51 protein-coding genes and 4 pseudogenes (1 of these 55 running past the window's edge) are annotated in these 57,671 nt (G+C 58.5%); 22 read left to right on the forward strand and 33 right to left on the reverse strand.

Going from position 1 to position 57,671, the window contains the following annotated elements:
- From AC0QTX_RS16830 to AC0QTX_RS16840, 3 genes are all read left to right on the forward strand, one after another.
- The coding region (locus tag AC0QTX_RS16830) for an antitoxin Xre/MbcA/ParS toxin-binding domain-containing protein (RefSeq protein ID WP_474604969.1) at positions 1–296 on the forward strand (296 nt) is incomplete at its 5' end.
- Positions 297–416: 120 nt separating this feature from the next.
- Positions 417–899 (forward strand): hypothetical protein, encoded by a 483-nt coding sequence (locus AC0QTX_RS16835; RefSeq protein ID WP_474604970.1) that lies wholly within the window; start codon positions 417–419, stop codon positions 897–899.
- A 46-nt stretch (positions 900–945) separates the two neighbouring features.
- Entirely contained in the window at positions 946–1,263 is a 318-nt protein-coding gene (locus tag AC0QTX_RS16840) for an Arc family DNA-binding protein (protein ID WP_474604971.1), read from the forward strand.
- A gap of 472 nt (positions 1,264–1,735) precedes the next feature.
- Here the strand turns inward: AC0QTX_RS16840 and AC0QTX_RS16845 are convergent.
- A pseudogene (locus AC0QTX_RS16845) lies at positions 1,736–2,032 on the reverse strand (hypothetical protein); the annotation flags it as partial.
- 1 nt (position 2,033) lies between these two features.
- Here AC0QTX_RS16845 and AC0QTX_RS16850 point away from each other — a divergent pair.
- Positions 2,034–2,375 carry a hypothetical protein gene (locus AC0QTX_RS16850; RefSeq protein WP_474604972.1) on the forward strand — a complete coding sequence of 114 codons (342 nt, stop codon included), beginning with the start codon at positions 2,034–2,036 and terminating at the stop codon, positions 2,373–2,375.
- A gap of 70 nt (positions 2,376–2,445) precedes the next feature.
- On the opposite strand, the gene AC0QTX_RS16855 is transcribed toward AC0QTX_RS16850, so the two are convergent.
- From AC0QTX_RS16855 to AC0QTX_RS16925, 15 genes are all read right to left on the reverse strand, one after another.
- On the reverse strand, positions 2,446–5,628 hold the full coding sequence (locus AC0QTX_RS16855; RefSeq protein WP_474604973.1) for an efflux RND transporter permease subunit: 3,183 nt from the start codon (positions 5,626–5,628) through the stop codon (positions 2,446–2,448).
- 23 nt (positions 5,629–5,651) lie between these two features.
- Positions 5,652–6,806, reverse strand: a complete 1,155-nt coding sequence (locus tag AC0QTX_RS16860) for an efflux RND transporter periplasmic adaptor subunit (protein WP_474604974.1) — start codon at positions 6,804–6,806, stop codon at positions 5,652–5,654.
- Between the two features lie 220 nt (positions 6,807–7,026).
- A complete protein-coding gene (gene zwf / locus AC0QTX_RS16865; protein WP_474604975.1) occupies positions 7,027–8,541 on the reverse strand; it encodes a glucose-6-phosphate dehydrogenase in 1,515 nt (504 codons plus the stop codon).
- Positions 8,538–9,533 carry a phosphogluconate dehydrogenase (NAD(+)-dependent, decarboxylating) gene (gene gnd / locus AC0QTX_RS16870; RefSeq protein WP_474604976.1) on the reverse strand — a complete coding sequence of 332 codons (996 nt, stop codon included), beginning with the start codon at positions 9,531–9,533 and terminating at the stop codon, positions 8,538–8,540. The genes zwf and gnd overlap by 4 nt, the downstream gene beginning before the upstream one ends.
- A 165-nt stretch (positions 9,534–9,698) precedes the next feature.
- Positions 9,699–10,583 carry an N-acyl homoserine lactonase family protein gene (locus AC0QTX_RS16875; protein ID WP_474604977.1) on the reverse strand — a complete coding sequence of 295 codons (885 nt, stop codon included), beginning with the start codon at positions 10,581–10,583 and terminating at the stop codon, positions 9,699–9,701.
- A 66-nt stretch (positions 10,584–10,649) separates the two neighbouring features.
- Positions 10,650–11,285, reverse strand: a complete 636-nt coding sequence (locus AC0QTX_RS16880; RefSeq protein ID WP_474604978.1) for an ATP-binding protein — start codon at positions 11,283–11,285, stop codon at positions 10,650–10,652.
- 648 nt (positions 11,286–11,933) lie between these two features.
- Positions 11,934–12,296, reverse strand: coding sequence for an EF-hand domain-containing protein (locus AC0QTX_RS16885; protein WP_474604979.1), 363 nt, complete (start codon positions 12,294–12,296; stop codon positions 11,934–11,936).
- A 247-nt stretch (positions 12,297–12,543) separates the two neighbouring features.
- The gene (locus AC0QTX_RS16890; protein ID WP_474604980.1) at positions 12,544–13,119 is read right to left on the reverse strand and encodes an NADPH-dependent FMN reductase; all 576 of its coding nucleotides are present in this window, start codon (positions 13,117–13,119) and stop codon (positions 12,544–12,546) included.
- A gap of 343 nt (positions 13,120–13,462) precedes the next feature.
- Positions 13,463–13,996 (reverse strand): peptide-methionine (S)-S-oxide reductase MsrA, encoded by a 534-nt coding sequence (msrA, locus tag AC0QTX_RS16895; RefSeq protein WP_474604981.1) that lies wholly within the window; start codon positions 13,994–13,996, stop codon positions 13,463–13,465.
- Between the two features lie 28 nt (positions 13,997–14,024).
- On the reverse strand, positions 14,025–14,183 hold the full coding sequence (locus tag AC0QTX_RS16900) for a hypothetical protein (protein WP_474604982.1): 159 nt from the start codon (positions 14,181–14,183) through the stop codon (positions 14,025–14,027).
- Between the two features lie 242 nt (positions 14,184–14,425).
- Positions 14,426–15,136 carry a type 1 glutamine amidotransferase domain-containing protein gene (locus AC0QTX_RS16905; protein WP_474604983.1) on the reverse strand — a complete coding sequence of 237 codons (711 nt, stop codon included), beginning with the start codon at positions 15,134–15,136 and terminating at the stop codon, positions 14,426–14,428.
- A 453-nt stretch (positions 15,137–15,589) separates the two neighbouring features.
- Entirely contained in the window at positions 15,590–16,258 is a 669-nt protein-coding gene (locus tag AC0QTX_RS16910; RefSeq protein WP_474604984.1) for a response regulator transcription factor, read from the reverse strand.
- A gap of 31 nt (positions 16,259–16,289) precedes the next feature.
- On the reverse strand, positions 16,290–16,673 hold the full coding sequence (locus tag AC0QTX_RS16915; RefSeq protein WP_474604985.1) for a response regulator transcription factor: 384 nt from the start codon (positions 16,671–16,673) through the stop codon (positions 16,290–16,292).
- Complete coding sequence (locus AC0QTX_RS16920) at positions 16,670–19,189, reverse strand: PAS domain-containing protein (protein ID WP_474604986.1); 2,520 nt, start codon at positions 19,187–19,189, stop codon at positions 16,670–16,672. The genes AC0QTX_RS16915 and AC0QTX_RS16920 overlap by 4 nt, the downstream gene beginning before the upstream one ends.
- Positions 19,165–19,812 (reverse strand): MEDS domain-containing protein, encoded by a 648-nt coding sequence (locus AC0QTX_RS16925; protein ID WP_474604987.1) that lies wholly within the window; start codon positions 19,810–19,812, stop codon positions 19,165–19,167. Before AC0QTX_RS16925 ends, AC0QTX_RS16920 begins: the two co-directional genes overlap by 25 nt.
- Before the next feature lie 275 nt (positions 19,813–20,087).
- Between AC0QTX_RS16925 and AC0QTX_RS16930 the strand changes: the two genes are divergently transcribed.
- The 7 genes from AC0QTX_RS16930 to AC0QTX_RS16960 all read left to right on the forward strand — a co-directional run bounded on the left by AC0QTX_RS16930 (position 20,088) and on the right by AC0QTX_RS16960 (position 26,523).
- Positions 20,088–21,365 carry an epoxide hydrolase family protein gene (locus AC0QTX_RS16930; RefSeq protein ID WP_474605026.1) on the forward strand — a complete coding sequence of 426 codons (1,278 nt, stop codon included), beginning with the start codon at positions 20,088–20,090 and terminating at the stop codon, positions 21,363–21,365.
- A 75-nt stretch (positions 21,366–21,440) separates the two neighbouring features.
- Positions 21,441–21,869, forward strand: a complete 429-nt coding sequence (locus tag AC0QTX_RS16935) for an organic hydroperoxide resistance protein (protein WP_474604988.1) — start codon at positions 21,441–21,443, stop codon at positions 21,867–21,869.
- 33 nt (positions 21,870–21,902) lie between these two features.
- Complete coding sequence (locus AC0QTX_RS16940; protein ID WP_474604989.1) at positions 21,903–22,940, forward strand: alpha/beta fold hydrolase; 1,038 nt, start codon at positions 21,903–21,905, stop codon at positions 22,938–22,940.
- Between the two features lie 5 nt (positions 22,941–22,945).
- Entirely contained in the window at positions 22,946–23,926 is a 981-nt protein-coding gene (locus AC0QTX_RS16945) for an alpha/beta fold hydrolase (RefSeq protein WP_474604990.1), read from the forward strand.
- Positions 23,927–23,966: 40 nt separating this feature from the next.
- Positions 23,967–24,512, forward strand: coding sequence for a hypothetical protein (locus tag AC0QTX_RS16950; protein WP_474604991.1), 546 nt, complete (start codon positions 23,967–23,969; stop codon positions 24,510–24,512).
- An 11-nt stretch (positions 24,513–24,523) separates the two neighbouring features.
- Positions 24,524–25,159: a cysteine hydrolase family protein gene (locus AC0QTX_RS16955; protein ID WP_474604992.1), complete on the forward strand. Its 636-nt coding sequence runs from the start codon at positions 24,524–24,526 to the stop codon at positions 25,157–25,159.
- A gap of 149 nt (positions 25,160–25,308) precedes the next feature.
- Complete coding sequence (locus AC0QTX_RS16960) at positions 25,309–26,523, forward strand: YbfB/YjiJ family MFS transporter (protein WP_474604993.1); 1,215 nt, start codon at positions 25,309–25,311, stop codon at positions 26,521–26,523.
- 115 nt (positions 26,524–26,638) lie between these two features.
- On the opposite strand, the gene AC0QTX_RS16965 is transcribed toward AC0QTX_RS16960, so the two are convergent.
- Positions 26,639–27,139, reverse strand: a complete 501-nt coding sequence (locus tag AC0QTX_RS16965; RefSeq protein ID WP_474604994.1) for a winged helix-turn-helix transcriptional regulator — start codon at positions 27,137–27,139, stop codon at positions 26,639–26,641.
- Positions 27,140–27,245: 106 nt separating this feature from the next.
- On the opposite strand from AC0QTX_RS16965, the gene AC0QTX_RS16970 reads away from it, so the two are divergent.
- The 4 genes from AC0QTX_RS16970 (at position 27,246) to AC0QTX_RS16985 (ending at position 30,821) form a co-directional block, all read left to right on the forward strand.
- Positions 27,246–27,872 carry a cysteine hydrolase family protein gene (locus AC0QTX_RS16970; protein WP_474604995.1) on the forward strand — a complete coding sequence of 209 codons (627 nt, stop codon included), beginning with the start codon at positions 27,246–27,248 and terminating at the stop codon, positions 27,870–27,872.
- 277 nt (positions 27,873–28,149) lie between these two features.
- Entirely contained in the window at positions 28,150–28,950 is an 801-nt protein-coding gene (locus AC0QTX_RS16975; RefSeq protein ID WP_474604996.1) for an SDR family oxidoreductase, read from the forward strand.
- Positions 28,951–29,048: 98 nt separating this feature from the next.
- Complete coding sequence (locus AC0QTX_RS16980; RefSeq protein ID WP_474604997.1) at positions 29,049–29,888, forward strand: enoyl-CoA hydratase/isomerase family protein; 840 nt, start codon at positions 29,049–29,051, stop codon at positions 29,886–29,888.
- 108 nt (positions 29,889–29,996) lie between these two features.
- The gene (locus AC0QTX_RS16985; protein WP_474604998.1) at positions 29,997–30,821 is read left to right on the forward strand and encodes an SDR family NAD(P)-dependent oxidoreductase; all 825 of its coding nucleotides are present in this window, start codon (positions 29,997–29,999) and stop codon (positions 30,819–30,821) included.
- Between the two features lie 144 nt (positions 30,822–30,965).
- On the opposite strand, the gene AC0QTX_RS16990 is transcribed toward AC0QTX_RS16985, so the two are convergent.
- From AC0QTX_RS16990 to AC0QTX_RS17010, 5 genes are all read right to left on the reverse strand, one after another.
- Complete coding sequence (locus AC0QTX_RS16990; protein ID WP_474604999.1) at positions 30,966–32,039, reverse strand: NAD(P)H-dependent flavin oxidoreductase; 1,074 nt, start codon at positions 32,037–32,039, stop codon at positions 30,966–30,968.
- A gap of 71 nt (positions 32,040–32,110) precedes the next feature.
- A complete protein-coding gene (locus tag AC0QTX_RS16995; protein WP_474605000.1) occupies positions 32,111–32,347 on the reverse strand; it encodes a tautomerase family protein in 237 nt (78 codons plus the stop codon).
- A gap of 57 nt (positions 32,348–32,404) precedes the next feature.
- Positions 32,405–33,115 (reverse strand): SDR family NAD(P)-dependent oxidoreductase, encoded by a 711-nt coding sequence (locus tag AC0QTX_RS17000; protein ID WP_474605001.1) that lies wholly within the window; start codon positions 33,113–33,115, stop codon positions 32,405–32,407.
- Positions 33,116–33,475: 360 nt separating this feature from the next.
- Positions 33,476–34,396 (reverse strand): LysR family transcriptional regulator, encoded by a 921-nt coding sequence (locus tag AC0QTX_RS17005; RefSeq protein WP_474605027.1) that lies wholly within the window; start codon positions 34,394–34,396, stop codon positions 33,476–33,478.
- A gap of 393 nt (positions 34,397–34,789) precedes the next feature.
- Positions 34,790–35,677 carry a LysR family transcriptional regulator gene (locus tag AC0QTX_RS17010; protein ID WP_474605002.1) on the reverse strand — a complete coding sequence of 296 codons (888 nt, stop codon included), beginning with the start codon at positions 35,675–35,677 and terminating at the stop codon, positions 34,790–34,792.
- A 191-nt stretch (positions 35,678–35,868) separates the two neighbouring features.
- Between AC0QTX_RS17010 and AC0QTX_RS17015 the strand changes: the two genes are divergently transcribed.
- The gene (locus tag AC0QTX_RS17015) at positions 35,869–36,471 is read left to right on the forward strand and encodes an NADPH-dependent FMN reductase (protein ID WP_474605003.1); all 603 of its coding nucleotides are present in this window, start codon (positions 35,869–35,871) and stop codon (positions 36,469–36,471) included.
- Positions 36,472–37,275: 804 nt separating this feature from the next.
- Here AC0QTX_RS17015 and AC0QTX_RS17020 read toward each other — a convergent pair.
- Complete coding sequence (locus tag AC0QTX_RS17020; RefSeq protein ID WP_474605004.1) at positions 37,276–37,647, reverse strand: response regulator; 372 nt, start codon at positions 37,645–37,647, stop codon at positions 37,276–37,278.
- Positions 37,648–38,474: 827 nt separating this feature from the next.
- On the opposite strand from AC0QTX_RS17020, the gene AC0QTX_RS17025 reads away from it, so the two are divergent.
- Together AC0QTX_RS17025 and AC0QTX_RS17030 are read left to right on the forward strand one after the other, a co-directional pair.
- Positions 38,475–41,141: a PAS domain-containing protein gene (locus AC0QTX_RS17025; protein ID WP_474605005.1), complete on the forward strand. Its 2,667-nt coding sequence runs from the start codon at positions 38,475–38,477 to the stop codon at positions 41,139–41,141.
- Positions 41,142–41,902: 761 nt separating this feature from the next.
- Positions 41,903–43,195 (forward strand): epoxide hydrolase family protein, encoded by a 1,293-nt coding sequence (locus tag AC0QTX_RS17030; protein ID WP_474605006.1) that lies wholly within the window; start codon positions 41,903–41,905, stop codon positions 43,193–43,195.
- Positions 43,196–43,605: 410 nt separating this feature from the next.
- Here AC0QTX_RS17030 and AC0QTX_RS17035 read toward each other — a convergent pair whose 3' ends face one another.
- The 7 genes and pseudogenes from AC0QTX_RS17035 to AC0QTX_RS17065 all read right to left on the reverse strand — a co-directional run bounded on the left by AC0QTX_RS17035 (position 43,606) and on the right by AC0QTX_RS17065 (position 49,988).
- On the reverse strand, positions 43,606–43,749 hold the full coding sequence (locus AC0QTX_RS17035) for a hypothetical protein (RefSeq protein ID WP_474605007.1): 144 nt from the start codon (positions 43,747–43,749) through the stop codon (positions 43,606–43,608).
- A 253-nt stretch (positions 43,750–44,002) separates the two neighbouring features.
- Positions 44,003–45,382, reverse strand: coding sequence for an FAD-containing oxidoreductase (locus AC0QTX_RS17040; RefSeq protein WP_474605008.1), 1,380 nt, complete (start codon positions 45,380–45,382; stop codon positions 44,003–44,005).
- A gap of 165 nt (positions 45,383–45,547) precedes the next feature.
- Positions 45,548–46,150, reverse strand: a pseudogene (locus AC0QTX_RS17045) (VOC family protein).
- Between the two features lie 74 nt (positions 46,151–46,224).
- Positions 46,225–48,474 carry a xanthine dehydrogenase family protein molybdopterin-binding subunit gene (locus tag AC0QTX_RS17050; RefSeq protein WP_474605009.1) on the reverse strand — a complete coding sequence of 750 codons (2,250 nt, stop codon included), beginning with the start codon at positions 48,472–48,474 and terminating at the stop codon, positions 46,225–46,227.
- 2 nt (positions 48,475–48,476) lie between these two features.
- The gene (locus tag AC0QTX_RS17055; protein WP_474605010.1) at positions 48,477–48,947 is read right to left on the reverse strand and encodes a (2Fe-2S)-binding protein; all 471 of its coding nucleotides are present in this window, start codon (positions 48,945–48,947) and stop codon (positions 48,477–48,479) included.
- Between the two features lie 214 nt (positions 48,948–49,161).
- On the reverse strand, positions 49,162–49,341 hold the full coding sequence (locus AC0QTX_RS17060; protein WP_474605028.1) for a peptide-methionine (S)-S-oxide reductase: 180 nt from the start codon (positions 49,339–49,341) through the stop codon (positions 49,162–49,164).
- Positions 49,342–49,706: 365 nt separating this feature from the next.
- Complete coding sequence (locus AC0QTX_RS17065; RefSeq protein WP_474605029.1) at positions 49,707–49,988, reverse strand: DDE-type integrase/transposase/recombinase; 282 nt, start codon at positions 49,986–49,988, stop codon at positions 49,707–49,709.
- 1,115 nt (positions 49,989–51,103) lie between these two features.
- Between AC0QTX_RS17065 and AC0QTX_RS17070 the strand changes: the two genes are divergently transcribed.
- The 4 genes and pseudogenes from AC0QTX_RS17070 to AC0QTX_RS17085 all read left to right on the forward strand — a co-directional run bounded on the left by AC0QTX_RS17070 (position 51,104) and on the right by AC0QTX_RS17085 (position 54,512).
- The gene (locus AC0QTX_RS17070; RefSeq protein WP_474605011.1) at positions 51,104–51,940 is read left to right on the forward strand and encodes an enoyl-CoA hydratase/isomerase family protein; all 837 of its coding nucleotides are present in this window, start codon (positions 51,104–51,106) and stop codon (positions 51,938–51,940) included.
- Positions 51,941–52,038: 98 nt separating this feature from the next.
- Positions 52,039–52,794, forward strand: a pseudogene (locus tag AC0QTX_RS17075) (IS5 family transposase).
- A 78-nt stretch (positions 52,795–52,872) separates the two neighbouring features.
- Positions 52,873–54,131: pseudogene (locus tag AC0QTX_RS17080) on the forward strand (IS701 family transposase).
- Between the two features lie 27 nt (positions 54,132–54,158).
- Positions 54,159–54,512 (forward strand): heme-binding protein, encoded by a 354-nt coding sequence (locus tag AC0QTX_RS17085; protein WP_474605012.1) that lies wholly within the window; start codon positions 54,159–54,161, stop codon positions 54,510–54,512.
- Between the two features lie 62 nt (positions 54,513–54,574).
- Here AC0QTX_RS17085 and AC0QTX_RS17090 read toward each other — a convergent pair whose 3' ends face one another.
- The 3 genes from AC0QTX_RS17090 to AC0QTX_RS17100 form a co-directional block, all read right to left on the reverse strand.
- Complete coding sequence (locus tag AC0QTX_RS17090) at positions 54,575–54,889, reverse strand: aldehyde dehydrogenase family protein (RefSeq protein WP_474605013.1); 315 nt, start codon at positions 54,887–54,889, stop codon at positions 54,575–54,577.
- An 800-nt stretch (positions 54,890–55,689) separates the two neighbouring features.
- The gene (locus AC0QTX_RS17095; RefSeq protein ID WP_474605014.1) at positions 55,690–56,646 is read right to left on the reverse strand and encodes an enoyl-CoA hydratase/isomerase family protein; all 957 of its coding nucleotides are present in this window, start codon (positions 56,644–56,646) and stop codon (positions 55,690–55,692) included.
- Between the two features lie 390 nt (positions 56,647–57,036).
- Positions 57,037–57,671, reverse strand: the 3' end of a protein-coding gene (locus tag AC0QTX_RS17100; protein ID WP_474605015.1) for a PAS domain-containing protein. It continues 2,143 nt past the right edge of the window; the window shows 635 of its 2,778 coding nt (coding positions 2,144–2,778); the start codon falls outside the window, past its right edge; it ends in the stop codon at positions 57,037–57,039.

Genomic DNA, 57,671 nt, shown 5'->3' on the forward strand with positions numbered 1-57,671 from the left:
AAGCGGCCAAGCGGCTCCAGATTTCAGAACAGGAACTTGCGACAATCACCGGCGGATCCGATCTGAACAACGACGACTGTCTTCTTAAGGGCTCTCCGACCGTCTCTGGAAAGGAGGCTCTCTTTCTCCGGATATGTCATTTGCTCGATACGGTCGCTGGTGGTGATGCAGCCACGACAATCTCTTGGCTGAGAAGCTACAATACAGCTCTGACCGGCTGTCCCATTGAACTGATGCGGACGTGGACGGGCCTCAGAGACGTTCTGGACTATCTAGAAAGCTGCCTGTGCCGGTGAATAGAGCTTGAAATGATCTGCGATGGAGCATTGTAAGGAGAGAGCAGCTGGCATCCCGTGAACAGGCGGGAACCATGGGGAGCAGGTGATGAAAATGGCTCGGTCATGAAGGAGTAGGAGATGAACGTGCAGACCCGCCTGGAAGCCAATGCGATCCTCGATCGCCTTGTCACCGATGGCTCAACCTTCCCCCGGAAGGACGCCCGTCGCTTGATCGAGCTGATCCCTGTTGCCCCGTCCTCCCGCTTTGCCTTCAAAGGCATCTTCAAAGGTCCTCGCACTAGCATTCGGGGACATAGTCCTGGCCACGGTAACGTCGAACTCAAAGAAGAGGCCAAGGAGAAGAAGATCACACTCAACGTACCGGCCTCGCACAGGATCGGCGGCTATGTGGTGACACATACGTCTGGCTCGATCAACATCGAGCTGATGTGGGCCGAGACCAAGGGCGATCAGACAGGGCTGAGTTGCCTGCTTGTGTACGATGACCTCACCAAGGAACCGGAGGAACTGCGCATCGCCGCGCAGAAGTCGCTGTCCTTGCTCTTCCTCACCCTCAACTACGTTTCGTACATCCCCTGGAAGCAGCCTGGGCCAACGTAATGGCTTTCGCAGAGTGGATTACCCTATTGTCTATGGAGGGCTTAGCTTGAGCGATATTTCAGAGCAGATAAGGAAGCTGGCCGAGAGCGATCATGAGAACAGTGAACTGTTCCGTATCGTCATGGATAGTCTCAGTGAACTTGAAGCCAAGAAGGCGACCCTGGAACGGTGGCGCACCCGCTTCGAGTGGTCCAGTTTTCGGCAGGGTCAAGGCAGTGGCTACATGTCCTCAGGCGGCGATGGCCCCCTGCTTCCGGCTTGCCCGCTCTGCGGTCACCTGAAGCCGGGTGCTGGAGCTGAAGGCCACTTCATTGCAGAAGTCATAGGCCACACACCCGATTGCGAGTTCCGGCAGGAGAGATAGTGGATCTGTCGTAGTTTCCGACTTGAGCCGGAGGAATGAGGTTATTCCACGCTGACTGTTGTGCGACAGGGATGCGTCATAAAAGGGCAATGGCGCTCCTTGCGAACTCTCGCACGACTTCTGCTGGATTACATGCAGTGGTTGCAAGCGGCAGGTTTGCCATTTTGGTGTCACCGACAACGGACCGATCCACCAAGCGTCCCTTGAGCGGTTGGAGGTCGACTGGAGCCGGAGCTAAGGCTGGCTTGCGGGCGCGGCCACAGGGCGTTCGCGGCACTGGTAGACGTTCGGGTTGCGCGTCCCTCACACATGGCTTCTGACCGGCAGCCACACTCTTGGCGGAGACTACGAGCCGTCCGGGATTATTCAGGTCACCGCACGTCGTCCTGCACTGCCCCTCACCTGAGGATTTCGCGTGACTGGGAGAGCTTGGGATTGTTGCATGGCCCGCTCGAAGCTTCCCTACTCGAGTTCACCTAGTGGGCGTTCGTTGGCCACTGGATTTGGTTTCGCGGACCGGACCCCAGTCACCGGCCTCGGCTCCCATCCAGGATGGGTCGAGCGTGAACAACTCCTGCGGACGGTTGATCCCTCTCAAGGCGTACCGGCCAACGGAAACGAGGCATTCCTGCTCGGACGTCGCAGCCGCGAAGCAAGCCGAGGAGACCAGAACATCCCTCTCGACCGAGCGACACAGGGCGGCGATCCGACTCACCTCGTTCACCGCCGGGCCGACCACCGTGAAGTCGAGGCGATCCTGGCTGCCGATCATGACCCAGTCCAATCCGCCGCCGCAGGAAATCCTCTCTGCTCATCAGGAGATGATAATAGGTGCTCCTGCGCAAGTTGGCGGCGGCCTCGCCCCCGACATTCGTGCGGCCATACTCGACTATGTGGTCGAGATCGCCCTGATCATCACGGCGCCAGCGGAAGACGCGCCCCTCATGGATCGGGTGCAGCGTGTCGATGACGATGTTCACGCGCGCGACCGGCACGCCTCCGGCCACAAGGCGATGGCAGAAGCCGTGAAGGAGCTCCAGCTCCGTCATGCCCGTCAGCCCGGCCTCCGTGACCCATCTCGCGATGTCTGCTGCCTGGCTGATAGTCATTAGGCTCGCTCATGATCGACGGCTCCGCCGGTGATGATACCTGTACGCCGATCGAGGCAGTTTACCCTTTCCCCTACTCGGCAGGAGAGGACAGGGGCCCCGTCATCTCAGATCGCTTCACTGGTCGTCTCTTGGAGGCCCGCAGGACCACCAGCCTCACCGTCACATAGAAGACGGGCGTCAGGAACAGCCCGAACAGGGTCACGCCCAGCATGCCGGCGAACACTGCCGTGCCTAAGGCCTGCCTCATCTCGGCGCCGGGGCCGGTGGCGATCACCAGAGGCAGCACGCCGAGAATAAAGGCGAAAGCCGTCATCAGGATCGGGCGCAGCCTCAAGCGGCAGGCCTCAACGACTGCTTCGACAGGCGTCTTGCCCTCAACCTCCGCCTGCTTGGCAAATTCGATGATCAAGATCGCGTTCTTCGCAGCCAGGCCGACGAGAACCACGAGGCCGATCTGCGTTAGGATGTTGTTGTCCTGACCCCTCAGCATCACACCGATGAGTGCAGACAGCACGCTCATCGGGACGATGAGAATGATGGCGATGGGCAGGGACCAGCTCTCATACTGGGCTGCGAGCACAAGGAACACGAACAGCACCGACAGGGCGAAGATGAACACTGCCGTATTGCCAGTCTGCCGCTCCTGGAAGGCAAGCTCCGTCCACTCGAAGCCCATGCTGGGTAAAAGACCCTGGCGGACCAGATCTTCCATCAGGTCCAGTGCTGCTCCCGATGAGATCCCTGGGGCTGCACCGCCCTGCAATGCCACCGAGGTGAACATGTTGTAGCGCTGGATCAGGTCAGGTCCTGACACCTCCCGCATCTCGACCAGCGTGCCCAACGGAACAAGAGCACCGGTGGACGAGCGGACCCGCAGGCGATTGATATCCTCCTGATCAATCCGGAACCGCTGATCGGCTTGGGCCCGAACCTGGTAGACACGGCCGAACGCATTGAAGTCGTTTACATAGGCGGTTCCCAGATTGATCCGCAGCGTCTCGAAGATGTTCGGGATTGGCACATTGAGGATGCTGGCTTTCTGGCGATCGATCTCGAGATACACCTGAGGGGAATTGGCCGAGAATGTCGTAAAGACGCCGGCGAGGTTCGGGTTCTGACGCGCCTGCCCCATCAGCTGGTAGGCAGCCGCGAGTATTCCTCGAACATCGTCGCCGGTCCGGTTCTGAATCTGAACCTTGAAGCCGCCCGAATTGCCGAGGCCGCGCACAGGCGGCGGCGGAATAGCGATGATGAACGCCTCCTCAATCTGTTGCATGCGGCTGAAAAGATCGCCGATGATCTTGGTTCCGGAATCGCCAGACTCAATCCGTTCGTCGAACGGCTTGAACCCGGCAAAGATCGCCGCAGAATTGGTGGCATTGGTAAAGGTGGCTCCTGAGAATCCCGCAAAGGCCACCGCGTTCCGTACGCCCGGTGTCTCCTGGATAATCTTGGAGGCCCTTTGCACCACCGCATCGGTGCGGGACAACGAAGATCCATCCGGCAACTGAATGACCACGATGGCATAACCCTGATCCAGGGTCGGTATGAACCCACGGGGCACGTGATTGGTGATCCAAACCGTTCCGGCCAGCAACCCGACATAGACCGGCAGCACGATGAACTTATGTCGTGCCAAGACTCCAACAGTTCTGGCATAGCCGTTGGACGTTGCATCGAAGCCTCTGTTGAAACCATTGGCTAAGGTGCGGCCAAACCGGACCAGCGGGTTCCTGGGGCGTTCATGGCTATGTGGCTTCAACAGCCATGCGGCGAGCGCTGGCGACAGTGTCAAGGAGTTGAAGGCCGAGATAACCGTCGACACGGCGATCGTCAGCGCGAATTGGCGGTAGAACTGGCCAGTGATGCCCGGGATGAAGGCTGTCGGCACAAAAACCGCGGCCAGGACCAGCGCGATGGCGACAAGGGCCGTGCCCACCTCGTCCATGGTCGTATGAGCCGCGTCCCGCGGCGACATGCCAAGAGCAATGTTGCGTTCGACGTTCTCAACCACCACGATAGCGTCGTCGACTACGATCCCAATAGCCAGAACCATGCCGAACAGGGTGAGTGTGTTCACCGAGAACCCAAGGGCCGCCATGAAGGCAAAGGTGCCGACCAGCGAAATGGGGATTGCCACGATCGGAATGATCGCCGAGCGCCAGCTTTGCAGGAAGACAAACACCACGATCACGACAAGAGCCGTGGCCTCGAACAGGGTCTTGTAGACTTCGTTCACGCTCTCGGCGATGAACTCCGTGGGGTTATAGACGATCTGGTGCGCAATCCCCGCCGGATAGTTGGCCTTGAGCTGCTCCATGTTTTGGATGATCTGGTCAGATGTCGCCAGTGCATTGCTGCCTGGGCGTTGGAAGATCGCAAGCGCAACGGCGGGCTTCCCGTTGAGATAGGAATTCGTCACGTAGTCCTGAGCCCCGAGTTCGATGCGAGCTACATCGGGCAGCCGGACGAGACGGCCGTCACGGGCCTGGACGATGATCTGCCGGAACTGACGCGGATCTTCGAAGCGGCCTTGAGTCGTGACCGTCAGCTGGAAGGCGGCGTCCGTCGGCGTTGGCTCCTGCCCCAGAGCTCCACCTGAGACCTGGACATTCTGCTCCTGGATGGCGCGCACCACGTCACCCGAGGTCATGCCGTAGGAGGCGAGTTTCTCGGGGTCGAGCCAGATGCGCAGGGAGTATTGCCGTTCGCCGAAGATGATGACATCACCGACGCCGTCAAGCCGCAGCAGGATGTCGCGAACGTAGTTGCGCGCATAGTTCGACACATAGAGCTGATCGTAGGAGCCATCCGGCGAGAGCATGTGCACGACCATCATCAGGTCGGGCGAACTCTTAAGGGTGGTCACCCCGAGGCGCCGCACCTCCTCTGGCAGGCGCGGCGTTGCGATGGAAACCCGGTTCTGGACCAGGACCTGAGCCTTGTCGAGATCGGTTCCCAGCTTGAAGGTGATCGTCAGCGCCATGGCACCGTCGCCGGTGGAGTAGGAGGACATGTACAGCATGTCCTCGACGCCGTTGATCTGCTGCTCAAGCGGGGTCGCGACGGTAGCGGCCACCGTTTGCGCATCGGCGCCCGGATAGCTTGCCCTGACCACGACGGTGGGCGGCGCGACCTCCGGATACTGCGCCACAGGCAAGGTGGTGTAGGCAATGCCGCCGATAATCAGAAAGAGCGCCGACAGGACAGTGGCGAAGATGGGACGATCGACAAAAAAGTGGGCAAAGCGCATGGAAGCGCCCTCCTCAGGTGAGTTCAGGTGCCGTTCCGCTCGCGTATCAGAGGAAGGGTCGTCATCTGCGGCGTGATCGGTGCTCCGGGCCGGACTCGCACAAGGCCGTTCACGACCAACGTCTCATTGCCGGTCAGCCCATCCCGGATAACCCGGTAACCATCGATCCTCGGACCGATGCGCACGGGCTTGAGGCTCACGACATTGTTCTCCCCGACAACGTAGACCACGCGCCGGTCCTGGTCGCTGCCGATGGCCTCATCAGGCAGGAGGATCCCTCTGTAAGGATCAGAGGCTCCAATCGTGACCCGGCCGAACAATCCGGGCGTCAGAAAGAGATCCTTGTTGTCGAAGATCGCGCGGAGCCGGATCGTGCCGCTGGCCGCATCCAGCCGGTTGTCGACGAAGTCGAGCTGGCCCTTGCGTTGCCCGAGGCGCTCGTCCGTCAGCGTGAGCACAACCTCGTTGGTCTCGCCATTGGCGGAGGTCCTGGTCCCTCCTTGCGACTGGCGTGAATAGGCAAGAAACGAGCGCTCATCGACGTCAAAGTAGAACTGAATGGGGTCGAGTGTGAGCACATTGGTCAGGATCGTCTCGTTGGCGTTGACTAAGTTGCCTTCAGAGACGAGCTTGCGCGAGATTCGTCCAGACAAGGGAGACCTAACCTGCGTGAACTCGACATCGAGTTGCGCCTGTCGAAGAGCTGCCTGGGCCCGATCCAACTCTGCCTTGGCAGTCAGGAAGGCTTGCCGGCGCTGGTCGAACAGCTGATCGGGAATATTGCCAGTCCGACGCAGTTGTTCGGCGCGATCGAGATCACTTTGCGCGAATTCCAGTCGCACCTGAGAGGATGTGACGGCTGACTGTGACTGCTCGAGCGCATTACGGTAGGGTCGTGGATCAATCGTGAAGAGCAGATCGCCCATCTTCACGAAGGTGCCGTCCTGAAAGTGTACCTTGTCAAGGTAGCCTGATACGCGTGCCCTGATGTCAACTTGGTCAACGGCGTCGAAGCGCCCTATAAAGTCGGTTCGCTCAATGATGTCTTTGACAACTGGCTTTGCGACGGATACGGGCGGCGGCGATTGTGATGAAGCCCCTTGTGCCAGAGCGATGCCGCTTCCAGCAAGGAACGTTAAGAAGACGCCGGGCATTGCCACAAACCGGGGAAAGCGCATGCGTAATCTCCAGATCAGCATCACCAACGCAAGCACAAAATTTCATACTATTTATCTTTTTGGCCCTGCTGAAGAGGCGCGGGCAAGGAGCTTTGGCTCAACTCGTTCTGACATACTAAACATTGCTGAGCTTCTGACAAGACTCCACCACTAATTCACCTGACGGAAATTCAGACTCCACCGCTGCAGAACATAAATCGGATGCTACAGTTGCGTAGCATCACTCAATGACCCGCCACCGTCGCCCGTCTCGCGCCAACAAGAAGCCCGCCTCCTCCGGCCCGGACGAGCCGGCAGGGTAGAACTCCAGTCCCTTGGCTCCCGCCTTCGACCAGGCGCCAAGAAACGGCTGAACCACCGCCCATCCCGCCTCAACCCCATCGGCCCGCTGGAAGTGCAGAGCGTCGCCCGTCATGCAGTCATAGATCAGCGTTTCGTAGCCGGTGCTTGGGGCAACGTCAAAATGATCCTTGTACTTGAAGGTCATGTCGACACTCTCGGCTGCCAGCACAGGCCCTGGCACCTTCGCGTTGAAGCGCAACGTGATGCCTTCATTCGGCTGAATCCGCAAAACCAGGAAGTTCTGCCCCAGCCGGTCGACCGAGGTTTGCTCGAACATCGAGATCGGCGCCTGCTTGAACTTGATCGCCACCTCTGTCCGGCGGACTGAGAGAGCCTTGCCGGTTCTCAAGTAGAATGGCACGCCCGCCCAGCGCCAGTTATCAACCTCCAGTCGAAGGGCCGCATACGTCTCGGTGACACTGCCGGGTGCCACGTGCTCGGCCTCCCGGTAGGCCACCACCGGCTCATCGTGAACACGGCCGGCGCGATACTGCCCGCGCACCGAGTTCGCAAGCGCTTCAGCCTCGCTGGGGATTCGGATCGCCGCCAGGGCTTCGGCTTTCGCATTCCGAACCCGCTCCGCCTCAAAGCGAGCCGGTGGCTCCATGGCAATTAACGCCAGCAGCTGGAACAGGTGGTTGGGCACCATGTCCCGCAACGCTCCCGTCCGGTCGTAGAAGCGCCCCCGCCTCTCGACGTTGACCGTTTCGGCCACGGTAATCTGCACATGGTCGATGTGGTTGCGGTTCCAGATCGGCTCGAACAGCCCATTGGCAAAGCGCAACAGCAGGATGTTCTGGACAGTCTCTTTGCCGAGATAGTGATCGATGCGGTAGATCTGGTCCTCAGTGAGGACTTCCAGAAGGGCACGGTTGAGCGCCCGCGCCGAGGCCAGATCTGTCCCGAACGGTTTTTCAACCACCACCCGGCGCCACGGGGCCCCAGAGGGCCCCTCCTGAGACAGGCCAGCCTTGGCCAGTCGGCGCGCAATGGGTTCAAAGGTGTCCGGTGGCATGGCCAGGTAGAACAGCCGATTACCCTGCGTGCCGGCCGTTGACTCGATCTCCTCTAGGGTCGCCTTGAGTCGGAGAAAGGTTTCCGGGTCATCGATGCTGCCGGACACATAGGCGGCATGAGCCACCAGCCGCTGAGCCAGCTGTGGGTCCACGGCCCGGGTTGCATGGGCCTGAAGGGCATCGAGCAAGTCCTGGCGGAACTCGTCCGCCGTGTGAGCGCTGCGCGCCACGCCAACGATGGCGAAGCGCTCCGGCAGCAGGCCCGTGGCGGCCAGATTGTAAAGAGCCGGCAGGAGCAAGCGGCTCGTCAGATCCCCGGAGGCCCCAAAGATCACAAAACAGCATGGGTCAGCGGCGGGCGCGGGTGCTTGCGTCATGACCGGTCTCCTTCCGGCTTCCTGGCCTCGACATGGCCGCCGAAGCCCTTGCGCATGGCGGAGAGCATCTTCTCGGCAAAGGTATGCTCCTGGCGCGAGCGGAAGCGGGCGTAGAGGGCGGCGGTGAGGACTTCGGCCGGAACCGCTTCATCGATCGCGGCCTGGATGGTCCAGCGTCCCTCGCCGGAGTCCCCGACATAGCCCGAATAGGTGCTGAGATGCTCGTCCTCGGCCAGGGCGGTGGCGGTGAGATCAAGCAGCCAGGAGGTGATCACGCTGCCTCTGCGCCAGACCTCGGCGATATCGGCCACGTCAAAGTCAAAGCGGTGCTCGGGCGGCAGGGCCGGGTTTGCGGCATTGCGCAGGATGTCAAAGCCTTCGGCATAGGCCTGCATCAGGCCGTACTCGATGCCGTTGTGGATCATCTTGACGAAGTGGCCGGCACCGTTCGGCCCGGCATGGATGTAGCCCTGCTCGGCCCGGGGATCCCGCCCTTCGCGTCCTGGGGTGACCGGCAGATCGCCCCGGCCAGGCGCCAAGACGGCAAAGATCGGATCCAGGCGTTCGACGATGGCTGGCTCGCCGCCGATCATCAGGCAGTACCCGCGCTCCAATCCCCACACCCCGCCGCTAGTGCCCACATCGATGTAGTGCACGCCGCGGCTGCGGAGTTCGCCTGCCCGCCGGACATCGTCCTGCCAGAAGGTATTGCCGCCATCGATGATGGTGTCTCCTTCCTCCAGAAGGCCGGCAAGCTGCTGGATGGTTGCTTCGGTGATATCACCGGCAGGTAGCATGACCCAGACAACCCGTGGTGCCTCCAGCTTTGCGACAAGGTCCTCTAGGCTTGCCGCTCCTGTGGCACCCTCCTCCGCGTGACCTTTAACTGCTTCTGGATTGTGATCATACACAACAGCCGCATGTCCGGCCCGCATGAGACGGCGGACGATGTTGCCGCCCATCCGGCCGAGACCGACCATTCCCAGCTGCATTCTAAATCTCCGGCTACAATTGGATTGTCCGACTCGATTTTGCTCTGCAGAGACAACAAATATCAAGTCCTACTGATCAGAACTGATGCGCCTAGTTGCGCAAGCTGATGGACCTGACGGGTTATGGGTGACCAGTGAGCTTCTTCAAGGCCTCGGAGCATCGCTCTAGTCATAGTAGTCTGGAAGGAGCTTAAGCAGGTCGGTTTGCCGCTTGTCGTGATTTATCAAGAGCGTCGCATTGTACTTTGCCATAAGATCCTTGATGCGCTCCATGGAGGCAATGGACGCCTCCTTGTCGACATTCAGCGCCGGGACGACATCACGTTTGAAGTTGTCCTCTAGATGGGCAACGTCCCCAGACAGGATGACATATCCCGTGTTTTTTAGATGAACCATCAGGGATTGGCTGCCGGGTGTATGTCCAGGCGTCGAGAGAAGCGTTACGCTGCCGTCGCGGAACAAATCGATGTCGCCGGAGATAAGCTCCAGGCGTTTCGGATGGCCGAGGAGCGTCCGCGCGAGGTTGACAAGCGTGTTCAGGTTGGGATCCGAGGGTGGTGGCGAGTTGATCCAGTCGTACTCAGCCTTCTGCATAATCACCGTCGCGTTCGGGAAGAGACCAACATTGCCGATATGGTCGCCATGGGTATGCGACACGAGGACGTAGTTGACGTCGTTTGGCGATAGTCCAACCTCGGCAAGTTGCGACGAGATCGTCTTGTCGATGTGATAGACGATGAGGCTTGGAAGGGTCGACCAACCCTTAGGGTTACCGATCGTTTGCTCTGGTACCCCCGTATCCCACATCAGCACGTTTTTGCCACGGCGGATTAGATAGCACGTCGAGGAGAACTCGATAGACTTACGGACGTTCTCACCAGGCGTCCAAACGGATTCGTCATTCGCGAGAGAGTGACCGCAGTCCACGCGGTACAGCTTATCGACCGTTCCCGCATTCAACGGCGTAGCATTGAGACTTGGGGTAGCCGTTGCAACGGCAGGAAACCAGCACAGCGCAAGAGCCGCTAGTAAAGGAGTACGGGAAATCATAATAATACCTCCAAAGGTCTGCGTTGTTTTACGGCGAAGTCAAGCCTGGTTCACAAATGGCGCCCGTCAGGCGACGTCTGGACAAAGGCCTAACTGCAAGAGGGCGAAGTTGCCGTTCACGGTAAATGACCATTCGACGCTTCCCCCCAAATCGGCAACAAGCGAGCGGATGATGTGCAGCCCGCGTCCTGGTTTCATCTCAGCCGGAGGCTGGCCGGTGTCCCGAACCAGGCAGGTCAACTGGCCTGACAGTTCGGCGACGTGCACTGAGATTTTGCCGTCTCTCCCATGCAATCCATGGCGTGCGGCGTTGCGGATGAGTTCCGCAACAATGAGGCCAATTCGCCAGCAGCGCTCGGATGGAAGTACGACGTCAATCGTATCTAGTACCAGCAGGACGCCGCGCTCCTCGAGTGTAGCCTTGGAGAAGGCGTTGCAGATCCGGCCAAGGTAATCCGCTAGGTTCGTTGTGCATTCGACCGGTGGGGGCATCAGCGCGCGATGCGATGCTGCATGATCGCGCAATCGATCGGCTGCCCTTGCGAGCTCCGTTCTTATCTTGTCGTCGACCGTTCGCGAGGCCGCTATGGAAAGCGTAGCGATCGCCTCCGAATACTCATTGATAACCCTGTGGTTGATCTCCTCGACGAGGCTGAAGGAGACTGACGGAGTTGTCGGTTCCAAGGCTGTATGTGCGAACATCTCGGCCTCTTACAAGGTTGCACCCGGAAGGACCCGAGCGCTGATGTTTGCAATCTGATCGAAGGTGTCGGTGAGTCGCTATTGCACGTTGGTGTTGAAGAGACCTAAGTATCCTAGGACTCAATGACAGCGACAGGTTAGTGCAAATTTTCCGATCAGCTCTGTCGCTAATCTCGGTGAAAGTAGAACACCTAAAGTCAGCGACGTGCGGGATTCCCGTGACCTGAGCTGAAGGTTCGGCTGGCGTGTGGGAACGACGCAAGTCTTGCCTTCGGAACTTGTTGGAAGGTGACAGGGTCCTTTGACCGACGACTGGATAGTGTGAGAAACCGCCCCTAGTCACGAGGCCGTCGAAAGTGACCTTCGGCAGTCGCGTTTACCGACGGTAGCGCAGTATATTGAATCACAGGGAGACGCCCCCCTCCTATGCTGATAGTTTCTCGGCCAATCAGGTCCTTCCGGGCGCAAGTTGCTCCTATGAGGAACCCACCGGTCTTTCACACAAGTTCAACGCGTCTTTGGCTCTCGCAGGTTAGAACAGCCACAGCGGGCCTGTCGACCGTCCTAGGCAGCGGATCGCTGGGTCGGGCACCTCCGCTGCTCGATGTTCGTTTCAGCCGACCTCGACATACGAGGCTTCAGCGAGTGTCAGCTCCGAGCTTCTGGTTCAGGCTTGAGAATTGCAGCCGCTTCAAGGGCCGTCGGATCTCCCTTCGACAACAGATAGTTGAACATCGCTTCCAAGCTAGAATCTGTCAGTTTAGCGGGCATAAGAATTCCTGTAGCGTTCATCTCGTCCCGCGTAATCAGCTTGTCGGCATTCCGATCCATCGCCGTACCGTAATCGATTGTTGGACGCCCATCGTCGTCAACAGCAATTCCTGGCTTCAGGATCTCGTTGAAGCTCCTGAACTCCTCGGCATTGAGCTTATCATCACCATTTCGGTCGAATTTTGAGAACGCGTTGTTTAACATCCCTGCCAAAGGATTAGAGCTACCAACAGACGTCACGGCACCCTCCAAAGTGTCTGATCTCAACGAAGCATACCCGTTGAGCCACAAGGAGAATATATTCTGAAGGTTGCCTGAGGCTGTGGAGGGCCCTCGTGGCGTATCGCAATGGTAATGGTCCGTGGGCCGGGCGGTAACAAGTTTAGACGAAGCGTCTCCACCACTCGCCAAACGGCGACCAACCCACCGATGAGGGCTGCTCCTAAGGATGCATCACTACTCCTTACAACCCAGCTTTCTCCGAAGCTCAGGCCTGGCGCGCCATCTTCAAGGCGTTCGCCCACCAGACGAGTTCATCAAGCATAGCCCTCACGTTGGGTTCCAAGTGCGTGAGTTCAGTCAAATCCTTTCCCTGCTGCAGCGTAGCGATGAAATCAATGCCTTGAATGTGCACGCCCGTACGGGTCGGAGCCATTTGCAACTCAATCGCAATGGTCCGTAGGTGCTCGATTGCCCGGGCCGCACCAACACTTCCATAACCGACCACCGCAGCGGGTTTTCGGTTCCACTCGGGGTACGAGAAGTCGAGAGCATTCTTAAGCGCGGCCGAAACCGACCGGTTGTACTCGGGTGTGACGAAAATGTAGCCGTCGAACTCAGCCACCTTTCGCTGCCAACGCTGCCCAACTTCGTTTTCCGTCGGCACCCATGCGTTCGACGCTTTCTCATTGAAAAAGGGGAGCGGGTAATCTCGCAAGTCAACAAGCTCCGCGTCGAAGTCAGCGCGTTTAGAGGCTATATCATAAATCCACTGGGCAGGCTTGATGCCATAGCGCACATCGCGAGTGCTGCCGATGATAACAGCGATCTTGGGATTGGCCATAAGTCGTCTCCTGTGGCGGGTGAATTGGTTTGGACTTCGGGCTGTCCGATCCAGCGTGGGTTGATCCCCTCACGCCAGCTGCTTCGGCATGTCAACGCAGTGACTATGGGAGCCCATCCGCCCCGCAAAACGATCACGCATTGCGGGATGGAGTGGGATCCGGAGCACTACTAGTGTTCCTCTCATTCGAGCTCACGCTGCCTCCCTTTGGGGAGGGCGCGGGGACCCAGCCCCTGAGCCTCCCCAAGCAAAATGAGGTGAACGGACCATACCTAGTCACGTCATTCTTGATATCTTGTTGGTAACCAAACTGCCTACGTTGCCAGCGCCCCGACTTATTGCCCTAGCTCGTCAAGGTCACTTGGCTCGGTTCAGCAGATCCTCGCGCCGGCAACTTCCAATTGGGCCGGATGAAGTGGCATGTGTAGCCTTCAGGATACCGCTCGAGATAATTCTGGTGCTCGGGCTCAGCCTCCCAGAAGGCACCCGCTGGGGTGACCTCAGTCACCACCTTACCCGGCCAGAGACCGGACGCGTTGACGTCCGCAATCGTGTCTTCCGCAACCTGCCTCTGCTCATCGGATGTGTAAAAGATAGCTGACCGATAACTTTCCCCCAGGTCGTTGCCCTGACGGTTGAGCGTCGTCGGATCATGAATCTGGAAGAAGAACTCTAAGAGCTGGCGGTAGCTGATCCGTGATGGATCGAAGATAATCTCTATGGCTTCGGCATGCGTCCCATGATTGCGATAGGTGGCGTTTGGAGTCTTCCCACCAGTGTAGCCGACGCGTGTGGAAATTACTCCATCATAACGCCGAATTAGGTCCTGCATGCCCCAAAAGCACCCGCCAGCGAGTACTGCGCGCTGCTGTATCATTGAACTTTCTCCTGAGTGAGCAGACATCCTAGTTTTGAAGACTTGTTTCATCCGCAATCGACAAACCTAAGCCAGGCTGAAGAGAGGCGATACCTTGGTCCAACTCGCGCCTTTCGATCACGGCGTTGCATGAGAACACGATGATTTCCACCAGATCGCGCACCGATTTTGATGCGTAACTGGGCATGTAGGCTTCGGTAGCCTCCAGACACCAGTTCTTTGACTACACTGGGAGGTTTGGATCTCCACTCCTCGGCACGGTCACAAACACCCGGTTCTCCGAACTGGGCACAGACATAGCGCTGAAGCTCCATGATCTTCATCGATTTCACACAGCTTCAGCTCGACATGCAGTGCGTCCATTTCCTCTGTGAATGAAAGCGTCTGCTACCACGTGTGCTTCGAAGGGCCCTCGAAGCAACCTAGGTATCACGCGGCGCTTGAGCTCCGCGCGGACGACTGCATCTCGGAGAGTAACTTCAACAAAGCTTGAGCTCCTTCGGTCGATGACGACGGATTCTGGCCTGTGATGAGGCGGCCGTCGGTGATGACAAAGCTCTGCCAGTTTGGTGCCTTTTCGAATATTCCGCCGAGTCGCTTCAATTCATCCTCAACCAGGAACGGCACGACGTCTGTGAGTTCAACTTCTTCTTCCTCGCTATTCGCAAAGCCTGTCACCCGTTTGCCCTTTACGATCGGCGTACCTTGGTACATGACGCGATGGAGCACTGCCGGGGCATGGCAGACAGCGGCTACCGGTTTACCGGAATTGTAGAAGGATTCTATCAGAGCAATTGAATGGCGGTTGTCGACGAGGTCCCACATCGGTCCATGACCACCAGGATAGAAGACGGCATCAAAGTCCGCTGATGACATTTCCTCGAGCTTCAGCGTGTTTGCGAGGTCATTTTGCGCCACCGGATCATTCTTAAAACGCGTCATCGCAGGGGTCTGGTTCTCGGGGAGGTCACTCTTGGGGTCGATCGGCGGCTGCCCGCCCTTGACCGATGCGAGCGTGAGATCAACGCCCGCGTCGTGGAACACATAGTAGGGCGCGGCGAACTCTTCAAGCCAGAAGCCGGTTTTGCGGCCAGTGTTGCCGAGTTGGTCATGGGATGTAAGCACCATCAAGATCTTCATCTCACTTCTCCTTGAGCTGACAGTAAGAACCGGAGACATTAAGCTCCCACCTCTTGCGCCAGTCACTAGCACCTTGGTACCGACAATACGTATGTATTGGTCCTTCGATATCCTGATTGCTTCGGTACCGAGGTAGATGCGCTCCTTTCTCGACCACCAATACGTGATATCAGGCGCGATCTGTCATCGGAGAGGACGGAAATAAGGCTGATGAGTCGGTCTTGCCGTCTCTGTAACGCAAGATCTATTGGACGCGCGCGGCATGTGGCGGAACCGGGTGATTGGCGGCTCCAACACTTAGGCGCGCACGCCGGAACTCCGGCCAACGACGTATGCGTCGTGCCCAAACGTGTCGTCCTCGCTCTCCGGCGCAGGCGGGTTCAGTCCCTTTAAAGCTCAGATGACAAACGGTGATGGCAAGAACAAAAAACCTGCGGCTAGTAATCCATGGCGCTAGTTACGGCGCGGGATTCCTAGCTTTGCCGCAATGTTCACCAAGTCAGCCAGTGACGTAGAACACATCTTGCGCATGACTTGGCCTCGATGGGCCTTGACGGTAATCTCGCTAATTCCAAGTTTGCCGCCAACTTGCTTGTTCATCAATCCAGTTACAACGAGATCCATCACCTCACGCTCTCGCGTACTGAGCGATGCATAGCGCAACCGAAGGAGTTGCAACTCCGCTTCTTGGCTGAGTGCTGTGGTGCTCCGCTGAAAGGCCTGGCGTATGGTATCCAGCAGTACTTCGTCACCAAAGGGCTTCGTCAGGAACTCGATCGCGCCAGCCTTCATCGCGCGCACCGTCATAGGTACGTTCCCATAGCCAGTTATGAAGATAATGGGAATGTGGTTCCGAGTGGCTGCGAGTTGCTGCTGCAGATCAAGGCCATTTAGGTCGGGGAGCGATACGTCGAGCACTAAGCAGCTCGGCGTAGCAGCTCGAGGGTGAGCTAAAAACTCCTGTGCCGAAGCGAATACGCAAGGCTGCCAGCCTGCTTCACGAATGAGAGCCTCGAGCGCCTCGCGCACTGAGATGTCATCATCCACGACATACACAATCGGCGCACCTTCGCTCATCGGATAAGAACCCGCTTTGCCACTGGTTGTGCTTGACAGTTGCATGTATAGCTCCACTCGTTCATAGCTGCAAGTATCAGGGTGACACCCCTCGGTGAAGTACAGCATCAAGAGCATCGTGCAGTGCCGTATCCGTGAAGGGCTTCAAGAGGCATTCGACTGATCCGCTCTGGCGCAGGCGTTGACAGACCTGTTCGTCCCCGTGCGCCGTGATAAAGACAATCGGAATCGTCCGCCCTTGGCGCGCGATCTCTCTCTGGAGCTCGATCCCTGACATTCCTGGCATGGCGATATCGAGCACCAAGCATTTAACCCGATCAACAATGTCTGATGTCAGGAACTCGTTCGCAGATGCGAATGCCACGGCCTTGTGCCCAAACACCCCGATGAGGTCTGGCAGTGACTCACGTACCGACTCGTCGTCATCGACAACGGCAATATACTCGCGCTGTTGCATCATACTTTTCCAATCACTTCCTCCGTACGCGGGGGAAGGTGCATAGGGGCTCTGGCAGGCTCGGTTGCTAGTGTTGAGGGAACAGAGAAGCAGAAGGTCGAGCCTGGTCCGTCGTTCTGCTCAGCCCAGAGGCGGCCCTGGTGCTGCTCAACAATGGTTCGGCTGACCGAAAGGCCAATGCCCATTCCGTCGCTTTTGGTCGTGTAGAACGGGGTGAAAAGCTTTTCAGCCAATGCTGTGTCAATACCGCCGCCCGTATCCTTGACGGCTACTCTAACATGCCCAGTGGCCTCCAGCGTCGTCGAAACCACGATCTCTCGTGCTCGATCCGTCACTTCCACCATGGATTCGGCAGCGTTTAGGATAAAGTTAAGGGTGACTTGCTGAAGTTGAATGCGATCGCCCATTATGTAGGGTAGGTTTCTCGCGAGGCTTAGGCGTATATTGATACTGTTCCTCTGCAATTCGCTCAGCGACAATGCCACAACCTCTTGGACTGCCGTGTTCAAGTCAACAATCTCGGATGTGGTGTCTCGCTTGGCGAAGAGCGCGCGGAGCCGAACGATTACCTCTGATGCACGGGCGGCGTCTCTGATTGTCCTGCGTGCCGTCTCACGAGCACCGTCAACGTTTGGCGGCTCGGCAGCCAGCATGCGCAGGCCTGTGCCGGCATTCGTCATGATGCCAGCCAGGGGCTGGTTCAGCTCATGAGCAATCGATGCCGTCAGTTGCCCCATGGTCATGACTCGACTTGCGTGGGCGAGCTCAGCCTGCGTTTCACGCAATTCGTCTTGGGCTCCCTTCCAATCATGCATATCGACACAGGCGCCGTGCCACTTGAGGATCCGCCCGTCTTCATCCCGCAATGGAAGCGCGGTTGTCAGACACCAGCGATACGATTGATCTGCAGCGTGAACAAGACGCGTTTCCACCTGGTAGGGCATGCCAGTCGTGACACTCGTCATCCATGCACGCGCGGCTTGGTCGAGATCGTCCGGATAGAGGAGCTTCTTCCAGCCATCATCCATCACTTCTCTGGCGGTGAAGCCTGTATAGTCTAGCAGTCGTGCGTTGCAGTAATCGATTGATCCATCAGGTGTAGCACTCCACAACATCTGCGGGATTGTCTCAGTAAGCTGCCGAAGCTTCCACTCGCTGGTGCGCAACGCTTCTTCGACCCGCTTGCGATCCTCGATGTCAGTGTTGACACCAAACCATTTAATAACCTGCCCGTCTTCATCACGTAGAGCATTGGTGCGGAACAGGAACCAGCGATACTCGCCATCAAAGCGCCTGAGCCGCGCCTCGGCCTCGCCTGCTCTATAGGACGTCAGCATCTGCCGCCATGTTGCGATCAATCCCGGCAGATCATCCGGATGAACCGCCTTTGTCCAACCAAACCCGTGGGCCTCGTCAAATGCGATCCCAACATAGTCGAGATAATGCTGGTTGAAAAAGTCTGCCGAACCATCAGTTTGGGCTGACCACGCGAGACCAGGGATAGTGTTTACGACTTCCGCAAGATTGCGCTCGCTCGCTGCGAGTGCTTCCTCCGCGTGTTTTTGATCATCTATGTCGATAATCAGATGGAACCAGCGCAGGATCGTCCCCTGTGGGTCACGCAATGGCACACCGAGTACGTTAAACCAGCGGTAGACACCATCAAAGCGCCGGTGTCGGCTCTGGACATTGTAAGTCCGGCCAGATTCGTGTGCTGCGACCAAGGCGCTGACGGTGTGATCAAGGTCATCTGGGTGAACGAGGTCTTTGACTTTCCAGTCCTTCAGGTCGTCAAATGTTCTCCTGAAGTACTCTATAGTCGGTCGGTTTACGCCCTCTACCTCGCCTGCGGGAGTTGTGACGGCGACTGGCACCGGGATGCTGTCAACGACCAATTGGAAGTCCAATTCTCTCCGCCGCAGTTCGTCATTGGCCTCAGCAAGCTCGCGCGTTCGCTCGTCAACGCGCCGGTCGAGTTCGCGGCCAATCCGTTTCTGCTCGATCAATTGCCACGCCGATTGCAAGCCAATCGCCGCTTGATTGGCAGCCACATTCAGGAGGAGGTTTTCAGTCTCGTTCGGGAAACTAGATCGTCGTGATCCTACCACCAGCAGCCCAATCTCTCCAAGGAGGCCGAGGCGCACGCGGTGGACCACGAGACTGCTGTTTCCTATGGCAAGCTGGTTCGGCGGACCTTCCACTTTGGCATTGATCCATGCTCCGAGCAATGTTCCGAAGTCTGCCTGAGACCCCATGCTTCTTGCCCAGTTCGATAGGCGCATCGCATCGAAGGGCTGGTCGCCCTCCGAGTTCGTTAGGTGCAAGTGAGCGAGATCGAGATTTATCATGCTAAAGATGGAGTCGAGCAGGCCGACAGAGATTTGAGAGGGTTCCCTGCCGGCCCACATCGCGGGCAGTGCCATAAGACTGACCAGGTCGCTGATGCAGCGCTGCAGCCGCTTATTCTCGTTATGGAGAAAATCAGCTTGCATGATCAGCCAGCGGTCGATGGAGGCCACGCCTGCTGGGCGCGCCGCTGGGACAGCTCCCGTAGGAACTCCTGCGGGCGTACAAAGAAGGGGTTCTGCTGAAGAATTCCGCCGACGATGATCATAGGGTGCGTCCGCATGATGTCGATGACGGCGTCGCCGCTGAATCTCGCGAGGTCGTAGACACATACAACGGCATCGTCGTGTTCACACCAGACGTCGTTGACCCGCGCTTCGAACTCAATGAGGTCATGAATGCAGGACGGGTGACAACTGGCCCATTCCATTTCACAAACGATCCGGCTGAGCGGGTACGTCCCGTCAGCCGAGCCGCCGGCCATACTCTTGAAGGTGTGAAGCATGCGGTCTTGGTCGAAATGACCGTCGGAAAGATAGGTTTCGGTGCTGTCGCGGATTTCAAATTGGCCAGTATCCTGGGCCGCTGCTACGTCGATACCGACAGCCGCCAAATGCTCGACATGGCGAGTACGGCGAGTAGGGCTGACGACATGAACCGCTTTGTGGCTGCTGTCGAAACCATCCTTAATGAATGGCAGGAGAACACGGTATTCTTCATCCTCGCTGTTGAAGAATGCGCAGACGTGGCGTGGTCGCGTCAGCTCAGCACCTGCAAACGGGATCGACTGCGTCATTCTTGCCATGTTATTTCCTTCGCACTCTGCGCCGCTCCCTGACTATTCCCCGAGGATATGCCGCCTCGCGATCGGAGACCCATAACACCTAGGTATCGGTTTGGTCTGATTCGCACCTTTTCAAGCCGCCCCTTGGCCAGTGAGCCGTGGGTTCCGGCCAATATCAAGGTATTGGCGATACCATGGTGCAATAGGCTCACGGCCAACGATGACCGAGCATAACCGTGTTGATCAGCCTCACCCAGCCGGATCTTCAGTTTCAGAGGAGAACGATTATGTCGGAATGCGAGTCATCCTCCACACGGCGCGACGTGCTTGTGGCCGCCGCGGCCGCAGGCGCCGCCACGATGATGCCTGTATCGCTCAGGGCAGCATCGAGCGAGATCCGCCCATTTCATGTTTCATTTCCTGATGAAGCGCTTGCCGATCTGCACCGGCGGATCGCTGCTACAAAGTGGCCAACGAAAGAGCTCGTTACTGACGCGTCGCAGGGCGTTCAGCTTGGAACGATGCGCAAGCTCGCTCAATACTGGCAGGCCAATTACAACTGGCGAAAGGTCGAGGCGCGGCTGAACGCTTTGCCTATGTTCGTCACGCAGATCGATGGTTTGGACATTCATTTCATTCATGTTCGATCGAAGCATCCGAATGCCTTGCCCATGATCATCACCCATGGCTGGCCCGGCTCGGTGATCGAGCAGCTCAAAGTTGTTGGGCCACTGACGGATCCAACCGCCCACGGCGGAACACCGCAAGAAGCGTTCGATGTCGTGATCCCGTCACTTCCGGGCCACGGTTTCTCCGCCACACCCACGGTGACGGGTTGGGATCCACAGCGCATTGCTCGTGCGTGGACCGCCCTGATGAAGCGGCTTGGGTACACGAGGTTTGTCGCCCAGGGGGGTGACTGGGGTGATGCCGTCTCAGAGCAGATGGCGTTGCAGGCCCCACCGGAGTTACTTGCAATCCACACGAACATGCCGGCAACCGTGCCGGACGACATCGCCAAGATCCTCACTGCCGGCGGCCCCGCACCAGCAGGCATGTCTGAAGACGAGAAGAATGCCTTTGATCAGCTCGATTTCTTCTACAAGCATGGCCTCGGCTACGCCCAAGAAATGGCGAGTCGCCCGCAGACTCTGTACGGTCTCGAAGATTCGCCAGTTGGCCTGGCTGCCTGGATGCTCGACCACGACGCGCGCAGCTATGCGCTGATTTCCCGGGTCTTCGATGGCCACACAGAGGGCCTGACGCGTGACGATATCCTCGACAACATCACGCTCTATTGGCTAACCGGCACAGCGGTCTCTTCGGCCCGCCTGTATTGGGAGAATAAGCTCGCCTTCTTTGCGCCAAAGAACATCAAGATCCCGGTTGCCGTCAGTGTCTTTCCGGACGAAATCTACGCAGCACCGAGGAGCTGGGCAGAGAAAGCCTTCCCGAAGCTGATTCACTACAATCGGCTCCCAAAGGGTGGACACTTCGCAGCCTGGGAGCAACCAGCCCTCTTCAGCGCCGAACTGCGCGCCGCTTTTCGCTCCGTCCGCGCCTAAGACCTGCGTGGGTGGCGCAGCAACCCCGCGCCACCCATCCGCTTCCGATTTGCCCTTGCCAGTGGAGAGAACGTCATGAACCAGCACCAACAGACCAAGCTCATTTACACCGCCAAGGTCCACACGACCGGTGGCCGCGAGGGTGGATCCTCCCGGAGTTCAGACGGCAATCTCGACATCCGCATTTCCCCACCAGGCGGTCATGGCACCGGTACGAACCCTGAGCAGCTCTTTGCGGCCGGCTGGTCCGCATGCTTCGAAAGCGCAATCGGTATCGCCGCAAGAAAGAGCAAGGTCACCCTTCCGCCTGGCTTCGCGATCGATGCGGAAGTGGATCTCAGTCTGGTAAACGGATTTTATACTCTTAGCACTCGGCTGAATGTCAGCCTTCCCGGTCTGGCGCGCGATGTAGCCCAAGCGCTTGTCGACGAGGCTCACACCCTTTGCCCCTACTCGCGGGCAACCCACGGCAACATCGACGTGAGGACCACCCTAACGGTCTAGCATCCATCCAGTCTCAATCGAGGAGTCAAGGCGATGAAGTGCAGCGCGCGAGTGCAATCCATTGATTTCAATCGGCGACGGTTTATCAGCACCGCCGCATTGTTCGCCGCTGCGGCCGAACTCGGTATTCCCTATAGGGCAGCAGCACAGCCTGCGCCTCCGCGACCGAACACCTCGTTCCGCCAACTGAAGCAGATCGATGCCGGACCGCTCAGCATCGGTTATGTCGAAGCTGGTCCGGCAGGCGGCGCGCCCGTTATCCTGCTTCATGGCTGGCCCTACGATATTCACAGCTACGCCGAGGTCGTGCCGCTACTGGAGGCACAGAGCTTCAGGGTCATTGTGCCCTATCTGCGGGGGTACGGTTCAACGCGCTTCCTTGCCAATGAGACCCCGCGAAATGGCCAGCAGGCTGCTTTGGCCGGCGATGTCCTCGCCCTTATGGATGCCCTCGAGATCCAGAGCGCAATTATCGCCGGCTATGATTGGGGGGCACGGACCGCCAATATTGTGGCGGCACTCCGCCCAGATCGTTGCAAAGCCATGGTGTCGGTCAGCGGCTACCTGATCGGCAGCCAGGCCGGCAACCGCAAGCCTCTTCCTCCAAAGGCAGAGCTGTCCTGGTGGTATCAATACTACTTCGCAACTGAGCGCGGGCGGGCCGGCTACCAAGCTAATACGCGCGACTTTGCACGTCTGATTTGGCAGACCGCCTCCCCGGATTGGAAGTTCACCGACGCAATCTTCGAACGTAGTGCGGAAGCCTTCAACAATCCGGATCATGTGGCGATTGTGATCCACAATTACCGTTGGCGTCTCGGCCTAGCGGAGGGCGAAGCGCACTACAATGAGATGGAGAAATTCCTGGCCACGGCGCCTGCGATCTCCGTCCCAACGATAACGCTCGAAGGCGACGCAAATGGCGCTCCGCACCCGGACCCAATGGATTACGCACGGAAATTCGCTGGCAAGTACGAGCATCGCACAATCCGTGGCGGCGTTGGACACAACCTGCCGCAGGAAGCGCCGCAAGCCTTCGCGCAGGCCCTAATTGATGTCAATCGGATGTGATCACGATGAGCCACCCAACGATGTACCGCACCGTCGATGTGGACGGTCTTCCGATCTTCTACCGCGACGCAGGTGACCGCAACGCACCCGTGATACTGCTCCTTCACGGCTTTCCGTCGTCGTCACGCATGTACGAGCCGCTGCTGACCCGTCTCTCCGACCGGTACCGCCTCATCGCGCCGGACTATCCCGGCTTCGGTCATAGCGCCTGCCCGGCACCGACGGCGTTCCCCTATACCTTCGACCATCTCGCCCAAATCATGGCCCGGTTCAGCGAGGTGCTGGCCCTCTCCCGCTATAGCCTCTTCATGCAAGATTACGGCGGTCCGGTCGGCTTTCGAATGGCGATAGCTCACCCTGAGCGATTGGACTCGCTGATCGTGCAGAACGCCGTCGCTCACGAGTCGGGGCTTAGCGATCTCTGGGGCGTTCGCCGCGCCTTTTGGGCCAATCGGGCCGAGCATGAGGAAGCACTCCGTCAGAATTTCCTGTCCCTTGAGGCCACCCGCCGCCGTCACGTCGGCGGTGACCCACACGTCGAGCGGTACGATCCCGATCTTTGGACGGATGAGTTTGCGTTTCTCAGCAAGCCCGGCCAAGCGGACATTCAAGTCGAGCTGCTTTACGATTATCGTCACAATGTCTCTTCCTACCCCAAGTGGCAGGCATGGATGCGCAACACTCATCCCAGGCTGATGGTTTTATGGGGCAAATACGATCCCTCATTCGAAACATCGGAACCTGCCTCTTATCAAGGTGACGTCCCAACCGCCGAAATCCACATGCTTGAAGCTGGGCACTTCGCCCTCGACACCGCAGCGGATCAGGTCGCGGATCTCGTTCGCAACTTCCTCTGGAGTGCCGACCACCATCAGGCCGGGGGCGGGAGCGGGGCTGCATCCTTCAATGCCACGATCACTCGGTCAGGAATGGCCGAGGGGTACCTCGGCAGCCCTCCTCTGCTGGCGCACCCGTTCAGCGCCTAAGTCGTGCTTCGAGTCTGTTCCCAAAACCGAGGAGTACATCATGGAAGATTATGAAGTCGTCAACTCGAGTTTCACGGCAACAATCAATGCGCCCATCGATAGGATCGACCTCCCTGAGTGGTGTTTCTCCCTCAGCGAGAAAGAGTATCAAGGGTGTTCTCCCGCCCATATCACGGCGGGTTTCACGACAGCGCCCGATGGGAGGCGTATGTCGATCAACGTTGAGATCATTGGTGGCAGTCTTATGGTCCAGCATTATGTGGAGACCTTGGGGAACAAAGATCACCTGGTCCTGGAGTCGATCTCCGACATTTTTACTCCCACGGGAAGGACCACGATCAGAGTTCTCTGGGAAATGAGCGTCAAAGCGATTGATGGTGAACGGTGCGAGTTCACCAATCACGTCCGGACCACCGCGACGGACGACTTCAAGTCATTCCTTGATCGTCAGGGCATCCCGTTCGACGTGTTCCGCGCGCAGCGCCAGCCCATGTCGATTGCCCACAATCGGGGTGAGACGCCGCTCTTCGCTGCAAGCATCGAACGCGCGGCATTGCGAAACCGCGCTCCCCGGCTGGTAGGTTGATGGAGGTTGCTATGTCCCAGCCCACCTATATCAAACAATCGACTGCGCTCTTGTTCGTTGATCCGTATAACGATTTCCTGTCCGAGGGCGGGAAGATTTGGCCCAGGGTGAGAGAGGTTGCGGAGGAAGTAGGCCTTATTGAGAACCTGAAGCGCATCAATCAGGCGGTGCGAAGCGCCGGCATGAAAGTCTTCATCGTTCCGCACCGCCGCTGGGAGCCGGGCGATTACAAGTGTTGGTGCCACCCCAACCCGACTCAGATCGGGATCATGAAACGGCACTCATTCGCCCGTGGGGAATGGGGTGGTGAATGGCATCCGGACTTTGCGCCACGCGCTGGAGACATTGTCGTCAAGGAACATTGGGCCCAGAGCGGATTCGCCAGCACCGATCTTGACCAACAACTCCGGCAGCATGGCATTACTCACGTCATCGTTGTCGGGCTACTTGCCAACACCTGCATCGAGTCGACAGGCCGATATGCGATGGAGCTCGGCTTTCATGTCACACTGGTGCGGGATGCAACAGCGGCATTCACCAGAGAAATGATGCATGCTGCGCATGAACTCAATGGCCCGACCTATGCGCATGCCATCCTGTATACACAGGAACTCATCGAGGCTCTGCCATCCGGCCAAGATAGATGATGTCTCCTCTGGCATGTGGCGTCATCAGCGGTCTCCTGAGCATGACGCCCTGCCGAAGTCGTAGATGAGCAGTGGAGAATCGGTTTGATCCTAACGTTTCAGGTCCCACACCTGAGAGGGGTCAAGAGTCGGCGATGGAGGAGGTCACGATGTCCAATACCGTTACCAACAGCGCCAAACAGCGATCACTTGGTAACTGGCCCCTGATTCTGGCTGGTCTCTGTGCCAGTCTTGTGGGTATCGGCCTGGCTCGGTTTGCCTACACGCCGCTGTTGCCGGCGATCATCGCTGGTGATTGGTTTTCCGCTTCGGATTCAGCCTTTCTTGGCGCGGCCAATCTCACGGGGTATCTGGCCGGTGCATTGCTGGCCGGGCCACTGGCAGCGCGTGTGCCCGCCGCTGCTGCACTGCGCGGCGTGATGGTGCTGGCGACCCTAACCTTTTTTGCCTGCGCTTGGCCGATCAATTTTATTTGGTTTTTCGTCTGGCGTTTCTTCTCCGGCCTCTCCGGCGGCGTGCTGATGGTTTTGGCGGCTCCGACGGTCTTGCCGCACGTCCCGCAGTCGCGCCGCGGCGTCGCCAGTGGTGCTATCTTCATGGGCATTGGGCTCGGCATTGCGGCTTCAGGAACGCTTGTTCCCCTGCTCTTACGTCAGGGTCTACCCCACGCGTGGATCGGTCTTGGGGTGCTCTCACTGATCTTGACGCTCGTCGCTTGGACCGGCTGGCCGGGTTACGCGGCCGACTTGTCCCCTACGCAGAAGGCCACCCGTCCCGTACATGCAACCCTGACGCTGCGGGCGCTCTATGCGTCGTATGCGCTCAATGCGGTTGGCCTTGTGCCGCATATGATTTTTTTTGTTGACTTTGTCGCTCGCGGACTGGGTCAAGGTTTGGATGCAGGAGCTGAGTACTGGGTGCTTTTCGGATTAGGTGCTGGCGTCGGTCCGATTCTCAGCGGGCACCTTGCCGATAGAACCGGCTTCGGCCCCGCGCTACGCTTGGCCTACCTTGTTCAGGCGATTGCTGTCGCATTGCCAGCCTTTGGCCTCGGCGCGACTTGGCTGATCATATCGAGTGTCGTTATTGGTGTGTTTACGCCAGGGATCGTTCCTCTCGTTCTGGGACGCATCCACGAGTTACTGCATTCCCATGCAGCTGCTCAGAAAAGTGCTTGGAGCAAGGCAACAGTTTGCTTTGCGATATGTCAGGCGCTTGCCGCCTATGGCATGTCGCTCCTCTTCGAACACACGGGTGGAAACTATTTTATCCTTTTCGGCTTGGGCGCGTGCTCCCTTCTGCTCGCGCTTGCAGTCGATCTCGTTGCCGGATCGATGAAACCCGAGGATCGAAGGGATGGATAGGAATGCGGCGGGCCAGTCGAGCCAACGGGAGAAGACCATCCCTCGCATGTGTGGAGGAGGATCGGTCTTCTCACAACGGGTGAACCCTGACCGTTCTCCTCCATTGCTGCGGGTTTCACCGGCGGCTCTTAAACGCTTCCCAACGCGCTTTGCGCTCTCCTTGGTATGCGGGACTTTGCTCGGCAATCAAATCTTCGCGTTGCAAAGGCCGGCCGCAAGCCTCGCAACTCGGGCCGAGACCAGCGGGCTGGCCGCACAGGCGATGCGTGTATTGAACGGCCAAGCCCTCGCCTGGCGATTTGCACCAAGTCTCCCCCCAAGCCCGCAGCGCCAGGATAACCGGGTAAAACGCTCTACCCTTCTCAGTAAGATGATACTCATAGCGCGGCGGTCGCTGGCTGTAGGGGCGACGCTCAATCAAGCCATCGGCCTCCAACTTCTTCAGGCGGGCAGTGACCATCTGCGGCGTTGCCCCGGTTTGCGCCTGAATCTCATCGAACCGATGGCTGCCTATGAACAGTTCCCGCAACGTCAGGATGGTCCAGCGATCCCCAACAATCGTCTGCGCTCGCGCGACCGGACAAAGGGTTTCCGTATCAGTGGGATTTTCCATCATGTGTCACTTTCATTCTCATAGTGACTTGACACTATGATTTCCATAGTCATATACAACCCCATCGCTGCAGAAGCAATACTGTGTCACTGCAGTAAGGAGGCGCACCATGGCTGATACTGACCGTCCTCTCGCGCGCACTGCCTATTTGCTCGTTGATCCGTACAACGATTTCTTATCGAAGGGCGGAAAGATCTACCCCTCGATTGAGCCGATCGCCACGGAAGTGGGTCTGCTTGACAACCTGCGCGCACTGGACCGCGCCGTGCGTGCCGTCGGCATCCCGGTCTTCATCGTGCCGCACCGCCGCTGGGAGCCCGGCGACTATGAGGAATGGGATCACCCGAACCCAACCCAACGCCTCATCATGCACCGTCACAGCTTCGCCCGCGGTGAATGGGGTGGCGAGTGGCATCCGGATTTCGCGCCCAAAGAGGGCGATATTGTCGTTCAGGAGCATTGGGGCCAGAGTGGCTTTGCCAACACCGATCTCGACCTCCGGCTGAAGCAGAAGGGGATCACACATGTGATCATCGTTGGCCTGTTGGCGAACACCTGTATTGAATCTACCGCCCGGTTCGCGATGGAACTTGGCTATCACGTCACACTGGTGAAGGACGCGACCGCCGCCTTTCACCACGAGATGATGCATGCCGCCCACCACCTGAACGGTCCCACCTTCGCCCACGCGATCGTGACGACAAGTGAGTTGATCGCAACCCTGGTCAGGGAGTGAGGGTCATGCCTCCGCACCTTACCTTCATCGATCGGGCGCGCGCAGTGGTGACAGATCTGCTCAATGAGTGTCGCGGCACGCGGATGGCGACTGCCGCAAGCAAGCTCACCACATCTGCCGACTCTCTGTTGGATCCAGACCTCGTCGCCTTGCGAGAACAGGCCGTGATCATTGCAACAACATCGTTCAGGTCGTGCGGCGTTAGCCTGTGGTTGGACGGGATCAGCCCCACAGTGCGCAGGTTTAAGTGTCACCATCACGCTAGACGGAGCTCACCATGAGACTGAATGGAAAAGTGGCTCTCATCACGGGCGGTAGCAGCGGCATCGGCCTTGCAACGGCGCGGCTGTTCATAGCTGAAGGAGCAAGGGTGGCGATTACCGGCCGTCATCAGACATCGCTCGACGCCGCTGCGCGCGAGCTTGGGTCAAAAGCGCTTCCGATTAGGCTTGATCTGAGGGAGATCTCATCCATTGATCGAGCAATCGCTGACGTCGTGGCGGCACTTGGAAGCCTCGATATCGTCTTTGCGAATGCCGGTGTCGGCCGCCCCACACCGATTGGCGAAACAAGTTTGGACGCCTTTCAGGAAATCATCGCGACCAATCTCACCAGTGTCTTCTTTACCGTTCAGGCGGCTGCCCCCTATCTGCGAGAGGGAGCATCCATCATTCTCAACGGATCCGTCCACGCAGCGATGGGCGTGCCAGGCTACTCGGCTTATGCCGCTACCAAGGGCGCGGTTCGCTCCATGGCGCGGGTGCTGGCTGCGGAATTTGCTCTAAAGGGTATTCGCGTCAATCAAGTCACGCCTGGAGGAACTCAGACTGCAATCTGGAATCCGCTAGCACCGGACGCTGAGGCAATGGCTGAACTCGAGAGGAGAATCGGCAATACGATCCCGCTCGGCCGCATGGGTAAGCCGGAGGAAGTTGCGGCTGCTGCTCTCTTCCTCGCTTCCGCTGACGCGTCGAACATTGTGGGTGCTGAGATCGTCGTCGATGGCGGAGCAACTGGCGCTCCCCACGGAGCTCCTATTTTCCGCTCGCAAAATCGGCCACAAGTGGATTTCACGTAAGCCTACTTCTCTCTTCCGAGCCGCCGCGGCCACGACGTCGGCGGTTGCTCACAAAGATTATGACTCGATCAAAGAACCCTCACCGACGGGAGGCCCCTATGTCGTTTCGCCAAATCCGTGTGGCCCGCGCTACACCGAGCTATTGGCGCGTCAGCTTCAATAATCCACCGATCAACTTGATCGATCCAGACACCATTCTGGACCTTTCGGACCTCGTTACACAGCTGGAGACCAATGACGAGGTCAAGGTCGTTGTATTCGATAGTCTCGATCCCGACTTCTACCTTGCTCATTACGACGTTCTCGTCGACAAGGCGAAAACAATCGCAATGGTGCCTGGACCGTCTGGCATGCATCCGTGGCTTGACGTGTTGGTTCGCCTGAGTCGGGCTCCGGTTGTATCGATCGCAGAACTGCGCGGGCGGGCCCGCGGTGCGGGAAGCGAGTTCGTTCTTGCTTGTGACATGCGTTTCGCCAGTGCGGAACGTGCAATTCTGGGTCAATTCGAAGTCGGACTCGGAGCAGTCCCAGGCGGCAATCCCATGGCCCGCCTCGCCGGTCTGGTCGGACGAGGGCGCGCATTGGAGATCGTGCTTGGCGCAGACGACTTCCCGGGAATTCTTGCGGAACGCTACGGGTATGTGAATCGTGCTCTTCCGGATGCTGAACTCGCCGAGTTCGTGGATGCGCTCGCGAGCCGCCTTGCGAGCTTCGACAAGCGTGCCATAGCGGAGACGAAGGGCTTCGTCGACGAACTGTCGCTCCCGGATGATGCCGTCTTTCCACGGGCGCTTGAGAGCTTTTTCAAGTCGGTTGCTCGACCGGAAACACGTGCGCGAACGATTGCGCTGGTGGAAGCGGGCTTGCAACAGAGATCTGAGACGGAGCTGTCACTGGGCATGCGGGTTGCCGGCGCCCCATCTGCGAACCGTCGCTGATCCCACTGAGCATGATGTCAAGCTCCAACCAGATCAGGAATTCTCACTGATGTTCACACTCGGTCCGGGAGACCGACGCTTTGAAAACGAAGCAATGGGAGACCACACATGAGCACACTGACTTCTCAGGGTACCGCGGTGATTACCGGTTCCTCGTCCGGCATCGGCGCCATCTACGCGGATCGGCTGGCCCGTCGCGGCTACGATCTGATCCTTGTGGCGCGAAACCAGAGTCGCCTCGAGGCGCTGGCGGCCCGGTTGCGGGATGAAACCGGCTGCTCCGTCGAGATCCTGCCCGCCGACCTGAACAACGACGCCGATTTGCGTCGGATCGAAACGGTCTTGCGGACGAACAGCACAATCACGATGCTCGTCAACAACGCCGGCGTTGGCGGGGCAGCACCGCTCCTAGCCTCTGATGTCGACGCGATGGACAGCATGATCCGGCTGAACATCCTAGCGCTGACCCGCCTGACCTACGCGGCCGCGCCGGCCTTTGTCGAACGCGGCAGCGGCACGATCATCAACATCGCGTCCATTGTGGCGATTTCGCCGGAAACCCTCAATGGGGTCTATGGTGGGTCCAAGGCGTTCGTGCTGGCCTTCAGCCAGTCCCTGCAGCACGAACTGGCCGAGAAGGGTGTACGGATCCAGGCGGTGCTGCCTGGTGCCACCGCGACTGAGTTCTGGGATATCGCCGGACTGCCGGTAAGCAACCTCCCTGCGGAGATCGTGATGTCGGCGCAAGATGTGGTCGGCGCCGCAATAGCCGGCCTGGACCAGGGCGAGACAGTCACCATTCCGTCGCTTGAGGATAAGTCGGAGTGGGATACCTATGATGCGGCGCGCCGAGAGATGGCCACCAAGCTCTCGAGGACCCAACCTGCCACCCGGTACAACGTTGTGGCCATCAAGGCAGATCGGGCGCCCTGAGCACCGACCCGGGCAGCGCCCGCTTCATGATCTCAGAACGTCAGGAGCCTGGATCGCTTCAGGATGACAGAGCGTCCATTCATTCGGCCCCTGTGCCATCATTCGGTGAGAATTGGCTGCTCGGCGGCTTCCAACGCAGGCGGCTTAAGTCACCTTCATTTCGGCGGCGAGCGCTGTCACGAGGTCTGCCGCTGGCAGCGCGCGCGCGAGCGGCGCTCCCTGACCCGCCCACTGAGCACCGAAGCCCGGCTCACGCGCCGCCTTGCCGGCGCCATTGAGGGCCTTCCCGGCATCGTATGCAATGGGATAGGCGGGGATCTCATGAGCGGGAATGCCCTGCCCAAATGACGTAAAGCGATTAGAGAGGCACCGCGCCGGTCGGCCCGAAATGGCTCGGGTCATCACAGTGTGATGGGCCGCATCGCTGGCTAGGACTGCTCTGTAGCCTGCGTCGGCCAGCGATTCCGGGCACGCGATAAAGGCCGTGCCGAGTTGGGCCGCAGCAGCTCCGAGACGCAGGGTAGCCGACACGCCAGCGCCATCCATGATGCCACCGGCGGCAATCACCGGCACATCGAGCTGACGCACAAGCAGGCGGGTCAGTGCCATTGTGCCCAGCCTGTCATCGGGAGCGTCAGGATCAAAGACGCCCCGATGGCCGCCTGCCTCGTAGCCCTGCGCCACCACGGCATGAACACCGGCCCTCACGAGCATGCGCGCCTCGTCAACGCTGGTCGCCGAGCCGAGGAGGACGATATCGGCATCCCGCAGCGCTCGCACCCGATCCGGCGGCGGAGCGCCGAAGTGGAAGCTCACGACCTTCGGTTTGTCGGCCAGGAGCGTGGCCAACATGTCATCATCCTCGACGAAGCTCTTGTAGATTTCCGTCAGGGCCGTTGGCGGCTCGGTACCGAGGCGTTTGAATTCGGGGCGAAGCCGCTCGATCCAGGCGGCTTCGACGGCAGGATTCGACTTCGCAGGCTGATGGCAGAAGACATTGACATTAAAAGGACCGCTGGAGCGTTCGCGGACCTCTGCCATCATCTGCCGGGCACCCGCGGCGTTCGTGGCTCCGATCCCGATCGAACCCAGCGCACCGGCGTTTGCGACGGCAGCGGCCATGGCCGGAGACGACACACCGGCCATCGGCGCCTGGATGATCGGCAACTCAATACCAAGCCGTTCGAGCAGTGCCTGGGGTGAGGCTGAGGATAGCATAACGGCACTCCCGTCCTGGTTGACCGCGAAGCCTTCACCCCCGAAGGCGAACTTCGCCGAATCGCTGCATCTTACTCCGTCGCGCCACCCCTTCGCCTGCGAAACTCCAGAACCGGCAGCCCACCCCAGCCCCAGTTATCGGCCTCCACCTCCTCGATGACCACGAAGGTGGAGTCGAGAGGCTTGCTTAGGACATTAAGCAGCACCTCGCTCACGCCCTTGATCAGAGCGGCCTTCTCTTCCGCGGTCACGGCATTCACGCCGGGCTTGGTACCCTCGCGGGTGACCTGAATCGTCACGATAGGCATTGTCGTTCTCCATGAGAGTGGCCGGAGCGGAGCCAGAGTCTCCACTCCGGTGCTGGGTCAATGACCGGCGCTCTGGCCGCCGTCGACGTGGAGGATCTCGCCGGTCACGAAGCCAGCCGATTCAAGGTAGAGAACCGCATCGACGATGTCGGAGACCTCGCCCATCTGCCCAACCGGGTGCAGAGCCCCAAAGGCGGCGTGGGTCTCGACCGGGTGCATCGACGACTTGATGATGCCGGGCGAGACCGCATTCACGCGGATGCCTCGTTTGGCGTACTCGATGGCGAGGGACTTGGTCGCTGCATTGAGGCCGCCCTTCGTCAGAGACGCGAGAACGGAAGGCACGCCGTCAATGGCGTGATCGACAAGACTCGTCGTGATCTGCACGACGTGGCCGCTGCCCTGCTTTTCCATCTCGGCGAGCGCAAGCTGCGTGATGTGGAAAAAGCCGGCGGTGTTGGTTCGCAAAACCGCAGTGAAGTCGTCTGCGGTGTACTCGGTGAATGGCTTGGCGATGAAGATGCCGGCGTTGTTGACCAGCGTGTCGATGCGCCCGAACCGGGCTACACCCTCGGTGATCGCCCGCTGGGCCGTCTCCCGGTCACCAATGTCGCCAGGGATCACGAGAACGTCAGGGTGATTTGACGGCTTGACGGATCGCGCTGTTGCGATCACCCGGTAGTTACGGTCGAGATATGCGTTGACAAGAGCAGCGCCGATGCCTTGTGACGCGCCTGTAATGATGGCGACTTTTCTGTCGATGCTCATAATGAACTCCTTCGCTCTTGGTGAGAGGGATGCTGCTGCCCGCTGGGCCACCAGTGTCGATGGTCTAGAATTAGCCTCGCGCGTTGGGAGTGCGAATAGCTGCTCATCGGGAGACACTCTTTCAGTTCGCGATTGAGCGCGGACGGTCGCAGCGCTCATTGATCGCTCGTAAGACGCCTCGCGGACCCTGGCCCGGTCCCGCACCACGACTGACCGGTTGGGCAGGTCGCAGGCTTGCCCTTCACTGAACAGGCTGGGTGAAACGAAACAATTGTTTATCGTCGGCTTTGCTCTTTGAGGTCCGCACGTCTGCACGCGGGAATCCCGCCTGCTCTGCCCATCAAGAGGGCCGTCAGCCGCTTACACGACGTCGCGGCTCATGGCAGCGAAGTGACTGCGGAGCCGCGGGATAGCCATGTCGACAAACGCCCGTACCTTCGGCACAGAGAGGCGTCCGTGCGGTGCAATCAGATGCACAGGCAAGGGCGGTGGTTCATAGTCCTTGAGAACGATCTCTAATGACCCTTCGCGGACCTCCTGCGGGATGTGATAAGATAGCACACGCGTCACTCCGCGGCCATTCACGGCCGGGACTATGGCTCCCCGGATACTATTGACGATGAGCCGCGGCGTAAAATTCACCATATGCGGAATGGACGATCCATTGACTGGTGGAAAGCTCCACGAGTCGATCCCGAGGTCTGCGAATGTGATGATCTGGTGCTTCGCAAGATCCGCTGGCTCCATAATGCGGGGATTTCGCGTGAGATAACGCGGTGCCGCTGCCACAACCCGGCGCACTTCGCCGACTCGGGTCGCCACAAGGCTCGAGTCGGCAAGGTGCGCGATGCGCAAGGCGACGTCGATGCCCTCATCAATGAGGTTAACGAAGCGATCCAGCAGGTACAGCCGCACCGACACAGCGGGATAGGCATCCAGAAAGGCCTCAATGATCGAAGGCAAGATGGTTTCACCGGCAAAGGCCGTAGCTGTCACCGTCAGCGTACCACGTGGCGATGAGCGCTCACCGGCAGCCATGATGTCAGCTTCCTCAAGGTCGATAAGTACGCGCCGGCACGCCGCAGCATAGCGCTCGCCCGCCTCGCTCAGCTTGATCGAGCGCGTCGTTCGATGCAGGAGTTCCGTGCCGACATGCTCTTCCAGAAAAGCAATAGCCCGGCTTACTGCAGCGGGCGAGCGGCGGAGCTTGCGTCCAGCCCCGGCGAGGCTGCCCTCATCCAGCGCCGTGACGAAGACTTTCATGGCATCAAGGCGGTCCACGTCGTCGTCCTTCCTCAATTCTTTCGAGTAGAGGAGCAATCTCATTTAGACCATAGACATCCATCCTCTATACAGCAATTCCGAGATCTCGCCGCGTGGCCAGTTCCACGGTGGCTGGCGGCATGGTCAGCTGAAATGCCCCTCACGCCACCGTCTCTTAAGGATTGCGCAGGCTCAGGCGCCAGGCGACGCACTGCAGGGTGCGCAGTAGGCTCAGCGAGCAGACGAAGTGACAGATTGTGATCTTCCGGATCTGCGAGAGACTTGGATCGAACGGAGTTGCCGATCGGTTTGCGATGGAATCCAACGAAGCGCTCCTGTTGTGATGCAGCTATGTGTATGGCATCCATCCAGAAGGAGATGGTCGTCTCACCACCCCATGGGCGCAATTATCTAGGTCTGGGCAAACCGCTCGACTAACCACTGACCCGCCGGACCTGGCGGGGTATTGGTCTTATAGGCGATCTGCAGTGGATACTCTCCACCGCGATAGTCCGGCAAATCGAGTGGTAAAAGGCGCCCGGCTTCGATGTCAGTCCGCACCATCGGCTCAGGCATGCCGCCCCAGCCCAGGCCGGCCAGCAGCAATGCACGCTTGGTGGGAAGGTCCCCAACCCGCCAGATTGCCCCCGCGACGACTCCGTAAGCCCGCCTGTCGGCCTCTATAGGCTCGGAGAGGACAATCTGAAGGAAGTCGCGGGCCGCTCCTACCTTGGAGCGGCCCGCCAGTGCCAGCGGATGGTCCCGTCGGGCCACGGGAATGATCGGTACGCCCCCAATCTGGATAAGCGTTAGCCCACTGCCATTCATGTGCAGCGGACTGCCGATACCTACACCGCAAGAACCGCTGCGAATGAGGCGCTCGACTTCGCCCATGGCCGCCGTGCTCAATCGCAGGGGTACTGTTGGAAAAACAGCATGGAACGCCTTGAGGATTGCCGTCAGGTGGTCCGTAGGAACCATCTGGTCAATGACCAAGGACACCTCTGCCTCCAAACTTTCGAGAAGTCCCCGTACGCGGGCGCGCAACCGATCCACATCGTGCGTGATCAAGCGCGCTTCTGCCACGACAGCCTCACCTGCCGGCGTTAGCGTCGGCTTACGGGTGCCTCCGCGATCGAATAGCGGAATGCCGAGCTGATGCTCGAGAGTGTCGATGGCATAGCTGATGGCGGATGTCGCACGATTCAATCGTCTTGCAGCAGCAGCAAAGCTGCCCGTTTCAGCCACAGTCAACAGGACCTGTAGTTGGTCGAAGCTGAGGGCGGGCGCGATGGACATATCAAAATTCCTGAACGAACTTCTCGGATTTATCCATATTTTGATATCACAACATCGCTGGTTAAGTAACGGCCATCCAGGCTGCCCTTGCAGCCTCTTCAAGGATCATCGATCCGATTAGCGTCCGCTTGCAAGCCGCGGCATCACTGCCTGGGGTTGCAGCACCCGCTATTGAGAGGAAGAACTAACCTATGGCTACAGCAAAGATCGGGATCATCATTAGCACCACCCGTGAGGGCCGCTTCGGCGATAGACCGACCCAGTGGCTCTTAGAGCTCGCCACGACTCGCGGAGGGATTGAATTCGAGGTTGTCGACCTGCGCGATTATCCACTGCCTTTCTTCAACGAACCAGCCTCGCCAGCATACATGCCGCCTGAGAACGAGATTGCGCGGAGTTTTGGATCAAAGATCGCCGGGTTCGATGGATACATCTTCATCACAGCTGAATATAACCATGGAATCCCGGCCGTCCTGAAGAATGCGCTCGATCACGTCTATTCTCAGTTTAATCGCAAGCCAGTCGCGTTCATTGGCTATGGCGGCGTTGGCGCGGCGCGGGCGGTTGAACAGCTCCGTCTCGTGGCCGTTGAACTGCAGGCGGCGCCGCTCAGAATTGCTGTCCACATCGGGTTGGCTGAATTCGTCGGATTGCTGCAGCAGGGCAAGGCGTTCTCCGACTATCCCTACTTAGAGCAGTCGGCCAACCTGATGCTCGACGACTTGATCTGGTGGACAAATGCATTGAAGAAGGCGCGCGAGGAAGATCTCTTAGACTCTTCGGACGATGCTTGATCCCATGTTTCTGAAAGACTTTGACCCTATACGAGGGATCCCTTCAATAGACCTTTAGAGGACTCTTACTATGTCTCCTGGTTGAGTGGTGGGCCGAGCCTTAGCCACTGCGGCGCACCACCAGACCGTGGCATCGAAATTCAATCACACCGTGTAGGACACGCCGAACCCGAGTCGCAGGCGTTGGACATAGCCCATGCATCAAGCTGCTGGATCTACTCCGTCGTAGTCTCTGTCACCCAAACTGAGGCGACAATGTCCGTCTGTGGCATAAGTTACAAGCCAGACAGCGATGCCCGTAGCGGGAGCGTCGTCGCAGCTTCCCGGTGCAGGCAATACAGTTAGGTGAAAGCGGTCGCTGCTGCTCGGACATTTGTCACGCCCGAAGGATACTCCCTCGTCGTTGTATATGCATACCACTGGGAAGAAGCGAACCTGATGGCGAGGGGCAGGTGGACTGACCTCAGTAACTACAGAGGTTACCCGAGGCGGGAAGCGTCTTTTGGTCTGCTACGTGGATACAAGCGAAACCTTGGGTTCTCTCATAGAACGATTTTGCCGATTGATAAAATAATATGCCATGAAGGTTGATGAGAGCCACGCAGAGCGCACGTTGTGTTGCCTTTCAAGCCGGCCTCAACGACCTTGATGCTTGGAAGCGAAACCTCACGGCGGCTGAGGGTCAGTTAAAAACTGCAAACCTTGAGTGAGGATTGGGGCTTGAAGTAGTCATAGCGCCAGCCGTTTGTTTCGAAGTGCTTAGAAGTTGCCAGAATAACGTCGCTGCTACCTTTAGTTTACTGGTCAGCGTTGTGAAGCTGAGGAAACGGCGTCGATAATGGCTGCGAAAGCCGTGGGAAGAATCGGCTGCTTGAGGACGATGTCGCCGCGGGATGAGACTCGGGCTTCGGAGCCCGATATGATGACCGCTCTGTTCTGATGCATCTCGTGGTATTCGTCGGCAAGGATCCAGCCGTCAATCAGGCCGGGCAGCGAGGCCCGCGTGTAAAGCCAGTCAATGGGGTGGCTCCAGTCGCGGAGCACCCTGAAGGCGCGCTCACCCGTTTCCGCCGTGATGACCTTATGTCCTAGGGCCTGCAGGCAATGTGCAAGCCTTTCCCGGAAGTCCGGGTTATCGTCAGCGATGAGAATTCGCTGTGGAGTGCCGATGCTCATAGTTTTGCTCCGCTATAAGCCAACGATGCCTTAAGCAGGTCGCATCCGGTTCGTTGACCTACAATTAGCCTGGACCTTCTTTCCCAGACGAAACTAACTTGCAAATCGGTGCTCGGATGTCATTGCGTCATCACGCCCGCGTTCAGCCAAGCCACGCAGATCGCTACCACGCCTCGAAGCGCAAGCATGCTCAACACATGCGGGTACCTTTAGGCATTTGTGGTCACCCGAACATCGCGCGTTCCCGCAACCTCCAGTCCCAGTCAACCAGTAGCACGAGCAACTTAATGGTGGTTGTCGCCTCCTAGAATGACCGACGCTGGCACGAGACTCTTGCGGCAAGAGGCATAATCACAGATCCCACTGTGTTCGATGATCCAGATCCGCGGATGCATTTTGCCAAGGCAATCATGAGCCTTTACTGGCACGAGAGGCTGCAATCGCAGGCGGCTCAGACGTGGACCTTGCCCTAAGGCGACCACATCGTTGCACTCTTTCGACGATGGGAACACTGAATGCCGATGCTCAGCCCTTTAAGTAGATAGTACCATGGTCTAGGTTCGCTCGCCTTCCGGTCCCTGAGCCGCGTCGCGACGTTTGCGGACAGCGGACATCACAATCCCGTCGTTTGCTCTAACCCATGCGGATGATCCATTCGGCAATTGACAATCGTAACGACTCCAATGAAGCATTATATCGATAGCTCTCCTATTGCCAGAAAATGGGCAGTGCGCAGTCGCATACGTCCTCGAAGCTGCCTCTACAGCACAATGGATGTTTTCGCCGGCTCAGCCCAACCTTGGCCCAGCTATCGTGAGAGGATGGCAATGAAGATCGATCTTAGCCGCGTTCCGGACTTCCTTCCTGGACTGGTCTGGATCGTTTTGCCTAACGAACACATCGATTTCGTCAATCGCCAGTGGACCGGATTTACTGGTCTTGGACCCGACAAAACCGACGGAATTGAATGGTGGACTGTCATCCACCCGGAGGATCTGCCGGAGGCGCGTGGACACTGGCGGGCAATCTCAGCGTCTGGCGAGCCAGGGCAAATAGACGCGCGGGTGCTCCGCTTTGACGGTGGCTATCGCCGATTCCTGATCCGGTGCAGCCCCCTATTCAATGACGATGGGCTGCTCGAGGCATGGTGCTTTGTCGGAACGGACGTGGAGGATTGCGGACGCACTAAGGAGATCCAGCGACAACACGACCTTCACCGCGAACTCGTTGACAGCATTCCAATACCGGTCGCTACGACAACCCCGATGGGCAACCTTGAGAGCATGAATCGGCCAGCCCTCAATTTTTTCGGCAAATCGCTCGAGGAGCTTGAGGGGTGGACGAGATCTGACATTGTGCACTCAGAGGACTTGAAGAGGGTGGCCGCAGTGCACACCGATGCTCTCAGGAGTGGCTCGACCTACCATGTCGAGAGCCGCCTCCGGCGGGCTGACGGAGTATACCGATGGTTCAACATCGTTGGCCTGCCGCTATATAATGAAGAAGGCCACATCCGGCGTTGGTTAAAGCTGCAACTCGACATAGACCACTATAAGCAGGCCGAGGAATCGTTGCGGCAGCTCGAACTGCAGACACGGATAATCCTCGACAACATCGCGACACATGTATCGTTGTTGGACGCATCCGGCCACCCAGAGTTCATCAACCGTAAGATTTTAGATTACACCGGCAAGACCGAAGCCGAGCTGAAGACGTGGGGGGCAACCGACCTCGTCCATCCTGAGGATCTGCCCGATGCAAGCGCGACCTTCAAAACGGGTATCGCGGCTGGTGCGGCCTTCGAGATCGTATATCGCATGCGACGCTTCGATGGCGCGTATCGGTGGTTTCACGGACACCATCAGCCCCTCATGAATGGGGGCGGTGAGATTGTCCAGTGGTGCGTGTCCGTTCATGATATCGACGATCACAAGCGGGTACAGGACTCGCTCAGGGCGACCGAAAAAAATCTCAAGACGATTATTGATACAATCCCCGCTCTAACCTGGTCGGCGAATCCCGACGGGACGGCGGACTTCTTTAACCAGCACTACCTTGATTATGTTGGAATGTCTGCATCACAGGCACAAGGTTGGGGCTGGAGTGAAGCTGTGCACCCAGACGATCTAGAACACCTCACTAACGTCTGGCAGAAACTCATTGCAAAAGCTACTTCGGGAGAGGCGGAAGCACGGCTACGCCGTGCGGATGGTGAATACCGATGGTTCCTGTTTAGAGTGAATCCTCTTCAAGGCATGAGCGGTCAAATCATCACTTGGTATGGTCTATGCATTGATATCAACGATCGTAAGCGCGTGGAAGAGGCGCTGAAGCGCAGTGAGGCGTTCCTCGCAGAAGGCCAACATCTGGCTCGGATGGGCAATCTCTCGTGGCGTGTCACAAGCGGCGAGATTGTTTGGTCGGAGCCGCTCTACCGCATTTTCGAGTATGCGCCTGGAACAACCGTTACACTTGACATGATCGCCAGCCGTGTCCACCCCGAAGACATGCCGCTCATGGTGGATATGGTAGAACGGGCTCACCGTGGGGAAAGCGATTTCGAATACCAACATCGCATCATACTACCCGACGGATCGGTCAAGTATCTGCATCTGATTGCACACCGCACTGGTGATCCGACAGGGCAAACCGAGTACATCGGGGCCGTTCTCGACATTACGCAACGTCGGTTATCGGAAGAAGCCCTTGAAAGAGTCCGATCGGAACTGACACAGGTTACACGGACCATGAGCCTAGGCGTACTTACCGCCTCGATCGCTCACGAGGTCAACCAGCCGCTCTCAGGTATTATCACCAACGCCAGCACATGCTTGCGCATGCTAGCTGTCAATCCGCCGAAGCTCGACGGCGCCCGTGACACAGCGCAACGAATTATCCGCGACGGCAATCGTGCCGCAGACGTCATCAGCCGCCTGCGCGCCCTTTTCACGAGGAGCGTTGGCCTCATTGAGGAGGTTGATCTGAACGACGCAGTGCGGGAGGTAATTTCGTTGTGTGGCAACGACCTTCAACGAATGCGTGTCAGTCTACACACTGATTTGGCTAACGAACTCCCGCTCGTCTCAGGTGACCGCGTCCAACTCCAGCAGGTAGTCATGAACCTGCTCAGAAACGCCGCTGACGCGATGAGCGGGGTTGAGGATAGGCCAAGGCAGCTGGTCGTAAAGACACAATCAGACGGCAACGAAGCTGTTCTTCTATCCGTTTCCGACACTGGAGCAGGACTCGGCCCTGACGATGTTAATCGCATCTTTGATGCATTCTTCACGACCAAGAGTGAAGGCATGGGCATTGGCCTCTCCGTCAGCCGTACGATCATCGAAAGCCACGGAGGCCGGCTCTGGGCTGAGGCCAACGATGGCCCTGGAGCTACCTTTACCTTTGTCATTCCAAGCCTGTCTCAGGATCTGGTTGCACTACCAGCGCCAGCTCTCCTGAGGGCCGGGCAACCAGCAGACAAGGCCGTGAAGTAGTGATGCCTGAGGACATTCTCTCAGTATCGATTGTTGGCGATCGGTTCATACAGGCCTCGGCCTGATCGCCTAAGGGAGCGAGGCATTCAGGCTGACGCTTCCTCTTCTGCCGTACGCGTGATGGAGCTCCACGGCGCAAACAGCGACCAAAGTTCAGATCTGCTCAGGATTGTTGGGGCGGCTTCGTCGTCTCGTTGCATCAACCCTGCCTTCTGGAGCTGCTGATAAATCCGTCGGGTGTTACGCACCTACCTGCCCAAGCCTAGCGTGGCACTATTGCTCCGTGCCGGACGAGGATATGAGGGATACCTTTTACCGCATGCGTGCACCCGTGAGCAGCTAATAATCTGACCCCGGCGTACACCAACCGGTCGACTTTCCATTCGTTCGTTGCTTTGGAAACTGAACCCATCGCGTCATAGCTTACAACGTCCCGGCTCGCATTGCAGATGAAAGGCTGCCCGTTGCTGTTACGGCCACTGTCTTTTCGGTCTTCAATCAGGGAATCCCATCCGCACATCAACTCAACCAACTTCGTTCCGCACGGCTTACCATCTGTGGCGCTCAGGAGTGTGAGAATGGGATAGATTGCACTGTCTGTCTATTGTTCCTTGGTGTGGATCCACTGATCCAATCTCCAGCGCAATGCATGCGACCAATACAAAGGTATCGCCAATACCATCGTGCAATAGGTTTTGTTTGTACTGACTGCTGTTCTGTAGGCCGCATCCCACCAAGGTTTGAAGACTTAGGAGGACATCATGTCAGCTATTGTACGCACTCCCACACGCCGCGATTTGCTTGTCACCACTGCGGCCGTTGGGGTCGCGGGCCTGGTTCCTGGAACGTTGCGTGCAATGGCTGCAGCTGCACCCATCCGCCCTTTCCGCATCCAGGTGCCGGAAAAGGCGCTCGTGGACCTGCGTAAGCGCATTTCCGCAACACGCTGGCCTGATCGCGAAACCGTTACTGACCGGACTCAAGGTGTTCAGCTAGCCAAGCTAAAGCCGCTCGTCGACTACTGGGGTACAGGCTACAATTGGCGAAAGATTGAGGCGAGACTAAACACGCTGCCGCAGTTCATCACTGAGATCGATGGACTTGACATCCAGTTCACGCACATCCGCTCGCCGCATGAGAGCGCCATGCCGATGCTCATGACTCACGGCTGGCCGGGTTCGGTTATCGAGCTTCTGAAGGTCATCGGTCCGCTCACCAATCCGACCGCACATGGGGGCACTGCCGAGGATGCCTTCCACCTGGTGCTTCCGACGATGCCCGGTTATGGCTTCTCGGACAAGCCAACAGCGACAGGCTGGAATCCAGCTCATATGGCGACCGCATTCCACGAACTGATGCGCCGCCTTGGCTACTCGCGCTATGTCTCCCAAGGCGGCGATTGGGGCGCAATTATCTCACAGCTGCTCGCGCTTCAGGCTCCTGAAGGTCTGATCGGTATCCATGTCAACATGCCAGGAACCGTGCCGCCAGACATCCTCCGGCGTTTACGAAACTTCGATCCAGCACCAGCCGAGCTGTCGGATCGCGAGAAGGTTGCCTATGACCGCCTCTTGCACTTCTATCGCGACGGGTTTGGATATGCAGCAATGATGAACCAGAGCCCGCAGACGATCGGTTATGCGCTCGCAGACTCGCCAGTCGCGATGGCAGCGTACTATTATGACAAGTTTGCAGAGTGGACCGACAGCAACGGCGCGCCTGAAAAGGTCCTCACCTACGACGAGATGCTTGATGCCATCTCTCTTTACTGGCTAACGAATACTGGCACATCGTCGTCCCGCTCTTACTGGGAAGGTGCGCAGGCTGGCGGCGGTCCATTTAACGCGTTCTCCATCCCCACCCTTCCAGTCGCTGTCACTGTATTCCCGGCCGAGATTTACCGCGCCCCCCGAAGTTGGGGCGAGAGGAGCTTTGGCAACCTCATCTACTGGAATGAAGTCGATCGAGGCGGTCACTTTGCAGCCTGGGAGCAGCCGGAGCTCTTCACCGCTGAACTCCGAAAAGCGTTCCGGCCGCTCCGCTCGAAAGCTTGAGTCAAGCCGACCAACTTCACGACGCGTTACTCCCGAGGCGGATCGGGCTCTCAGCCCCGATCCGCCGCACTCGGGAGTCTCTGTCCTGACCAGCGCAACGGGACCGAGAATTTCAGCCGGGATCGGGAGGGCCACTTGCGTCGGCAGCAGGTCCAGAAATGAAGCAAGCGGCTGTCGTGCGTCCAACCATCGTCATCATCTTCGGCTTCGTCCGCATAGAGGCCAAGCCAACACCATTGCCAGGTGCAGTCAGACGCTACCGAGAGCGCTGATGGTTGATAAGCGAACAAGCGATACTCTCCTTCGGAACGCCGCAATCGACCAACTGTCTCCTTTGTGGATCCAGACTGCACGACAGTGTCCTAGGATTCCAGGCATGACCGAAGACCATACGGGTGGTGCATAGCCTGTCATCTATGGTCGCGAGCTTCCTCCATGCCGAGGCCAGTATAGTCACGCCATCGATCAATGACCGACTTATAGCGGGGATCGGCTAGGGTGATCCAACCCAGCGCAGGGACCAAATCCACAGTTCCGCCGAGGTCGATCTTCATTTGGACACTCCCCTCGCGACCCATGGACGTTACCCCACCATCGCGTGGAGTGCTCCGATTGTACTTGGTGTCGATGCTGCTGCATCAGATGAATGAACTCAGACTACAAAGGCTGAGCCCACAATCGCGCAGTTCGGTAGCAACCCGGCACAGTTGTAGACCCAACTCGGCGCGTCGGGAGACCAAATCCATCACAGAGACTTAAGTGACGTAACCAGAGACAATTTTTAGCAATGGTGTAGGCAGGGCAATCTCAATTAAGCGGCCTCAGGTTCTCAAGCATAGTAGGGATTAGTTCTGAAACCGTGGGGTGAATCGGAACGGCCCATTGCAGCACTGGATAGGTTACCCCGGCGTTCATGATGTCCAGAATGCCGTGGATCGCCTCGTCGCCTCCCACCCCCAGGATGGCCGCCCCCAGGATCTGCTTCGTGTCTGCGTCCGCCACCACCTTCATGAAGCCCCGGGTCTCACCTTTCTCTATCGCGCGTCCGACGCGCGTCATCGGGCGTTTGGACACCAACAGCTTGCGGTTTGTACCCATCGCTTCCCTTTCAGATAGGCCAACGCGTCCGAGCGGAGGATCGATGTAGAGCGCGTAAGCCGGAACCCGATCGCTCACCCGGCGACGTTCGCCGTCGAGAAGATTGGCGGCGACGATTTCGTAGTCGTTGTAGGATGTATGGGTAAAAGCTCCGCGGCCGTTGCAGTCGCCTAGAGCCCAGATGCCAGGTACACTGGTGGTCAGGCTGTCATCTACCTCAATGTAGCCCCGGGCGTCGACCGCGACCCCAGCCTCGTCGAGGCCGAGATCGTCCGTGTTGGGCCGGCGGCCGACCGCCAGTAGCAAATGGGAGCCGACAGCGAACGGCTCCCCCGACGAGCAATCGATGTCGACTGCCACACCCTCAGAATGGGGTTTGAAGCCGATACAGGTGGCGCTGGTGCGGACCGAAATCCCTTCGTCAATGAGGATCTCCCGGATCGCTTCAGACACGTCTTCGTCCTCACGGGCGATCAGCCCGTGACCCTTCTCCACAATGGTGACCTTCGCACCAAAGCGTCGGTACATTTGGGCGAACTCAAGCCCGATATAGCTGCCACCGATGACGACAAGGTGCCGCGGGATGGTATCAAGCTTGAGCATGGACGTGTTGGTAAGATGCTCAACTGTGCCGATCCCTGGAATGTTCGGCACATTGGCGCGAGCTCCGACATTGATGAAGATGCGCGGCGCCGTCAGCAGGCGCGCGCCTACCCGGACAACATCCGCGGCCTCGAACCGGGCATGCCCTTCGAGGACCGTAAGGCCCTCCATGCCCTGCAGCCATGCCTCCACACCCATGCGAGCGTTCATCGAAACCGCATCAGCGCGGGCCTTCACCCGCCCCATGTCGATCTCGACCGGACCCTTAAGATCGACTCCGTATTCGGCGCTGCGACGGGCAAGGTGCGCGGCGTAGGCGCTGGCGACCAGTGTCTTTGTCGGCATGCAGCCGGTGTTGACGCAGGTGCCGCCGAACAGCTTGCGCTCAATGATCGCGACCTTCATTCCGGCAGCAGTTAGCCGCCCAGCCAGGGATGGGCCCGCCTGTCCGGCCCCGATGATGATGGCATCGAAGACTTGGGTCATGGTACTCACCTCATGAAGGGCGCGTTGCGGATCACGGTCGCGTCCCCGCGCTGAACGACACGGTGAATCTACCCGAAAGCATTGCGGGGTGATAGCCGCTGTCGCCTATAAGGGCAGTGACCGGCCTGTCTGCTCCCGGACGATGTACTCTGCATACCAGTTCGGTTAGTCCTCATCGTGATGGCCAATCCGCCTCTCGTGATCGCCATGGGCAGCCGCGGCGCGTCGGCACGCCGCTGCAAGTTCAATCGGCGAGGCGAAGGCCGCTTCGTACGCGTCCAGGCGTCCAGGCGTCCAGGCAGACATGTGGTGACCTCCTGCACAAGCCAGCGGCTGCCATCCGGATCGCTGAATGTTGTGAAGGATGCATAGCCGCGTCGTGCCAGCCCCACCCCGCTCACAGGCCAATCTCCGACCGCGGCACGGTGGAATACTTCACTTACGTCGACGCCACGATTTACTAGCCCGGCGCGCCGCCTCGATGTCGGACACGACAAGATACACACCGTATGCTGCGCCTGGAGCGGTCGACGGAACTCCCGTGCCGATCTGAATCGATCACAACGAGTATGGCAGTGTATACTGGACAACGCGAAATGCATCGCCGTTGACGAGGTTGGCGTCAAGTCTCCAACCCAAGTCGACGTAAAAGCGCTTGGCTCGATCAAACTCGGCCACAGGGATAATGACAACCTCTAGCCTCGAGTCAACGGAACGCTTTCTCGAGGGCCTGTTCGCAGCTGCGCTGCGCACATGCGTAATGCTCATGTTCAACTCCTTAGAATCCCCGCCTAGCGCGGCAACACACGTTTAGGGGCGCCTTTCGCACCAGAGGTATGCTGTCATTGTGGTTTCCCTTTAGATCCAGTCTCGCCACGTATATCGCCGAGTGACGATGGCTGTTTCAATACGTCGCCCCTGATTGGCAGCTCTCGCAGGCGCTTACCGGTTGCCGCATAGATTGCATTGGCCACAGCCGGCACGATCGCAGAGGTTCCAGCCTCACCCATTCCGCCTGGTGGCTCCGCACTCTGTACGATGTACACCTCAACGGACGGTGCCTCGTTCATTCGCAGCAATTGGTAGGTGTCGAAGTTGGTTTGCTCGACGCGGCCATCCTTAAGCGTGATCTCACCGTAGAGCGCTGCAGTGATGCCAAACATGACCGCGCTCTGGATCTGCGCTTGGACGGTGTCAGGATTAACTACGGTGCCGCAATCGACGGCGCAGACGACTCGCCGGACCCGGACCGTTCCATCCTTCGAGACCTCCACCTCAGCCACTTGAGCCAAATAGGTTGCAAACACGAACTGCAAGGAAACACCACGTCCTACTCGCTCCGGCAGAGGGTTCCCCCAACCGGCCTTTTCCGCGGCAAGGGCAAGGACCGCTTTGGCGCGCGGTGTCTTGTTTAGCAGGGCCAACCGATAGGCCACGGGATCCCGCTTCGCTGCTGCGGCCAGTTCGTCCATGAAGCTTTCGATCACAAAGACATTGTGCGATGGTCCGACGCTGCGCCAGAACGCCGTAGGAATACCGGGAGGCTCCACTCGCAGGTATTCAACTTGCACGTTCGGCAGATCATAAACTAGATCGATCGCGCCTTCAGTGCTGTCCGGGTCGAGACCATTTTGGAACGCCGGCGGGAGGTATCGCGCAACGACCGAAGAGCCCGCGAAGCGATGGTTCCAGGCGACTGGCCTTCCCGTCCCGTCAAGGCCAGCAGAAATGCGGTCGTACCAATACGGCCGATACATGTCGTGCTGGATGTCTTCCTCACGCGTCCAGACAACCTTAACGGGGCCATCGACGTGCTTGGCGATCTCTACCGCGCGATTGACGCCGTCGGCCTCAAGCCGCCGCCCGAACCCACCGCCGATCAGGTGGTTATGCACCACCACACGGTCCAGCGGCAGTCCAGCGGTCCTCGCCGCCTCTGCCTGTACCCGTGCGATGGCTTGAGTGCCGACCCAGATTTCGCAGCCGTCCTGGCGGATATGAACTGTACAGTTCATAGGTTCCATGGCCGCGTGCGCCAGAAAGGGAACTTGGTAAATCGCCTCGACGGTGCGAGCTGCCAATCCCATGGCTTGGCCGGCGTCACCAATGTTCTGCGCTACCGGACCCGGATTGAGAGTTGCCTGATCCAGCTCATTCACAATCATCTGCGTGTTGAGTTTGGCGTGCGGGCCATCATCCCAGTCGATAGCCAGGGCCGCCATGCCTTTAACTGCCGCTCCCATATGGTCGGCTACGACAGCAACGGCGTCGTCGAGCCGCACGATCTGACGCACGCCCTTGACAGTCTTGGCGGCAGTATCGTCCACGCTCTTGACTCGGCCGCCAAAGACGGGTGATTGCGTTAGAGTCGCGATCCTTACACCCGGTGGCCGAACATCGATGCCGTAGACAGCCGATCCGTTGACCTTCACCGGTGAGTCCAGGCGCTTGGCGGAGGTGCCGATGAGCTTGAACTCGTCGGGACGCTTGAGCTCCACACGTTCGGGGACCGGTATCCGGGCTGCATCGGCCACCAACTCACCATATGCAATCTTTCGCCCAGTGGGGCGGTGAAGCACCTCACCGCGATGTGCGCTGCACGAGGCAGAATCGACATTCCAGCGCTGTGCTGCCGCAGTGACCAGCATGGCTCTGGCTGTCGCACTCGCTTGGCGCAGGGGCTGCCATGCGCCACGGACCGCGTTCGAATTGCCTGTTGCCTGCACGCCCAGCAACGGGTTGACATAAACCTTTTCGTCTGGTGGAGCATGCTCCAGGCGCACCTGCGGCAGGTCGACCTCAAGCTCTTCTGCAATCAGCATCGGAATAGACGTATAGGTGCCCTGGCCCATTTCCACATAGGGCATCGTCAGGACGATCTGCCCATCGCCAGTTATTCGGATGAAGGCATTCGGCATAAAATCGTCGGCGGGAGTCGCCTCCGCGGCACCCGAGGAGAACGGCAGCCTTAGGCCTAGTAACAGGCTGCCGGCCGCTGCACTAACCTGAAGTAAACTACGTCGGGACAGCTTGTGCGCTGATCCAGGCTGTCTCAGATCGGCCGAGCTGGATCGGACGGCATCGTGAGCCATGATCAACCTCCCTGCCGAATGGTTTGCGCGACCTGCTTGATCGCCTCACGGATGCGCAGATAGGTCCCGCAGCGGCAGATGTTACCGGACATAGCACCATCGATATCAACATCAGTCGGATCCGGGTTGCTCGTCAGCAGCGCCACGGCGGACATGATCTGACCTGATTGACAGTAGCCGCACTGAACGACCTCTCGATCCAGCCAAGCCTTCTGGATCCTCGCGCCCATCGTTGTTGCACCAATGGCTTCGATGGTCGTGATGTTGGAGTTGCCGATGCTATCGATCGGAGTGACGCAGGATCGCGTCGGGACGCCGTCAACATGCACAGTGCAGGCACCACAGAGTGCCTTGCCACATCCGAACTTGGTTCCCATCAGCCCGAGCACGTCGCGTAGCACCCAAAGTAGCGGGGTATCGCCGTCGACATCAGCTTTGTACCCACTTCCGTTGACGTCGATCATGAAGGTCATCGCATCCTCGTTGGTAATCGAGCCATTTACGATCGAGTTGACGATTGAACACGGCGTAATCTTAAACCGCGTTGAATCGACAAGAACCGCTATCAGCACCTAACTGTACACCGCACCCGGCCCGGCGTCGGCATATCGTGCCGGCAGTTCCTAGTCCCGGCGAATGAGAGCGCAGGCGTAGCTGCTGGGATAACATCCCAAATAGACCTGATGCTCAGGTTTGGCTTTCAGGGACGGGGTAACGCAAGGCTGCTTCCGTCTCACCCAATCCGGACCAGAGGTCGATTGTACAGGCATCCGCAATCGTATCTTCAACGATGCACTTCTGCTCGTTGCTAGTATAGAATATCGCTGACCGGTAGCTCGCGCCGACATGGTTGCCCCGACGACGGATGTCAGCATCTTCAGAACTATCCTCTCACTTCTCCTTAAGGTCGCTTAGTCCAAGTCGCACACATTGGGCGCCGCTCATTGGAATATGTCACTTGGACTTTGGTACCGACGATACTTCAGTATCAATCGATGAGCGATCGCGTTGCCGGAACACTAGTAAAAGGCGCACAGACGAAATCCTCGGTTCAATATTCAGTGCAAGCGCTACCAGTGGCGATCTAAAAATGGCCAACGGCCTGATCAAGAGAACATCAGGAAACCCGTTGGTTAGGCCTTTGAGAGTTTAAACGGCGGCATGACCAAGCCCATCCGCTGCAAACATTGCCTTGCACCGCAGATGGTCGCCTATACAGTTTGGCAGCGGTGTCACGGGAACTGACCTTGTTCTGCAAGTGTCCATTTTGGCGGTGTTCCGTTTCCATCGGCGTGCACCTGATGAGAACCCCTCACTTGGTTGTTGTTTTGCAGACCCAGCTCGTGGCCGGCCGAAGGTCCTAGCTTCCGCTTAGCAGTTCGGTAGAATCGCAGCTTGTCGAATATGAGCAAAGTGGGCGTACAGCCTTGCTTCTTCAGGAGCTTGCGCATGACCGTCAGTGCGGCAGCCTTGTCGCGCTTAGGCTGCACAAGAATGTCGATGATCTCATTGATACTGTCTGGCCCACGTCACAGGGACATTCGCCTGACCTGAATCAGGGCAGCAATCTCATTACGGGGCCAAGTCCCCATAGGTCTCGCACGCAGCCGAGGCAGATTGCGAGCGAAAGCAGGCCCGAACTTGAGTACCCACCGGCGGATAGTCTCAGGCAGAAAGTGGTGGTGAGTAGGAGGTGAGTTAAGGCTCCTTACCCTATCGTGGCTCCATCAACGTGTCAGCCAACCTTGTGACAAAGCCTAATTGAGTCTTTTGACCGGAGCACTTTCGCCAACGACGTCTGGTCATAACACCGTCTCAGGGAAGCCGATCGGCTGAGTGCCACCCTTTGGCTGTGTTCCGAACGAGAGCGAGACGGACCCTACGTTCACCGGCGTTCGATTCGGGCGTGACATTGTGGCACCACCTGATTGATACATCCGCATTCACTTCTGCTCGATGATGAAACAATGGAGATACACCGATGTGGTTCTATTATTCCTAGCACGAGCCATTAGGAGATATGGATGCTTACCGGGATGAATGATCAAGACTGCCGACTGCCTGCCGATGATGGACCTAGGCCGTCCTTTGCTATCAGTTCAACGAATCCGCCAAAATTAGGCAATCGACAGTCGAAATCGACTGGCAACCCGATCCTGATGTTTCAATCCAAAACCTCATTCGGCCACGATAGGCAAGCTTTAGCCCCTCGCAGAGAATTATCTGACCTGCTCGCGGGAACGCCGGCGCCCAGCTGCAACATAGATTACCAACGTCAGGAATTGGAGGAGTTGAGAAAGCTCGTAAGGGACCTGCAGATATTCGCACCAAACAGTTCTTTGGCGGCCATAGCGGAGGCAAAGATTAGGCGTCTGTGGAGAGCGAGTACCGGCTTAAAGTCTTCGAGCGACTAGAGCCCGCTAGGATCTGCATGATAGTTGCGAGTTCGATCCTCCCTTTTTGGCCGCTGCCCCTATCCCTTATTGGTTTGGCAGCGACGGGTCGCAAAGTTCGGAAGATGTGAGCGCCAGACCGACACTTTGGTGTCGGCAATACCATCGTTCAATGGAAGCCTCGGAGTTCACGAGACACCTTTTGGAGATCCGACCACTCGCCACCGGAGGCTCCCGTGGACGCAAAGACGACGCCAGCTCAGATCCGACTAACGCGCCGTACCCCCGCTTTCTGGCGCGCTACCTTCGACAACCCGCCGCTCAACGTGATGGGCCCGGAGATGGTCCGTCAGTTCCAGACGTTGATAGAAGCCATTGAGACCGACCACGATGTGCGCGTGGTGGTGTTCGACAGCGCGGTAGACGGATTCTTCCTCAACCACTCCGATTTTACCGGCCGGTTGGAAGATATGACGTCCCTGCCGAATGGTCCGACTGGCCTGCCACCGTGGCCTGACTTCCTGGTGCGTCTCACCCGAGCACCTGTCTGCTCAATTGCCCAAATCCGCGGCCGCGCGACAGGCAACGGCAGCGAGATCCTACTTTCCTGCGACATGGCGTTCGCCAGCCTCGATAAGACAGTCATCTCCCAGTGGGAAGTCGGCGTCGGCATGGTGGCCGGCGGCGGCCCCATGGCGCGGCTGCCGGGCCAGATCGGCCGCAACCGCGCCATGGAGGTGCTGCTTAACTCCGACGACATCCCAGCGGATCAGGCTGAGGCTTGGGGCTATATCAACAGGGCCCTCCCTGATGCCGACCTTGACACCTATGTCGATGCGCTGGCGACCCGGATCTCCAGGTTCGACAAGTGGGCGATCGCCCAGACCAAGCGCTTGGTCAACACGAGCCTGCCGCCAGATGTCGAGCTTGGCGCTGGCTGGGATGCCTGCGTAGCCTCTCTCGGCCGGCCGGCTGCCCAGGACGGGATCAGGGCACTCACCGCGCAGGGGTTTCAGGAGCCCGGCGACGTCGAGACGCGGCTCGGCTATTACCTGGGCGAGTTGCGACGCTAGAGGCTGTTACGGACTTGGCTTGAGGTCATTGCCGTTCTGGCAGGATGACCTTTGCTCGCAAACCTTACCCGTCCGATGTGTCTGATGAGGACTGAGCGCTGGTGGCGCCCTATCTGACGCTCCTGCTCGAAGCCTCAGGCCAGCGGGAGCACTCCCTGCGCGAGGGGTTCAACGGCCTGCGTACCATCATCAAAACGGGTGCGCCCTAGCGCTGGATGCCCAACGATCTGCCGCCTTGGGCGGCTGTCTACCAGCAGGCCCAGCGATGGCTCAACGCCGGCTGCTTTGAGGAGCTGGCGCATGACCTTCGCGCGGTCCTGCACCTGGCGACTTGGCGCGATGAGGAGCCTACGGCGGTTCTCGACAGCAGGACCTTGCGCTCCAGCCCTGAGACCGGAGCCCAGGCCGGCTATGATGGCGCCTAGCACAAGAAGGGCTCCAAGCTGCACATGGCGGTCGACACGCTCGGTCACCTCCTGGCGGCCCACGTCTCACCCGCCACGGCCGATGATCGGGCTGGGGGAAACTGGCACAAGCGGTGCAGGTCGCCACCGGCGAGAGTGTGGATCTGGCTTATGTCGATCAGGGCTACACCGGTGAGAGAGCCGCGGATGCCGCCCGGGAGCATAGGATTGAGCTGGAGGTGGTGAAGCTGCCTGAGGGCAAGTGCGGCTTCGTGCTGTTGCCACGCAGATGGATGGTTGAGCGGACCTTCGCCCGGGGGGCGCTTTCGTCGCCTGGTGCACGATGAGGAGCGTCTACCTCAAACTCTTGCTGACCTGCATGTCATTGCACTGGTCTGCATTATGCTACGACAGGCCGTAAACTACATCGCAATCCATAACAGCCTCTAGCACTACTTTGGCAGGTAAGAGGAACCGGGCGAACTCCATCGACTTTTCTCGCTGAAGGATTTTGCGCGGGAGGTCGTCATGAGCACCTCAGTGGCGTGGGAGCCCGAACTTCAATCCTGGCTTGAACCCTTCCTCACCCACCTGCATCACCCAGCCCGCCAGCGCATGTGTCCGCTCTATGTGGCAGGGCTGATTGGCCCCGGTGAGCGCAAAAGCCTGCAGCCCATCGCGGCTCGGCTTGCTCCTATCGGCTACGACCAGCTGCATCACTTCGTGTCCGTGGGGCCGTGGGATGAGGCCCCGCTGGAGGCCGAACTGCTGGCGCAGGCCAATCGGCTTGTGGGTGGCCCTGAGGCTGTCCTGGTAATCGACGATACCGCTCTGCCGAAGAAAGGCACCCACTCGGTGGGTGTTGGTCCGCAGTATGCCAGGGCGGTGGGCAAGAAGGCGAACTGCCAGGTGCTGGTTTCCCTCACGCTTGCCAAAGATGAGGTGCCGATCCCCGTCGCCTTGCGCCTATTCTTGCCTGACACCTGGGTCAAGGATCCCGAGCGCCTGCTGCGCGCCGGTGTGCCCGAGCCTTTCTGGACGGAGTGCTCGAAACCGCAGATCGCACTGACTGAGCTCCAGCGTGTCATGCAGGCTGGCGTGAGCTTCAGGGCGGTGCTGGCCGATGCCGGCTATGGCATCAGCGCGCCCTTCCGGCAGGCGCTCACGGCTCTCGGGTTGCTCTGGGCAGTGGGCACAGTGCGCATTCAGAAGGTTTATCCGGCCGATGTGCAGATGGTGGCCTCCACCACCACGCGCGGACGACCTCGCAAGACGCTAATCCCGGATCAAGAGTCCATTGCGGCCGAGGCCATGCTGGCGAAGGCCTGCTGGCGCCGGATTACGTGGCGGCGCGGCACCAAAGGCCTTTACAAGCGAGGTTTGCCGCCATGCGGGTGCGGGTGGCCGATGGACCGGCGGTTCAATTGGGCGGGCAGGCCGCCCAGCACCTGCCGGGCGACGAGGTCTGGTTGGTGGGTGAGCATCGCTCGTCGGGGGAGCGCAAGTACTATCTATCCAACCTGCCACCTGACACGCCGCTGAAGCAGTTGGCGTCTCTCATCAAGGCACGATGGGTGTGTGAGCAGGCGCATCAGCAGTTGACAGAGGAGCTTGGGCTCGATCACTTCGAGGGCCGCTCGTGGCGCGGGCTGCACCGGCATGCATTGCTGACGCTGATTGCCTATCTGTTCCTGCAGCATCTGCGCCTGCGGGCAGCCACAGGGGAAAAAAGTCAGCGGACCACCACCGCAACCCAGCTTGCCGGCCATCCGGCGCATGCTGCTTGATCATCTGGCGCACGCCATGCGTCTGCGATGTCCGTTCTGTCGCGCCCGCTTCACCCTTGGCTCACCCATGAAAGTGCCAAAGTAGTGCTAGCCGCTAGGCCGTTCAACGCAAGTCGCAGGAGCAGACGATGCGTCTGCGCGCGCAAGGACGCCTTGGTTGAGCGCGTCGGGGCCGAGGCGGCGAACGCCAGAGTGTCTGTAGCAATCGCCATGGTCGACGTGCACGGTAATCTGGTGTTGCAACACCGCATGAACGGCGCACCCCTCTACGCGATCAGGATCTCCAAGCGGAAAGCCCAGACCTCCACCTTGGTACGGATGCGTGCGCAGGACCTGCTCGCCCTCGGGTCGCGCCGCCAACCATTCTACGTGCTCCTCTGAGCGGCAGGCAGACGCTTCCGTCTACTGGGCAAGGGCATCCCGCTCGCCGAGGCCGGTGAGGTCTACGCGAGCATCAGAGTCGGCGTGGCTAAGCCAGTTCGAATCAGGCCAATTACAAAGGATATTGGCGCTTCCACCTGTGCCGTCCACAGCCACCCGAGAAGGTCGGCACGTCGAGCCAACAACTCGACAAAACATCGTAGATAGTCTGAACGCTGCACGCCAGTCATGCGAGGCCAAGGGCCTTGGTTAAAGGCGTAACGCGCCGCTACGATTGCGTGACCCACGTCAACTGTGTCAGCCAAAGGAGCACCAACGAGCTCGACTTCCGTTACAGGATTGACAACAGGTACCCGCTTGGCCGAGCGGCTCTGCACCCATCCGCTTCGATGGAAAATCGATCGCGAATGTTCTGCGAGATCTCTCTTTTGATAGAGAACACAGTTTATCGTCCTGGCTCAATCGATGCTAACGGAGAGGTGTACCTGGAGCGCTTCTGATACGTGCGGAAGAGCATCGGCCCGTAGGAGGTCTCGTTTCAGAAGATTAGCACCACTTCTAACGGCCGAACTCCTGCAACACTTTCGCACCCCTTCACAACGTCTCAAGAAGTCTATCGCAGAGACGGCATAACCCCCTCAGCACTCACTAATTGGCGTCCTCTAGTTGGTGCGTTTCGAGCGAGAAGTGTGGTGCGCCGCCAAGTCGAAATAATCGCCAGAATGCGGTGTCGCCGGTCACAAGCATGGATCCCCCATCCGGGGCTGATAGCTCGCCGGAACAGAAAACCTTTTAGTCAATCATGGTTGGCCACAGGTTCACTTTCTAGGCCATCCGTGAGGTCGGCGCCGAGCGTGATATGTTGCACCCGGCGCCGAGATCTGGTTTCCGTTGATAAATTCCGGCAACTCCCGAATACAGGATGATCTCCTCGTATGATTGAACGGATACGGGGACTGTGGTCCAACATACTTGCGATCGCTTCACTGGGTGTACATCGATGGCGAAATCAAGCTTTTGTCAGAGAGTGCACCTGATACCACCCCCAAGCCGCGGCGCACGAACAGCTGCAATCTGGTGCAATCCATCCCATGGTCGAGGGTTCATCAGCTTGCTCGAAGCGAACTTGCCATCGAACTATCCTTCAAGGAAGCCTTGGCCCTCTCACCCGTCCCTTCTATCGTTTGTCAACCTGCTTGCTGACTTCACCCGTATATCTGGCCAAGTCAGTCTCCACAGCCGGGTCCTTTTGGAGTCCGTACTCAAGCAGCATCTTGATTCGCTGCTGCGCTGCGGGACGCTGCACCGATGTGAGGAACCCGCTCCATTCCGCCCCGATGTCGCTGTCGGGTGGTAGGCTAGCATTATTGACGAGCGCTTTGATGTCTGCGATCGATTGTTTGTCAAAGGTTGCGATGCGCTGCGCCAAGGTGTCGACGAAGGTGTCTAATTCGGTATCGGGAAGTGCGCGATTGATATAACCATAGCGTTCTGCCAAGTCGGCCGGGATATCATTACCGCTCAGTAGTATCTCTAGCGCACGGCCTCTTCCTACCAGTCTGGGAAGGCGCGCCATTGGACCGCCGCCAGGGACAAACCCGGCTCCAATTTCAAACTGCGACAGAGTAGCTTTCTCAAGGCTGGCGAAGCGCATGTCGCTTGCCAGCGCCAGTTCGCTGCCGACGCCTGTTGCACGGCCGCGGATTTGGACAATTGACACGACTGGTGCGCGGCTTAACCGAACCAGCATGTCAGGCAAGGGTGGAAGCCCTGTTGGACCTGGAGCCATCCTAGTCGTGAGCTCGAGCGGCGCGGTGAAATCGTAATGGGTCAGGAAGAAGCCAGAGGTCGCGCTATCGAACACAACGACCTTCACCTGCGGATCGGCCTCGACCTGAGTGATCACCGCGTTCAGCTGCGGCATCGACTCCGGACCAAAGATGTTGAAGGGCGGATGATCGATGGTGACACGCCAGTATGCTGGCGAAATCCGCGTAATCTTAAACTGCTGATCGGCGGCAGGCCTTTCGCCGTGATGTCCCGTCGCTTCCGTGCGTAGTGGCTCACCATCGGCCGCATGGGCAAGAACCAAGGTGCAGAGGGCGAATCCGACAGCAACAACAATCTTTCGCATCGATTATCCTCCATCTCATCGATCGGAAATGATCGAGACTGTGCAGATAAAGGTATGTGATGCGCCAGAGACAACCAATTGCACTTAGGTGTCGTCTGGTTGAGATGCTTCGCATGAACCACAAGATTGGGAGAAACGCCAAAATACACCAAATGCATGTAGATGATACTCGGGCTGCGTTTACTTAGTACAAGGCAAACGGTGCATACAACGGCATCTAATATGGAATGTGGCTGTGGCCGCGAGCACAAATCGGCGATGGCACTGTTTGACGCAGTGATGCCTGTAAGACATCAGGGCCATTTGCGGCCACTGGCAACTTGCATATTTGCATCGTAGATTTTTTTGCGACGTGCGCCGGAACGCAAGGACTAGGCTTTCAGCACCATCTTATGGCTCCGATGCAGCACCGGGCGAGCAAGGGATAGAGAAGGAGAATGTTGCACCGGGCCCGTCATTGACTGCAGCCCACAGTCGCCCTTTATGACTTTCGATGATGGATCGACTCACGGACAAACCCACACCCATCCCGTTTGTCTTGCTCGTGTAGAAGGTGTCGAATACTCTCTCGACTGCCTGTTCGTCAACGCCGACGCCGACATCCTTAACGGACAATTGAACTGTTTTGTCACTGTGGAGACGGGTTTGGATAATAAGGGTACGATGCCGGTCGTTAACCTCAGCCATGGCTTCCGCTGCGTTTAACAAGAGGTTTAGGATTACCTGCTGCAGTTGAATGCGGTCACCTGATACCTCTGGTAGATCCTCTGCCAAGTCAATGTGCACCACCACGCGGCTACGATTAAGCTCGCTGGAAGACAAGGCGATGACCTCACGAGTTGCATCGTTGAGATCCACCTGCTCGATTGTCGGCGCCTTTCGGGCAAACAGTGCGCGCAAGCGTTTGATCACCTCGGTAGCGCGGTTTGTATCCCGGATCGTTCTGCGAGCCGTTTCGGATGCGCCTTCAATATTCGGCGGGTCGGCGGAAAGCAGCCGCAGGCAAGTGCTCGTGTTGTTGAGAA

Source organism: Microvirga sp. jy35 (assembly GCF_056148915.1).

Coding starts and splice junctions, on each gene's coding strand:
- AC0QTX_RS16835 (WP_474604970.1), top strand. CDS start 417: ATGAACGTGCAGACCCGCCTGGAAGCCAATGCGATCCTCGATCGCCTT.
- AC0QTX_RS16850 (WP_474604972.1), top strand. CDS start 2,034: ATGACCCAGTCCAATCCGCCGCCGCAGGAAATCCTCTCTGCTCATCAG.
- AC0QTX_RS16855 (WP_474604973.1), bottom strand. CDS start 5,628: ATGCGCTTTGCCCACTTTTTTGTCGATCGTCCCATCTTCGCCACTGTC.
- AC0QTX_RS16860 (WP_474604974.1), bottom strand. CDS start 6,806: ATGCGCTTTCCCCGGTTTGTGGCAATGCCCGGCGTCTTCTTAACGTTC.
- zwf (WP_474604975.1), bottom strand. CDS start 8,541: ATGACGCAAGCACCCGCGCCCGCCGCTGACCCATGCTGTTTTGTGATC.
- gnd (WP_474604976.1), bottom strand. CDS start 9,533: ATGCAGCTGGGAATGGTCGGTCTCGGCCGGATGGGCGGCAACATCGTC.
- AC0QTX_RS16875 (WP_474604977.1), bottom strand. CDS start 10,583: ATGATTTCCCGTACTCCTTTACTAGCGGCTCTTGCGCTGTGCTGGTTT.
- AC0QTX_RS16880 (WP_474604978.1), bottom strand. CDS start 11,285: ATGTTCGCACATACAGCCTTGGAACCGACAACTCCGTCAGTCTCCTTC.
- AC0QTX_RS16890 (WP_474604980.1), bottom strand. CDS start 13,119: ATGGCCAATCCCAAGATCGCTGTTATCATCGGCAGCACTCGCGATGTG.
- msrA (WP_474604981.1), bottom strand. CDS start 13,996: ATGATACAGCAGCGCGCAGTACTCGCTGGCGGGTGCTTTTGGGGCATG.
- AC0QTX_RS16900 (WP_474604982.1), bottom strand. CDS start 14,183: ATGCCCAGTTACGCATCAAAATCGGTGCGCGATCTGGTGGAAATCATC.
- AC0QTX_RS16905 (WP_474604983.1), bottom strand. CDS start 15,136: ATGAAGATCTTGATGGTGCTTACATCCCATGACCAACTCGGCAACACT.
- AC0QTX_RS16910 (WP_474604984.1), bottom strand. CDS start 16,258: ATGCAACTGTCAAGCACAACCAGTGGCAAAGCGGGTTCTTATCCGATG.
- AC0QTX_RS16915 (WP_474604985.1), bottom strand. CDS start 16,673: ATGATGCAACAGCGCGAGTATATTGCCGTTGTCGATGACGACGAGTCG.
- AC0QTX_RS16925 (WP_474604987.1), bottom strand. CDS start 19,812: ATGACGCAGTCGATCCCGTTTGCAGGTGCTGAGCTGACGCGACCACGC.
- AC0QTX_RS16930 (WP_474605026.1), top strand. CDS start 20,088: ATGTCGGAATGCGAGTCATCCTCCACACGGCGCGACGTGCTTGTGGCC.
- AC0QTX_RS16935 (WP_474604988.1), top strand. CDS start 21,441: ATGAACCAGCACCAACAGACCAAGCTCATTTACACCGCCAAGGTCCAC.
- AC0QTX_RS16940 (WP_474604989.1), top strand. CDS start 21,903: ATGAAGTGCAGCGCGCGAGTGCAATCCATTGATTTCAATCGGCGACGG.
- AC0QTX_RS16945 (WP_474604990.1), top strand. CDS start 22,946: ATGAGCCACCCAACGATGTACCGCACCGTCGATGTGGACGGTCTTCCG.
- AC0QTX_RS16950 (WP_474604991.1), top strand. CDS start 23,967: ATGGAAGATTATGAAGTCGTCAACTCGAGTTTCACGGCAACAATCAAT.
- AC0QTX_RS16955 (WP_474604992.1), top strand. CDS start 24,524: ATGTCCCAGCCCACCTATATCAAACAATCGACTGCGCTCTTGTTCGTT.
- AC0QTX_RS16960 (WP_474604993.1), top strand. CDS start 25,309: ATGTCCAATACCGTTACCAACAGCGCCAAACAGCGATCACTTGGTAAC.
- AC0QTX_RS16965 (WP_474604994.1), bottom strand. CDS start 27,139: ATGATGGAAAATCCCACTGATACGGAAACCCTTTGTCCGGTCGCGCGA.
- AC0QTX_RS16970 (WP_474604995.1), top strand. CDS start 27,246: ATGGCTGATACTGACCGTCCTCTCGCGCGCACTGCCTATTTGCTCGTT.
- AC0QTX_RS16975 (WP_474604996.1), top strand. CDS start 28,150: ATGAGACTGAATGGAAAAGTGGCTCTCATCACGGGCGGTAGCAGCGGC.
- AC0QTX_RS16980 (WP_474604997.1), top strand. CDS start 29,049: ATGTCGTTTCGCCAAATCCGTGTGGCCCGCGCTACACCGAGCTATTGG.
- AC0QTX_RS16985 (WP_474604998.1), top strand. CDS start 29,997: ATGAGCACACTGACTTCTCAGGGTACCGCGGTGATTACCGGTTCCTCG.
- AC0QTX_RS16990 (WP_474604999.1), bottom strand. CDS start 32,039: ATGCTATCCTCAGCCTCACCCCAGGCACTGCTCGAACGGCTTGGTATT.
- AC0QTX_RS16995 (WP_474605000.1), bottom strand. CDS start 32,347: ATGCCTATCGTGACGATTCAGGTCACCCGCGAGGGTACCAAGCCCGGC.
- AC0QTX_RS17000 (WP_474605001.1), bottom strand. CDS start 33,115: ATGAGCATCGACAGAAAAGTCGCCATCATTACAGGCGCGTCACAAGGC.
- AC0QTX_RS17010 (WP_474605002.1), bottom strand. CDS start 35,677: ATGTCCATCGCGCCCGCCCTCAGCTTCGACCAACTACAGGTCCTGTTG.
- AC0QTX_RS17015 (WP_474605003.1), top strand. CDS start 35,869: ATGGCTACAGCAAAGATCGGGATCATCATTAGCACCACCCGTGAGGGC.
- AC0QTX_RS17020 (WP_474605004.1), bottom strand. CDS start 37,647: ATGAGCATCGGCACTCCACAGCGAATTCTCATCGCTGACGATAACCCG.
- AC0QTX_RS17025 (WP_474605005.1), top strand. CDS start 38,475: ATGAAGATCGATCTTAGCCGCGTTCCGGACTTCCTTCCTGGACTGGTC.
- AC0QTX_RS17030 (WP_474605006.1), top strand. CDS start 41,903: ATGTCAGCTATTGTACGCACTCCCACACGCCGCGATTTGCTTGTCACC.
- AC0QTX_RS17035 (WP_474605007.1), bottom strand. CDS start 43,749: ATGAAGATCGACCTCGGCGGAACTGTGGATTTGGTCCCTGCGCTGGGT.
- AC0QTX_RS17040 (WP_474605008.1), bottom strand. CDS start 45,382: ATGACCCAAGTCTTCGATGCCATCATCATCGGGGCCGGACAGGCGGGC.
- AC0QTX_RS17050 (WP_474605009.1), bottom strand. CDS start 48,474: ATGGCTCACGATGCCGTCCGATCCAGCTCGGCCGATCTGAGACAGCCT.
- AC0QTX_RS17055 (WP_474605010.1), bottom strand. CDS start 48,947: ATGACCTTCATGATCGACGTCAACGGAAGTGGGTACAAAGCTGATGTC.
- AC0QTX_RS17085 (WP_474605012.1), top strand. CDS start 54,159: ATGTCCGTTCTGTCGCGCCCGCTTCACCCTTGGCTCACCCATGAAAGT.
- AC0QTX_RS17095 (WP_474605014.1), bottom strand. CDS start 56,646: ATGCGAAAGATTGTTGTTGCTGTCGGATTCGCCCTCTGCACCTTGGTT.